The sequence below is a fragment of the Vulcanococcus limneticus LL genome (assembly GCF_002252705.1).
GTDB classification, from domain to species: Bacteria; Cyanobacteriota; Cyanobacteriia; order PCC-6307; family Cyanobiaceae; genus Vulcanococcus; species Vulcanococcus limneticus.
The window spans coordinates 107,597-161,805 of the sequence record NZ_NQLA01000002.1; the positions used below are offsets into that span (position 1 = coordinate 107,597).

Here is a 54,209-nt window from a genome sequence, read left to right on the forward strand (position 1 = left end):
ACCCCCGCGGAGGCCGAGCTGGCGCAGCTCACCGGCCGGCCCGGAGATCCCCTGATCGCGCGGGTGGCCGCCGGCCTGCAGTCCGATCTGCTGGAGGCCGGCAACCCTGAGGCCCAGGCCAACGGGGCCCCGGCCAGCGAAGGGCCAGACGATCCAGCCGCCCTGATCCGGCGTGCCCTGGGCGAACTGCACCGCTGCCTGCAGGCGGCGGAGCGGGGCTGAGGGGGAAGCGATGCGTCTCCTGCACTGCCGCCTGCGCCAGCTGCGCCAGCACCGCGACCTGGGACTGCGCTTCGGCCGCCGCTTCACCCTGATCGGCGGCGCCAACGAAACTGGCAAATCCACCCTGGTGGAGGCCCTGCACAAGGGCCTGTTCCTGCGGGCCACCGCCACCGGCCGGGGCGTGGAGGAGCTGCGCTCGCGCCTGCATCCGGGCCTGCCGGAGGTGGAGATCGGCTTTGAGGCCGGCGGCCAGGCGTGGCAGCTGCGCAAGCGCTTCGCCGGCGCCAGCGGCACCTGCCAGCTCAGCAACGGCGCCGGTGTGGCCCTCTCGGGGGCCGCCGCCGAGGAGCAGCTGGCGGCGCTGCTGGGGGTGGAGGGCCCCGTGACCGGCACACAGATCCGCCAGTTGCCGGAGCGCTGGGCCCACCTTTGGGTGCGCCAGGGCGAGGCGGCGAGCAATCCGCTCCAGGCCAAGCAGGAGAGCTACGACTTCAGCCGGCTGGTGGATCAGCTGCAACAGCGCGGTAGCAGCGGCGCCCTGGAATCGCCCCTGGACAGGCGGGTGTTGGAGCTGCTGCAGGAGCGTGTGGCGGAGTTTTTCACCGGCACGGGCAAGGTGCGAGCCGGCTCACGCCTGGCGGAGGTGCAGCGGCGCGAAGCCGAGGCGGCCACCCAGCTGGGCCTGGCCCGGGAGCGGCTCAGCGAACTGGAGGCGGCCATGGAGCAGCTGCGCGCCATCCAGGAGCGCCTGAGCGCCATTGAGGGCCAGGAGCGACCGGCCCTGCTGGCCCGCCAGCGGCAGGAGGCTGAGCGGCTGCGGCAGCTGGAGCAGCTGGAGCAGCGACGGCGCCTGACCATCGCCGAGCGGGATCCCCTGGCCGAGGCCCTGGAGCGGCTGCGGCGCCAGCAGCGGCAGCGGCAGGAGTTGCTGACACAGCAGGCCCAGCAGCTGGAGGACCAGGCGCGACAGGCGGCCGCGGTGCAGCGGCTGGAGGCGGAGCTGGCGGCCAGCCGTGCCGCCTGCGAGCGTGGCGGGCAACTGCGACTGCGACTCGAGGGCCAGCGCCAGCGGCTGCTGGAGCGCCAGGAGCTGCTGCAGCTGCGGCTCGATCAGCTGCAGCTGGAGGCCGAGGAGCGTCAGCTGCGCGAGCACCAGGAGCAGCTGGGGCGACTGCAGAGGGAAGCCGAGGGGCTGAAGCAGCGGCTGGCAGCCCTGCCCGCCATCGGCACGGAGCAGGTGCGCGAGCTGCGGCGGGCGGAAGGGGCCCTGGCGGAGGCCAGGGCCCGCTGCCAGGCCATGGCCGCCAGTCTGGAGCTGCTCAGCGCCGACCTGCCGGTGCACCTGGATGGACTGGCGCTGGAGATCGGCCAGCCCCAGCTGCTGAGCGGCAGCAGCGAGCTGCAGGTGGGTGCCGGTGTGCGCCTGCGCCTCAGCCCGGGCGGTGGCGAGGCCCTGCCCCAGGCCCGGACCGAGCTGGAGCGCAGCCAGGCCGCCCTCACGGGCCTGCAGGAGGGTCTGGGGGTGGCGGACAGCGAGATGGCGGAGGCGATCGAGCGCCAGCGACGGGCACTCGAGAGCGACCTCAGCAACCTGCGCAAGGCCGCAAGCGCCATCCCCTGGGCCGGGCTGCAGGAGCGGATCACGGCCCTGGAACCCCGGCGCCTGCGCCTGGAGCTGGCCCTGGCCGCGCTGGACCCGATCCGCCAGGACCTGGCCGCCGATCCGGAGACCCCGGCCCTGGACGGCCTCGACCGCAATGGCCTGGAGGAGGAGCTGCAACGGCTGCGGCAGACGACCACGCTGCTGGTGCGCCAGCTGGAGCAGACCACCCAGCAGCTGCAGCAGGCCGAGGAGCGGGAGCGGGAGCTGGGCCGCGAGCTGGTGGCCAGCCGGGGGCGGCTCGAACAGCTGGCCGGATCGCTCGGGGCCCTGGCCGAACGCCTGGCGGCCGCGGAGGGCGAAGCGGGAGGTGGCGACGCCGACGCGACCCTGGCGGAGCTGGAGGGCCAGTGGCGCGAGCGGCAGGCTCAGATCGCATCGCTTGATGCCGCGCTGGCAGCCCTTGGACCCGCCACTGCCGAGCCCGGCGCCGCCGATCCCGCCCCAGGGCTTGGGGCCGCCGTGGAGCGCCTGGAGCAGGAGCGGGAGAGCCTGCTCACCCAGCTGGGACAGGCGGAGCAGCGCTGCGCCGGGCTCGGGGCCGAGAACCCGGTCGCGGAGCTGGAGCGCCGCCAGGCCGAATGGGAGGCCTCCCGAGCCGAGCGTGACGCCATCGAGAGCCAGGGCCAGGCCCTGCAGCTGCTGCAGGCCCGCTTCCACGCCGCCCAGACCGACCTCGCCAACCGCTACAGCGAACCCCTGGGGGCGGCCATCGCCCCCTATCTGGCGGCTCTGGGCCGGGATCCGCGGGCACCACTGCTGCGCTTTGATCCCGAGCGGGGCTTCCAGGACCTGCAACTGCGCCAGGGGAGCGAGGCCTACGACTTCGAGAAGCTGAGCGGGGGCATGCGCGAGCAGCTGGCAGGTGCCCTGCGGCTGGCCCTGGCCGAGGTGCTCCAGCCCGCCTACGACGGCTGCCTGCCCTTGGTGTTCGACGACGCCTTCACCAACAGCGATCCGCAGCGGCTGCCCGGCCTGCGGCGCATGCTGCGGCTTGCCATCGAGCACGGGGTGCAGGTCGTGCTGCTCTCCTGCGATCCGGCGGCCTATGGCGAGAACGCCCTGATGGTGGCCGATCCGGACTGGGACGAGCGGGAGGAGGCCATCCAGCTGATCCGGCTGGGTTGACGCCTCAGGAGCACGCCGGCTGGGTGGATCCCACGCCATGGCCTCCGGCGGGACGGTGCCTGGCGGCCGGCCCCACTCAGCTTCTACGGTCTGGCGATGGTCAACCTGCGCCGCTTGCAGAGCCAGGATCAGCCGCAGGTGCTGGCGATCTACCGCGAGGCCGTCCGCGGCCTGGCCCCCGGGCGCTACGACCCGGCCCAGGTGCGGGCCTGGGCCGGGCAGGCCGAGGCGGACGCCCCCATGCTGCGTCGCTGCCTGGAGCGCGGCTGGGGCCTGGTGAGCTGCGACAACAACGGGCTTCCCCGCGCCTTCGCCGTGCTGGACCCGCCGGAGCGGGTGGCACTGCTCTACTGCCATCCCCACTTCACGCGCCAGGGACGGGCCTCCGCCCTGTTGGAGGCCCTGGAGGAGCAGGCCCGGCGCCTTGGCGTGGGCGAGCTGCGCACAGAGGCCAGCGTGCTGTCGCGGCCGCTGTTCGCGAGACGGGGCTGGCGGGTGAGTTGGATCGAGGAGCTGCGCATCGGCGGCATCGGCTTCCGGCGCTTCCGCATGGCCCTGCCCCTGGGGCGACCCGAGGAAGGCTCAGGTCCAGGGGCCTGAGCGTTGCCGATACTGGGCCGATGGCCGAAGCCCAGCTGCAGCAGTTTCTCGCCAAGATCGCCCAGCTCAACGCCTTCGCGGCCCTGAGCGAGGCCGATCCAGCCCTGCGCCAGGCCCTGCGGGACTGCAGCAGTCACCACGAGGTGGTGGCCCTGGCTGCCGGTTTCGGCTTCGACATCGGCCGCCGCTGGGGCGACCAGCCGGCCAGCCGGCCGCCAGGGCCCGCTGACCAGCCCAATCTGCTGGAGGGTCTCCCCCCGCAGCCGGGTCAGGAGCGGGTGGAGGTGTTGGTTCAGACGCCCCAGGTGCGGCTGGAGCGGATCCACTCCAACGCCGCCGCTAGCCCTGCCGGCTTCTGGTACGAGCAGGAGGAAGCGGAGTGGGTGCTGGTGCTGCGGGGCAGTGCCCGGCTGCAGTTCGAGGATGAGTCGGAGCCCCGGGATCTGTGCGTGGGCGACAGCCTGCTGATCAGGGCCGGCCGCCGCCACCGGGTGGTGGCGACGGATCCGGCTCCGGGGACCCTGTGGTTAGCGCTTTTCTGGTCGGCATCCGCGTGATGTGGGACTGGCGCACCAGCCAGATGGCCGCCGCCAGGGCCAGCACCGCCGCGCCCAGGCCCACCAGTTCGCCGGGATCCTTCTGGATGCCGGGGGGCATCACGATCACCTTCCGCGCCAGTGCGGTGAGGGCCGTGATCAGCACCAGCTCGATCTGCACCACGTGCTCGCGCAGGTAGGCCGTGAGGTTCTGGAGCACCTCCAGGGCGATCAGGATCACCAGGATCTGATCCAGCAGACTGATCAAGGGCTCACCGACCCACTGGACGCGCAGATCGGCCAGATCCGTGCCAAGGAACCAGAGCAGCTGGGCCGTGGCGACCAGCACCACGAACACCAGCCCCAAGGAGAGCACCTTGGCGATCAGACGCTCGAAGCGGTGGATGAAGCGCAGGAAGCCCGCGTCCTCAACCCAGGGCCCGATCTGGCCACGGAACCGCATGGGCGGGCTCAATTCTTGAAGGGATCGAACTGGGGCTTGGCGGGTGTGTTGCCCTCGGGGTTCACCAGCTTGGTGTCGCAGGTGATGGAGCCGTCAGCGGCGGTGACGCAGTTCTTGGGCTCCACCTGGGTGGCGGGGCCCACGTTGCTGCCCGGGCCGAGCAGAAAGCGCTCGCTCTGGGCCTGAACCGGATCCCCCAGGAGCAGGGCACCGGCGGTGGCGACCAGGGCCCCCAGCCAACGGCCGACGCCGGGGGCTGGAATCGGATGGGCAGAAAACGCCGTCATGGGGTGCGGGGTATGTCCTCCCACTCTGCCGGCCAGGGCGGGGCTGGGAAGGTGCCGCCTGACCAATGGTCTGGCGGCGGCCTCCTGGTCGGACGACAGCCCAGGATGTTGGCGGCGGCCCAGGGTTCAGCCGTCGCCGCTCTCCAGCCGGATCTCCTGCAGCAGCAGATCCAACTGGCCGAGGGAGTCCTCCAGGTCTGGGGCCAGATCCGACTGCCCCCCCTGGTCTTCGCCCTGCCAGAGGCCCTCGATGGCGCACAGCCGCTCGGCCAGCCCCACCAGACCGTCACGGCCGTGGATGCCCATGAGCTCCTCCAGCAGCACGGGCATGCGGATCGAACTGGCCCGCAAGGCGCGGCGCAGGTCGGCCTGGGTGCGACCGCTATGGCGCAACCAGTCCTTGAGGAAGGCCTGCAGATCGTCGAGATCTTCGGCCGTCAGCGGGGCCATCAGCGCGCTGGGGGGAACCAGCGATCCAGTTTGCGCTGTGCCCGGGCCCGGATGTCGTCGTTGAGGTGGGTGGTGCACAGGCCCAACAGAGCGGTCAGGGCCACCAGGTCGTCGCTGAAGCCAGCGGCGGGGATGAAATCAGGGATCAGATCGAGGGGCACCAGCAGGTAGGTCAGGGCCGCCAGCATCGTGATCCGCACCTGGGGCGGGGTGTTGCCGTCAAGCAGCAGCTCCAGGCACTCCAGGGCCGGGCGGGCCAGGGTGCGGCCGGCACGGCGCAGCAGACGGCGCAGGGCGCCCTCATCCACCTCACTGCTGCCCAGCACCTCGGCGTCCACTTCGACGCCGCCGCCGGCATGGGCGGCGGAGCTGGCAAACGGGCCGCCGGGGGCCGATTGGGACGAGGCCATGGCTGGTCCCCGCTGTCGAAGAACGGCTCCAGTGTGGATGCACTCCGGCAGAAATCCCAGGGCGGTTGGCGCTGCATTCGATGGCGGCTAACCGGCTGGAGCTGGCCGCAAACGCACAGGAGCCCAACCCGCCGTCTCAGTCGGCCTCCACCAGCCCGCTCTGGATGCCGGCCTTGCGCAGCTTGCGCAGGGCCCGCTGCACCACCTGGCGGCAGTACTCGCGGCTGCAGCCCAGCTGGCGCGCCACCTCGGCCAGGGTGCGCCACTCATGGCCGCCGTCGAGGCCGAAGCGGAGCATCACCACCGTGCGCTCCTTGGGGGTGAGGTTCGACTGATCCAGCAGCTTCCACACCGAGGCACTGCGCTCCGCCAGCTCGGCCCGCTCCATCGGCGGCATCTCGTCACTGGGCAGCACATCCACCAGCTCGGTGGGATCCGCCTTGGACTTCACCACCCCCTGCAGGCTCACGGTGACGCTGCGCAACTCACAGCCGAGCAGGTCTTCCACTTCCACAAGGGGTAGATCCATGGCCCGGGCCAGCTCGCTGGGGCTGGGCGACTGGCCCAAGGCCTGCAGCAGCCGGGCCTTGGCGGCCCGCAGGCGGGTGAGCTTCTCATTCACATTCACAGGAATGCGAATCGTGCGGCTCTGGGTGGAGAGGGCCCGGTTCAATCCCTGACGAATCCACCAATAGGCATAGGTGCTGAAGCGATGACCGCGAGTGGGGTCGTACTTCTCAACAGCGCGGGTAAGGCCGAGGGTGCCCTCCTGGATCAGATCCAGCAGATCCAGGCCCTTGCCCTGGTAACGCTTGGCCAGATTCACCACCAGGCGCAGGTTGGCGGTGATCATCTGATCCTTGGCCCGCTCGCCCAGCCGCAACGCCCGCCGCTCAAGCTCGTTGTAGTCGCAGGCATCACCACTGCCACCGGCAAGGCTGCAACGCTCCTGTAGCGCCACCATGGCCTGCACTTTGCGGCCCAGGGTGAGCTCTTGTTCGGGAGTCAGCAACTGATGGCGGCCGATTTCTCCGAGGAAGGCACTGAGCGAACTCGCCATGGTCTGCCGTCGTCACTGAGTTGAACCTAGGGGGTTTCAGTGGGCACCGCGAAACCCACCGAAAGACTTCCAACTTCACCAAAAGCCACCTGTCTCACGCAAACCAATGTCCACAAGCCACTTCCTTTCAGGCTTGAGGAGTGGATGGCTCGGCGGCCAGCTGCCGCAACCAGCGCGCGCCTTCAGAGATCCAGTTTTAGTTCTTCATAACCAAAGACAAAGCCTTCCTGCTTTGCAACAAGAATCCGGAGACTTTCCGAACAATCGCGACCCGCCGCGCCCTCTGAGGAGGACAATCGCTGCGCAGACCTTGGGCCGCAGGCCAGGTGCCGGCTCGCTACCGTCGGCCCCTCTGATGCACAGCACCCCATGGCCGGCCTCGCGGCGATCCCCCCCGACGTGCTCTCCCGGGCCGGGGTGGCCTACGTGCACTACCTGAGCTTCATGGTGTGCTTCGGCGCCCTGGTGCTGGAACGGCGCCTGATCCAGCCCAACCCGAGCAAGCGGGACGCCACCTTGATGGTGATCACTGACATCGTCTACGGCCTGGCGGCCCTGGCCCTGCTGGGCAGCGGCATCCTGCGGGTGCTCTACTTCGGCCAGGGCAGCGCCTTCTACACCGAAAACCCACTGTTCTGGTGGAAGGTGGGTACATACCTGGCGGTGGGGGGCCTGTCGCTCTACCCCACGATCACCTACATCCTCTGGGCAATTCCGCTGCGCAAGGGGGAGCTGCCCCAGGTGAGCGAGGCCCTCGCCAACCGTCTGGCCTGGATTCTCAACATCGAACTGGTGGGTTTCGCCGCCGTTCCTCTGCTGGCCACGCTGATGGCCCGCGGCGTGGGGCTGCCCGGCGCGGCCTGATGGGGGCCCGGGGCGCGGGGCTGCTGGCCGCCGGTCTGGGGCACTGGGCCACTGGCCTCACCCTCTTGGGCGCCGGACCGCTGGCCGGCCTGGCCGCCGCTGCTGCCCCAGTGCTGGCTCCAACCCCCGCCACAGCTGACCCGCCCGACTGCCCGAAGCAGGAAGCGGTTCGGCCGGCCACGCCGCCGGCTTCAGCCCGCGTCCCAGCCGGCTCAGCGGCTGATCCTCCAGCCATCGCCGCGACTGATCCTTCGGCCCCCGGTTCCCGATCCAACGACTACCGCCAGGCCATCCGCTTCACCCCCTGGGGGCCGGCCCTGCTGCCCCACTGGTGCGTTTGGATCGAGCCCGCCAGCAGCGCAGGGCCCCAGGCCTGGCTGGAAACCCGCTGGCTCAGCGCCGTGGAACAGGCGCTGGCCAGCTGGACTGCGCTGCTGCCGATCACCCGCGTGGACGAGCCGGAGCGGGCCCAGCTGCAGCTGCTGCGCCGGCGTCCGCCCCGCCGCGCGGAGGGCAGCGGCCGACTGCGGGCCAGCCACGGCCGCGCCGAACTGACCGTGCTGGAGGTGGAGCGCCAGGGCAGCTGGCGGCTGGAGCCGAGCCTGCGGGTGCTGATCAGCCCGGATCAACGCCAGGAGGCGATCCAGGCCACGGCCCTGCATGAGCTGGGCCATGGCTTCGGGCTGTGGGGCCACAGCCCCGATCCAGGCGACGCGATGGCGGCGGTGCCTGGCCCCCGCCCCGTGCTGCAGCTCAGCGCCCGGGATCGGGCCACGCTGGACTGGCTGCGCAGGCAACCCACCCGATTCGGCCAGTGGCCCGCCAGCCCCCCGGCATCCGGCGCTGATCGCCGACCCTGATCCGTTCAGCCGCGACGCGGCGCCCCGCGCCGGGCGGCCAGCACCTCCTGCACCTGGCGCCAGCTGACGCCGTGGTGGGCCAGGGCCACCTGCAGATGGAACACGATGTCCGCCGCCTCGCCGGCGATTTCATCGGCGTTGTCGTCCTTGCAGGCCATCACGAACTCGGCGCTCTCCTCGCCGATCTTCTTGAGGATGCGGTTATCGCCCCCCTCCAGCAGCTTGTTGGTGTAGCTGCCGGGCTCGGGCCGGTCACGGCGCCCCTCGATCACCCGCATCAGCTCGGTGCACACATCGGCCGGGGGGGCCGGGGCGGTCGGGCCCCCGGCCGTGGACTCGGGGCCGTCGTCGTAGAAGCAGCTGCGGGCGCCGGTGTGGCAGGCCACATCGCCGCGCTGCTCGATCGTGAGCAGCAGAACGTCGGCGTCGCAGTCGTAGCGCAGGCCCTTGAGGGTCTGGAGGTGACCGCTGGTGGCGCCCTTGTGCCAGAGCTCCTGGCGCGAGCGGCTCCAATAGTGCACCTCACCACTGGCCAGGGTGCGGGTGATCGCCTCCCGGTTCATCCAGGCCACCATCAGCACGGCCCCGTCGAGCCAGTCCTGGGCCACCGCCGGGATCAGGCCGGCCTCGCTGAAGCGCAACTGGGCCAGCAGCTGCTCGGTGGCAGCAGGATCCCAAGCCAACTCTCGGGCACCCTCCCCTGTGCAAGCCGTGCCGGACTCACTAGGGCGATCCGTGCCGATGTCGGGACCGATGTCGGGGAGGAGGTCGGGGCCGAGATCACTGGGCTGGGGGCTGGCCGCCACGGGCAGGGGAACCGGTTGGGTCGATCCTCCTCCAGCGCCCAATCCCCCGCCCCCCCGACAGCCGATCCACCCGTTCGTTGAAGATGACAGCAGCATGCGCGCGCCATGGCCGGGGCCTACACCTGCAGCAAGACCTTCAGCGGCTTTCCCTGCACCCACCGCCAGTGGCGCCACCCGGGCCACTGCCGCTTCGTGCACGGCTACAGCCGCAGCTTCACCTTCTGGTTCCGGGCCCGCGAGCTGGATGTGCACGGTTTCGTGGTGGACTTCTCCAGCCTCAAGGAGCTGGAGGCGCAGCTGGCCGCCCAGTTCGACCACACCTTCCTGGTGAATGCCGATGACCCGCTGCTGGCCCAGTGGCAGGCCCTGCATGAGCAGGGCGCCCTGGACCTGCGGGTGATGGCCAATGTGGGCATGGAAGCCAGCGCCGAGCTGGTGTGGGGCTGGGCCAACGCGCTGCTGCAGGGCCGCGAGCAGGGCCGCAGCTGCTGCTGGAAGGTGGAAGCCCGCGAGAACGGCAAGAACGCGGCCTGCTTCGAGCGGCTGCCGGACTGGTTTGAGGGCTGAGTCCGCCGTGATGGTGCTCCCGGCCCTGCTGCTTCAACTGAGCGCCCCGGCGCGGCTGGTCACCGCCTGGGCCGTATTTCAGGGCCTGCTGCTGGAGGCGCTGCCCTTCCTGTTGCTGGGGGTCACCATCGCCGCCCTGGCCCGCTGGCTGGCCCCTGGCGGGCAATGGCTGCAGCGCCTGCCCCGCCATCCACTGCTCGGCCCCCTGACCGGCGCCGCCCTGGGCTTCGCCCTGCCGGCCTGCGAGTGCGGCAACGTGCCGGTGGCCCGGCGGCTGCTGGCGGGGGGCGCGCCCCTGGGCACCGCCCTTGGCTTCCTGTTCGCCGCGCCGGTGCTGAACCCAATCGTGCTGGCCAGTACCTGGGCGGCCTTCCCGAATCAGCCCTGGCTGCTGGCGGCCCGGCCCCTGGGCGCCCTGGCGGTGGCCCTGGTGCTGGCCAGCCTTCTGCGGCTGCTGCCGGAATCGGAGCTGCTGGTGCCGGACGTGCTGGCGGAGCGGCGGCTCAGCCAGCCCCTGAGCGCGGTGGGGCTGCTGGAACGGCGCAGCGGGCTGGTGGGCGTTCCGGCGGGTCCGGCGGGCCTGTCGCCCCCTGCATCGGCAGTCCCCGGCGGATCCGCCGGCACCAGACCCCCTCTGGCCGAGGTGCTGGAGCACGGCGGCCGGGAGTTTCTCGATCTGGCGGCGCTGCTGGTGCTGGGCTGCGCCATCGCCGCCCTGGTGCAGACCCTGCTGCCGCGCAGCTGGCTGCTGGCGGTGGGCGGGGCCCCCACCCTCTCGATCCTCAGCCTGATGGCCCTGGCGGTGGTGGTGTCGGTGTGCTCCAGCGTGGATGCCTTCCTGGCCCTCGGGTTCGCCGCCCAGGTCACCCCCGGCGCCCTGCTGGCGTTTCTGGTGCTGGGGCCGGTGGTGGATCTGAAGCTCGTGGGGCTGTTCGGGGTGCTGCTACGGCCCCGGGCCATTGCCCTCACGGTGGCGGGCGCCAGCCTGGCGGTGCTGCTGATCGGCCAATGGGTCAACCTGCTGCGGCTGTGATGGAGATCGGCCTGCGCGTGCTCGGACTGGGCCTCTGGGGGGCCGTGCTGCTGCAGAGCACCCTGGGCGGACGGCTGGATCTGCTGCTGAGGGCCGACTTCCATCCGCTCGTGGGGGGCAGCGGTGTGCTGCTGCTGGGCCTGGCGCTGCTGGATCTGGGGCTGACCCTCAGCGGGCGCCGGGCCCGGAGCATGGGGCCGGTCCTGGGGCAGCGCCGCCGCCAGCTGGTTTGGCTCCTGGCAGCCGGATGCGCCCTGGCGGTGCTGGCGCTGCCCCCCAATCCCTCCTTCGCGAACCTGGCGGCGAACCGCCCCTCCGAACAGCTGGAGGAACCGGAGCTGAGCTTCGTGCTGCCCCCGGCCCAGCGCAGCCTCACCGACTGGGTGCGCCTGCTGCGCAGCCAGCCCGATCCCGCCCTGCACGCCGGGGATCCCGTGCGCATCAGCGGCTTCGTGCTGCCCCAGCCGGGCGACCGTCCCCAGCTGGCCCGGCTGCTGGTGCGCTGCTGCCTGGCCGACGCCACCCCCGTGGGCCTGGCGGTGCGCTGGCCGCCGGGCCGCCAGCCCCGGGCGGACCAGTGGCTGGAGCTCCAGGGGGTGATGGGCGTGGAGCGCCACGGGGAGCAGCTGCGAAACGTGGTGATCCCGCGCCGGATCACGCCGATCCGCCGGCCGGCCCGGCCCCTCGAGCCATGAGCACCCGGACGGGCGCCCTGGTGCTGGCGGGGGGGCTGCTGCTGGCGCTGGTGCAGCAGCAGCTGCTGCTGAGGCGACCACCGCGGCTGGAGTCCCTGGCGGTCGCCCCAGCGAGTTCGGGGCCGGCCGCCCTGGACCTGCGCTTCAGCCGGCCGATGCAGAACGCCAGCGTGGCCAGGGACAGCAGGCTCTACCCGCCGCTGCCGCACCAGTGGCTGGGCGACGGCAATCCGCTGCGGCTGCTGCTCGGCAGCGGTCAGACCGTGGCGGAACCGCTGCGGCTGGAGGTGGCCGGCCAGGACCGCCGTGGCCTGGCCCTTGCACCCCAGCGCTGGCGCTGGGACCCCCGCCCGCGCCTGCTGGCGGTGGTGGCCCTGGCCGGCGGCGAACAGGTCCAGCTGCTGGGCCACGACGGACGCTGGAGACCGCTCTCGCCGATCTGGCCCGCGATCCCCACCCTCACGCCCCTCGGCAACGGCTCTGCCCTGGCCTTCGCCGCCTCCGACAGCGCCGGCCGCCAGAGCCTCTGGCGGCTGCCGCTGCGCCAGCACAACCTCAACGGCGGTCGGCGCGATGGGGCCAGCGCCCCGCTGCGGGAACCCGAGATCGGGCGCCTGGAGCGGCTTTCGGAGCAACCCTTGGTGTTCGCCCACCTGAGCAGCAACCGGCGCGGCGATCTGCTGGTGCAGGCCGGGAGCCAGGTTCTGGCCGGCACCAGCACGACCCTGCTGCGCCGGGATGGCGGCCGCATGGCCATGCCCCAGACCAGCAGCGGGCCGATGCAGCTGCTATCGGAGGGCAGTGGGGTGGTGGTGCCCCAGCTGGAGGGCCTCAGCCTGCAGGCCCTGCCGGGTCAGCCCCCACGCCGGCAGCTGCTCCCTGGCAGCCGCGACCTGCTCGGCTTCTGCCCCGTGGGGGGGCGGGCCCTGCTGCGGCGTCACTGGCCGGACTTCCGCCGCTCCCTGGAGCTCGTGGAGCCGGGCCAGGCGCCGCGACAGCTGTGGCTGGGCGACGAGGCCCTGCTGGCCGCCGCCTGCGACCGCGGCGGCGAGCGGGTGTGGGTCCTGGTGAGCGCGGGCCTGGAGCGGCCGAGGCTGGAGCTGCTGGCCCTGGAGCGGAGCGGCCGCGTGGCGGGACGCCGATCGCTGACAGGCTGGGAACTGGAACCCGGCACGGGCCTGCAGTTCGACCCCACCAGCCGCCAGCTGCTGCTGGCCCTGCGTCGCCAGGGCGCCAACAGTCCGAGGGTTGCGGATGCCGCCCGGCCGGCCCTGATCGACGGGCGCAGCCTGGATCTGAAGCTGCTGGGCAGGCCGGTGCGCCAGGTGCAGTGGCTCACTGCCGGCTGAGGACCGGCCGCCCGCCCCTCAGCCCCGCCGCAGGGCCGCCAGGGGCAGCAGCCCCATGCACAGCACCCCGATCAGGGGGCCCGGCGGCAGGTTCACCGCCGGCTGGATCGCCAGCAGGAAGCCCCCGGCGCTGAGGGCCAGGCCCACCAGCGCGGCCCGCAGCAGCGCCTGGCGCAGGCTGCTGGCCCCGCCCAGGGCCAGCAGGGCCGGCGCCCCCATCAGGGCGATCACCAGCACGACCCCCACCGCCGTCATGGCACTCACCACCGTGAAGGCCGTAACGAGCGTGAGCAGCAGCCGGAGGCGCCGCACCGACAGGCCCGCGCTGGCGGCCCCCGTGGGATCCACCCCGAGGTAGACAAGCTGGCGGTAGCGCAGGGCCAGAAGCAGGGCCAGGGCCGCCAGGGCCAGGAGACTGCGCAGCAGATCGACGGGGCCGGCGGCCAACAGGTCGCCGAACAGCACGGCCTCGAGATCCACGCGGATGTGCAGCAGGGGGATCAGCAGCACGCCCAGACCCAGGAAACCCGCCAGCACCGTGTTGAGCACCGCCTCGTCGCCGCCCTCACCCGGGCCCTCGGCACGGCTCAACCGCTCCGCCAGCAGCGCCCCGGCCACACCGCTCAGCACCCCGCCGAGACCCGGATCGAGACGCAGGGCGATGGCCAGGGCCAGGCCCGGCAGCACGGCGTGGGAGATCAGGTTGGCCTGGAACAGCCGCCGCTGCACCAGCAGCAGGGTGCCGGTGAGCGGGCAGAGGGCTCCGATCAGCAGCGCCAGCACGAGGGGCAACAGCCACCAGAGATCGGTCATCGCGGCGGTCAGGGGAGGGGGCAACGGGAGGGAAACACGGCTGGGGCGAGCCGGTGCCCCCGGCCGGCGTCAGGCGGGCCCGGCGGGGCCCTCCATAGGATCGGGGCTTGCCGCGTCGCCGCTTCGGCCATGCCTCCCCAGGTTGCCGCCCCCAGCGAACGGCAGCAGCTGCTGCTGGAGCAACTGCGCCAGTCCGATCGGGAGCTCTCGGGGCAGGACCTGCACGCCCTGCTGCGCCAGGGCCCCCAGACCATGGGCCTGGCCACGGTGTACCGGCACCTGCGGCAACTGCAGCAGCGGGGGCTGGTGCGCTGCCGCCACCTGCCCAGCGGCGAGGCCCTGTTCGCTCCCACCGACCGGGATGAGCACCATCTCACCTGCGTGGACTGCGGCACCAGCGTGGTGCTGGAGCAGTGTCCGATGCGGGACATGCCGTTGCAGGACGTGCACCTGCACGGCCCGCAGGCCCGGGGCTTCCAGCTGCTGTTCCACACGCTCGAGTTCTTCGGACTGTGCGAGGCCTGCCAGCAGCGGCAGGCACAGCCGTAGACGCAGCCCAGGCCGACCGGCCGTGGATCAGCCGCAGCAGTGGTTGCCTACGTGCAGATCCCCCAGAGAGCGGCGCACCTGGGCCGGAGTGCCATCGGCGAGCAGTCGGCGGTCCAACACCAGCACCCGGTCGTAGCTGTCCAGGTCGCGGCCCCAGTCGTGGCTGCTCACCAGCAGGGTGAAGCCGGCATCGCGCAGCTGCCCCATCACCCCCAGCAGCTGGGTGCGGGATGGCGGATCAATGGCAGCACAGGGCTCATCCAGCAGCAACACCCGGGCAGGCTGCACCAGGGTGCGGGCCAGCAGGGCGCGCTGCTGCTGGCCGCCGGAGAGCTGGTCGAGCCGGCGGCCGGCCAGCTCTCCCAGGCCGACGCGCTGCAGCGCGGCCTCCACGTCGCAGCAACCGGGACGCGTGGCCGCCAGGCGCCCCAGGGCGACCAGCTCGCGCACGGTGATCGGGAAGTGCCAGGCGATCGCGCTGCGCTGGGGCATCAGGGCCAGCCGCTGCCGCGCCAGGGCCGGGCTGAGGGGCTGGCCATCGAGTCGGATCGAGCCGGCCACCGGGCTGAGCTGGCCCTCGATCGCCTGCAGCAGGGTGCTCTTGCCGGCGCCATTGGGGCCCACCAGAGCCGTGAGGCTGCCGGGCTCCAGGGCGAAATCCACGCCATCCAGGGCCAGGATCGCGCCGCGGCGCACGCAGAGATCGCGAACCTCGAGAGCCAGGGGAGGCCAAGGCGCAGGCCGCCCAACGCTAAGGGGGCCGCAGGCATGAGAACCGTTATCGTTCGCCTAGATTGATCCACGCCGTGCACCCGCGCCGTCCCACCGCCTCGGCGGCTCCCGCCGCGGCCACCGCCAGCCCGGCCCGCGCGAACGAGGCCACGCTGGCCCTGGGACTGGTGTCCGGCCTGCTAGGGCTGGGCCTCACGGCCTGCGGAGGCGGGGCCGTGGGACCAGCCAGCACCGGAGCGCCCAGCACCGCGCCGGTGGTCGTGGCCGGCGACGGGGTGCTGTGCGACCTCGCCACCCGCATCGCCGGCCCCGACCTGCAGGTGCGCTGCCTGCTGGCCGCCGGAGACGATCCGCACCAGTTCCGGCTCACTCCAGCCCAGAAGCGGGACCTGGGCGCCGCCTCTCTGGTGCTGATCAACGGCTACGGCCTCACGCCCGCCCTCGCCCAGCTGCCCGGAGCCGTGCCCGTGGCCGAACTGGCCGTGCCGGACAGCCCCCTGCTGGTCGGGGGCACACCGGGGCAGGCCGATGCGGCGCAGCACGGAGGCCCCGAGGAGCGCCACGATCCGCACCACGACGAGGCCCATGCCGATGGCGATGACCACGACCATGGAGCCGGCGACCGCGATCCCCACGTGTGGCACGACCCCCGCCAGGCCAGCGCCATGGCGCAGCTGGTGGGCGAACGCCTGGCCCAACGCAGGCCGGCGGCCGCGCCCGCCATCCGCGAGCGCAGCGCCGCCCTGATCGCCCTGCTGGGCGAGCTGGACCAGTGGAACGGCCGCCAGCTGGCCTCCATCCCCCGCGGCCCAGGCAGCACGGCCCCGCCCCTGGCCACCGGGCACCGGGCCTTCACCAGCCTGGCCCGTCGCTACGGGCTGCGGGAACTGCCCGTGGTGGACGGTGGCAGCAGCAGCAGCAGCCTGCGCCCCCAGGCCTTTGAGGGGGTGGTACGCCAACTGCAGCGCGAGCGTGTGCCCCGTCTGTTCGCCGAGCAGCTGCCGCCGCCACGCAACCTGGAGCGGATCAGCCAGCTGAGCGGGGTGCCGATCGCCAGCCAGGCACTGGTGGCCGATGGACTGGCCCGCTCCGCCACGGGCGGCGACGACACCAGCGAGGGCAGCGGCAACCTGATGGCCACCCTCACCGCCAACACCTGCGCGATCAGCGAAGGCCTCGGAGGCCGCTGTGATCGCGCCGGCGAGAGAGAGCTGGTGAACCGGTGGCGAGCGATTCGCTGAACCCAGCCCGAAGCTCCACCGACCTCGCCACCGACAGGCAACCGCACCACGAGGAGTGCAATTGAGAATCGCTTGCAGAAAGCGAGCGGGCCACCTAGGTTGCCAACTGATCCCCGCCTATGCGGCGCCAGTGCACCCGCCCGCACGGGGCGGCCGGCGCTTCCTCAGCCATGTCCGTCCCGATTCCCTCCGTGGCCCAACACTCCGACAGCCTGATCGGCAGTCTCTGCCGGGAGGTGGACGCCCTCCGCTCACGGGTCGTGCAGCTGAGCCACGCCCTGGTCCGCTGCCAGAACAGCACCCTGTGGCGCCGGCTGCATCAGGAACGGCAGCGACTGCTGGAACGGCGCCATGAACTCCTGCAGGTGGCGCGGATCTGGCAGACCCAGGAGATGCGTGACCCCCTGGCGATCGAATTCCTGGTGGAAATCACCAGCCGGCCGATGCCGGGCTGAAGCTCAGGCCAGGCTGACGGGCGTGTGCAGCCCGTTACTGAGCTCTCCGTCGATGATCAGCATCCCGGCGGGCTGGCCCTGAACGAAGCGGACCCGTCCCATCAGATGCGCCAGTTCATGTTCCGCGGCCACCTGTCCATCCACAAGGGGATCGAGAAAGGACGTGGTACGCACATCGGCGCTGCGCTCGGCCATGGCATAGAGCTGGTGCAGCGAACTCGTGACATCCACCTCCATCTGAAAGGCAGCCGCCAGAAGTTCTTCGGCTGAGGCCCAGGCCTGCCGAGGCGAGGGAACCTCATGGAGGAGAACGGCCTGCCCCCGGGCAATCAGGTAGTCGGCAAACCGGCCGGCGTGCTCCTGTTCACTGGCAGCCTCCTGCTTGAAATACTGGGCGAATCCCCTCAACTCCCGCTCGGCAAACCAGATGGCCTTGGCGAAGTAGGCCGCGCTGGCGCAGCGCTCCAGGCCCAGGTGCTGCTGCAGGGCTTCAACCAACGCGGGATCCATGGGCTGGGCCATCGCACGACCGGAGGGGCCAAGGTCAGCGGCGATTGGTGTGCCGATTGGTGTGTCGATATGCGTGCCGATCGGCGGGCCAATGGGTGAAGTCGCCATGGGCTTCCAGTCAAATCACCACCATAAGTCGGAGTGAATCAATCACAGGCGCTCGGGAAACGGATGGGAGCAGGGATCAGGTCTCCACGTGACGAAAGCTACAAGGGAATGTCATTAACGGGAAATGATTCCCTAGGGCCAATCAAGGCTCGATAGCCTGTCCTGGACATTGGGCGGCCTTTCACGCCGCTAGCCCTCAGCCATGGCCCAGAGCATCGGACGCCCGGAAGGAGACAACCCATCCAGATCCAGCCGCAGACCGCAGCAGGACAAGAAGAAGGGTTGCAAAGAGAAGAAATGCTCCAAGTGGAAAGGAGGCTCCTGTCGTTGCGGACGCGACTGAACTCCCACGGGCACGCATGACGCCCGGCGGCTGCAACGCGACCAGGAGCGTTCATCCAAGGAGCTGCGATTCGCCCCTGCCAGATGAATGCTCCGGTGCTGCCAATGGCCCAGGGAATGGTGCCGCCACTACAGCAACGCGCCGACAGTGACTGCACAATCAGCCCTGTGTACCAGCCTGCGGACTGCCGATGCGACGTCCCAGCTTCGGCCTGTTCCCGACCACCGCCGGACTCCTGACGAAAGCGAAGAGGTTCGGCCAATCCCCTAGAGGCAGCCAGCCACCCGCCCCGAAAGCTGGGCAACACAGGCCAAGGCAGCGAGGGGGACGGAGGCGGCGATGGCTGAGCCCACCGCAGCCACCGAGAACATTAACAATGGGAACCATTATCATCCCGAAGCGAGTCCGCCGATCCCCGCGGTCCCGGCGGCCCACCACCACTGCACCCGAATGATCCGCATCCCTTCCCGAACCCCAGCCCATGCCCTGCTGACGCTCTCGGCGGTGCTCACCCCCCTGGCCACCGGCGCCACCGAGCTCAACCTCGACGGGGTAAAGCGCTACAGCGGCTTTGCGGCCAGCGAGGAGCAGGTGACTTCAATCACCCAGTTCTCGGACGTGCAGCCGACCGACTGGGCGTACCAGGCGCTGAGCAACCTGATCGAGCGCTACGGCTGCGTGGCCGGCTATCCCAACGGCACCTTCAAGGGCCGCCAGGCTCTCACCCGCTATGAAGCGGCCGCCCTGCTGAACGCCTGTCTCGATCGGATCACCGAGGTGACCGACGAGCTGAAGCGCCTGATGAAGGAGTTCGAGAAGGAACTCGCCGTGCTGAAGGGCCGCGTGGATGGCCTGGAGGCCAAGGTGGGTGAGCTGGAGGCCACCCGCTTTTCCACCACCACCAAGCTCAACGGCCAGGCCACCTTTGTGCTGGGTGCCAATGGCTTCGGTGGCAGTGCCCGAAGCGCGGTCGAGGCGGCCCGCCAGGAGGTGGGCGCCACCACCTTCAACTACGACGTCCAGCTCAGCTTCGACACCAGCTTCAGCGGCAAGGACCTGCTGCGGACCGTGCTGCGGGCCGGGAACTTCGGGTCCACCGCCTTCGGTGGCGCCGGTCCCACCGGAAACCTCTCGACCCTGGAGATCGCCTTCCAGGAGGCCTCGGGCGCCGATTCAGTAGGCATCGACAAGCTCTTTTATCAGACCCCAATCGGCGGCGGCTTCACCGCCACGATTGGCGGTCGCGTTGGCCAGGAGGACATGCTGGCCCTCTGGCCCAGTGCCTATCCCGACGACACGGTGCTGAACCTGCTCACCCTCAACGGGGCGCCGGCGGCCTACAACAAGAACCTCGGCCCCGGCGCCGGTCTGTGGTGGCAGAGCAACGGCTGGGCGATCAGCGCCAGCTACGTGGCCGCCACAGGCAACCTCGGCAATCCCAGCACCGGCGGCATCGGCAACGGCAACAGCCAGGGCACCGGCACCGTGCAGCTGGGCTACGGCACGGAGCGCTGGACCCTGGCGGCGATCTACAGCGCCGTCCAGAGCGGTGTGGCCCTGCCCGGGGCAACGCCCTTCACCACCGCCGTGTTCGAGGGCGACAGCCCCAGCCGCACCGACGCCTTCGGACTCAGTGGCTCCTGGCAGCCGGCCTCAGCCGGATGGATCCCCTCGATCAGCGCCGGCTGGGGGATCAACAGCACTCGCTATGCCAAGAGCCAGGAAGCCGGGTCCCTGACGACAAGCCAGTCGTGGATGGTGGGGCTGCAGTGGAGCGACGTGCTGGCCAAGGGCAACGCCCTCGGCCTGGCCATCGGCCAGCCGATCTTCGCCACGGCCCTCAGCGGCGGCGAGACACCCCGCGATGGCGGCGTCGCCCTGGAGGCCTGGTACAAGTGGCAGGTGAGCGATCAGATCGCGATCACCCCCGCGATCTTCTACCTGAGCCGGCCCCTCGGTCAGGACACTCCCGCCGGCGAAAGCTTCAACCAGCTGGGCGGCCTGGTGAAGACCACCTTCCGCTTCTGACGGGACGCCAGACTGGTGCCTGGGATGCCGTCCCGCAGCCCATCCCGCTTGCCTCCGACGCCATGACCGCCAGCTCAACAGCCAGCTCAACAGCAACGCACCCGCTGAGCACGGACCCGCTGAGCACCGAGGCGCAGCGACCAGCCCTGCCGGTGACGATCCTCACCGGCTTCCTGGGGGCCGGCAAGACCACGTTGCTGAACCACATTCTCAGTAATCAGGAGGGTGTGAAAACCGCCGTGCTGGTCAACGAGTTCGGTGAGATCGGCATCGACAACGACCTGATCATCGCCACCGGCGATGACATGGTAGAGCTGAGCAACGGCTGCATCTGCTGCTCGATCAACGGCGAGCTGCTGGAGGCGGTCTACCGGATCCTGGACAGGCCCGAGCCGGTCGACTACCTGGTGGTGGAAACCACCGGCCTGGCCGACCCGCTGCCTGTGGCGATGACCTTCCTGGGCAGTGACCTGCGCGAGCAGACACGCCTCGACTCGATCATCACCCTGATCGATGCCGAGAACTTCAACGACACGATCCTCGAGGGCGACGTGGCCCGCGCCCAGGTGGTGTACGGCGACATCCTGCTGCTCAACAAGTGCGATCTGGTGAGCGAGGAGCGGCTGGACCAGCTGGAACGGCACCTCCGGGACATCAAGGCCGACGCCCGGATCCTGCGCTCGGTCAAGGGCGACGTGAGCCTGCCGCTGCTGCTGAGCGTGGGCCTGTTCGAGTCGGACAAGGTAGCGCTGCAGGAGCAGCCCGCCGATGGCCATGACCACAGCGGCTGCGACCACGACCACGGCCACTGCGAGCACGATGTCGCTGAGCACGGTGTCGCCAGCCACGATCACGGCCATGGCACCCACCACCACGGGCATCACGACCACGATCATCACCACGACCACGATCACGATCACGCGCACGCCGCCGATCAGCACGCGATCGAGGGCTTCACATCGCTGTCCTTCAGCAGCGACGGCCCCTTCGCCCTGCGGAAATTCCAGAACTTCCTAGACAACCAGCTGCCCGCCGGCGTGTTCCGTGCCAAGGGCATTCTCTGGTTCAACGAGAGCGACAAGCGGCACGTGTTCCACCTGGCCGGCAAGCGCTTCTCCATCGACGACACTCCCTGGACGGGTGAGCGCCGCAACCAGCTGGTGCTGATCGGCAAGGAGCTGGACCACGCCCAGCTGCGCAAACAGCTGCAGGCCTGTGTGGCCAAGCACGCCGGCAAGGGCTTCGCCTGAACCTCGGACAGCCTGGCGCCGGGCACTGGCCTGGGGCCAGGCTGTCAACGTGCTGAACAACGGCATCACCGAACACACCCGCCACGAAAACCCTGGCTAGGTTGGGGCGACCCGAGCCGAGCTCCATGGCCGATGTCGTGCTTTTCACCGCTGTCCTGGCGCTGTTCGGCCTGGCCTACTGGCTCACCGCCGGCTCCGATGACGACAACGGCGGCGGCGGCCTGATGCAGCCCGTACTGGTTCCGGTGCGGGCTCGCCAAGCCCGCTGAGCGCTCCATCAGAAGGCAGGTTTCACCCCAGCCTCAACCAGGCGCCCCAAGGGGCGCCTTTTTTGTTGCCGGTGACGGTCCGCCGCTGATGGGGCTCCAGCCAGGCCCTGCCTAGGGTGGCGGCCCAGCGATCCGCGCCGTGGTCGCCGCTCCAGCAATGGTCGCCGCTCCACCAGCCGCCCCCGCTCCTCCTCCCGCCGCCCCCCTACCCCCCAGGCCCGGCCAGCTCCTGCAGGACCGCAGCGGCCTGGCCGTGGCGGTGCTGGTGCTCTGCGGCCTGGCCCTGCTGCCGCTGCTGCGGCTGGGGGGCTTCGCCCTGACGGGAGGCCAGGGCCTGATCCACCTGGGGGCCGAGGGCCAGCAGCAGCTGGCCGGCAGCCTGGGCCTGGTGCTGGCGGTGGGCCTGGGCTGCGCCCTGCTCGGCACCACCAACGGCTGGCTCACCGCCAGCTGCCGATTTCCCGGCCGCCGCTGGCTGCGGATCGCCCAGCTGCTGCCGATGGCGTCGCCGGCCTACCTGCTGGCCGCGACCCTGGTGGACCTGGGCAGCCGCTGGACCCTGCCGGTGCACGGACCCCTCTGGGCCGTGGTGGTGCTGACCCTGAGCACCTACCCCTACGTGTTCCTGCTCAGCACCGAGAGCTTTTCGATCAGTGGCCGGCGCCAGCTGGAGGCCTGCCGCAGCCTGGGGGTGGGGCCCTGGGGCGGGTTCCGGCGCGTGGCGCTGCCGATGGCCCTGCCCGCCATCGGCGCTGGCATCGCCCTGGCCGGCATGGAGGTGGTGAACGAACTCGGGGCGGTGGAACTCCTGGGAGTGCCCACCCTCTCCGCCGGGATCCTGCAGCGCTGGCAGGCGGAAGGGGACCCCCAGGGCGCGGTGGGACTGGCCCTGGTGGCCCTCGTGATCGTGGGCCTGCTGGTGGCGGCCGAGCGGCAGCTGCGGAGCCGCAGCCGCTGCTGGAACCTGGGCCACGGAGGCGAGGCGGAGCATTCCTGGCAGCTGGCAGGCCCGCGGGCCCTGGCGGCCCAGCTGTGCTGCCTGCTGCCGCCCCTGCTGAGCCTGGGGGTGCCACTGCTGTGGGCGGCCATGAGCCTGGATCAACTGGTGAGCCAGCCCCTGGGGGACCTGCTGGCCCTGGCAGGACGCAGCCTCGTGCTCGCCCTGGTGGCCGCAATCCTCACCGTGGCCTGCGGCCTGCTGCTGGCGATCGCGCGGCGCTGGATCGCCCAGCCCCTGCTGCAACGTCTCAGCTTCGTGGCGGGCCTGGGCTACGCCGTACCCGGCACCGTGCTGGCCCTGGCCCTGATGCTGGTGGGGGGGCCCCTGGGCCTGGCGCCGCTGCTGCTGCTGGTGTGGGGCTACGGCGACCGCTTCCTGGCGGTGGCCAAGGGGGGCCTCGATGCGGCCCTGGAACGGATCCCCCCCAGCGTCGATGAGGCGGCCACCGGCCTGGGCTGCCGCTGGCCGGAGGTGCTGCAGCGGGTTCACCTGCCGCTACTGCGGGGGCCCTTGCTGGTGGGCGCCCTGCTGGTGTTCGTGGACACGGTGAAGGAGCTGCCGCTCACCTTCGCCCTGCGCCCCTTCGACTTCGACACCCTGTCGGTGCGGGTCTACCAGTACGCCAGCGACGAGCGGCTGGGGGCGGCCCTGGTGCCGGCGCTGCTGATCCTGCTGCTGGGCCTGGCAGCCTCCCTCGCCCTGGTACCGAACCTGGAGCGACGCGGCCAGTCGGGCTAGAGGCGCTCCAGGTTGAGGCCGCGGGTCTCGATCCGGAACCACCAGGTCACGGCAGCCCCCAGCAGCGACGTGGCCGCCAGGGCCGCCAGCAGCGGCCCGGTGCCAAGCCGCTGCAGCAGGGCCGGAAACAGGAAGGCCGTCAGCACGGCCCCCACCTTGCCCGCCGCCGCCGCCAGGCCCGAGCCGAGGCCCCGCAGCGGCGTCGGGAACACCTCGCCGGCGATCAGATAGGTCTGGGCGTTGGGGCCCAGGTTCGTCATGAACTGGAAGACCACGAAGCCCAGAACAATCAGGGCAAGGTGCGCCGGCCGCCCAGGTCCGACAGCAGCCATGCCGGCAGCACTCACGGCACCACTGACGCCCCCGCTGCCGGCCATGGCGATCAGCAGGCCAGTGGCGCAGCCCACGAAGCCCAGGATCTGCAGCGGGATCCGACCCCAGCGATCCGCCAGCAGGATCGCCACGCCGATGCCCACCAGGAAGCCCAGATCGATCAGGGCCGTGCCCCGGGCCCCCACGATCACCCCCTCGATCAGCTCGGCCAGGCCAGCGGCAGGCCCACTGGGGCCCGTCGGCGTCCCAGCCAACGGCACCGCCGCCAGCTCCGCCACCCCGGACGGCAGGCTGCCGAAGGCCGTGGCCACGATCACCGGCGTGAAGATGCCGATGCCGTAGGTGGCCAGGTCCTGCAGGAACCAGGGCAGGCAGGCCAGCACCAGGGCCCGCTGGTGACGGGGACGGAACAGGTGGCGCCAGTCGGCCAGATGGTGGGGCTCCAGATGGGGATGGGCCTCATGGGGCTGCAACAGGTTCAGGCCCGGCCGGTGCAGCAGCCTGGCCAGGGCGACCTCGGCCTGCTCCCGTCGCCCGCGGCTGATCAACCAGTGGCTGCTCTCCGGCAGCAGCAGCCGGGACCCGAGCACGGCGGCCACCGGCAGGGCCGGCAGCAGATAGAAGAGCCGCCAGGTGTCCAGCTCCGGCCTGGCGCCCAGCAGCAGCGCTGCCAGGGCTGTCCCTGCCACGGCACCAAGGGCCTGGAAGCTGAAGGCCGCCAGCACCAGCCGACCCCGGGCCGCCGCCGGAATGCTCTCGGAAATCACCAGGTGGGCGGTGGGGTAGTCGGCGCCGAGGGCCAGTCCGATGGCGAACAGGGCCGCCACCAGCCAGCTGGGGCCAGGGCTGGCGGCCGCGGCCAGCAGGGCCAGGAGCAGCAGGGCCATCTCGCCGATGAACACGGGCCGGCGGCCGAAGCGATCCGCCAGACCGCCCAACAGCAGGGCCCCCAGCAGGATCCCGAGCAGGCTGGCGGCCGTCACCAGGCCCATGGCGGCGGGCCCAAGGCCGAACTGGGCCGCGACCAGCGGCAGGGCAATGCCGCCCATGAACACCACCAGTCCCTCAAAGAACTTGCCGGCGCTGGCCATCCCCCACACCCGCCACTGGGTCGCGGTCAGGGGCGGAGCGGCCAGCAGATGCTGGCTGTCCCAGGCGGGGAGGTCCTCGATCCAGGCCTGCACGCTGCGGGCCTGCGGGCAGGGGCCGCCCTGGCTAGCGGGGGCATGGGAGTCGGCGGCAGCCATGGAGCGCCCCTCAGCCCTGCTCGGCGGCGGCACAGCGGGGGCAGAGGGCGCGCACGTTGAGCACGCACTCCAACAGCCGGAAGCCGTGCAGCCCGGCGGCCTGCTCGCCCGCCTGCAGCACCGCCTGGCTCTCGAATTCCTCGGTGTGGCCGCAGCGCACGCACACCAGATGGTGGTGGTCGCGATGGTCGTCGCCGGTGGCCAACTCGAAGCGGCGGCCGCCCTCCGGCAGCTCGAGCTCCCGCAGCAGCTCCATCGAGCTCAGCAGCCGCAGGGTGCGATACACCGTGGCCAGCGACACCCGCTCCTCGGCCCGCAGCAGCCGCTGGTGCACCTCCTCGGCGCTGAGATGGCTGCCCTCACCGATGCGCTCGAACAGGGCCAGCACCCGCTGGCGCTGGGGGGTGAGCCGCTGGCCGCGGCCGTGCAGGCTGGAGCGCAGCTGGTCAGCCTGAGGGTGGGGAGCCGGGACTGGGGGCAGGGCCGCCGCCATGGGGGTGACGCGAGGGGGATGGCAGGGGCCGGCACGCCGGGCCACCCACTCAGTTCTTCTCAACAGTAATGCCTGTTGCGAAGGGCTGCCAGACTGCGTGGCATCCGCACCGCCGGCGCCGCCTCCGCCCATGCCCCCAACCCCCGCACGACCCCGGGCCGTGTTCCTCGATGCCCTCAGCCTGGGGCCGGTGGATCTGAGTCCGCTGGAGTCGTGGGCCGAGCTGGAGGCCTGGCCCGTGACGGCCCCAGAGCAGCGGCTGGAGCGGCTGGTCGGCGCGGCGATCGCGATCACCAACAAGATTCCCCTCGATGGGGCACTGCTGCACCAGCTGCCGGACCTGCGGCTGATCTGCACCGCCAGCACCGGCACCGACCAGCTGGACCTGGGCGCCTGCCGGGAGCTGGGCATCGCGGTGCGCAACGCCGGCGCCTACAGCCGCGCCTCGGTGGTGCAGGTGACCTGGGCCCTGATCCTGGAGCTGGCCACCCGGATCCAGGCGCGCCGGGACCGGGTGCGCTGCGGCGACTGGCAGCACAGCCCGGTGTTCGCCCTGGTGGAGCCGGAATTCGATGAACTGCAGGGCCAGCGGCTGGTGGTGGTGGGCGCCGGCGACATCGGCCGGGGCGTGCTGGCCATCGGCGCGGCCTTCGGCATGGAGACCGTGGGCCTCACCAGCCGCTCCAGTGCCGCTGAAGTGGAAGCTGCCCTGCGCAGCGCCGATGTGGTGAGCCTGCACGCCCCGCTCACGGCCGCCAGCGCCGGGTTGATCAACGCGGAGCGACTGGGCTGGCTGAAGCCCACGGCCCTGCTGGTGAACCTGGGCCGCGGCGGCCTGGTGGACACCGGCGCCCTGGTGGAAGCCCTGCGCCAGGGCCGACTGGCCGGGGCCGCCCTGGATGTGCTCAGCCAGGAGCCCCCCGGCCCGGAGCTGGAGCCGCTGCTGCAGGTCCCCAACCTGATCCTCACGCCCCACATGGGCTGGACGTCCCGCCAGGCCCGCGGCCGCCTGGTGCAGACCCTGGCGGCGCACCTGCAGGACTACGCCCGTTCGTCGGCCGGGGCGGGGGTCTGAGCGGCGGGGGCCGGGGCGGCGGGGGCGGCCGCCAGGGCCAGCAGCCCCCCATCCAGCCGAGCCGTGCTGGCGGCAACCAGATCGGCAAGGGAGGTCACCAGGCGGTAGCTGAGGGCCACCGCCAGCAGGGGCGCCTCCGGCACCGACACCCCCAGCCGCAGCAGCAGCACCGCCTCGAACACCCCGAGGCCACCGGGGGCACCTGGCACCACCAGGCCAGCGGTCCAGGCGAGGGCGAAGCCGGCCAGCCAGCTGCCCCAGGGGATGGTGAAGGCCACATCAAAGGCCTGCACGCAGCAGGCGAAGCCGGCGAAGCGCAGCAGCACGAAGGCCAGCTCCGCCAGCAGCGGCAGCAGGGGGTAGCCGGGCAGCCGCAGCTGGGGGGACGGGATCTGGCCGGGCTCCAGGAGGCCTCGGCGCTGCAGCTGGGCGGCCCGGCGCCGCTCCAGCCGATCCAGCAGCGGCGCCAGCCAGCGCGGGGCCAGGGCCAGCAGCGGCAGCACGCCGAGGGGTCCCAGGCCCGCCTGCCAGCCGCCCAGGGGCAGCAGGGCCAGGGCCGCGACCGCCATCAGCAGGGGATCGAGCAGCACCGCCACCAGGGCCTGACCCGTGGCCAGGGGAGCCGGCAGGGGGTCGCCGGCGGCAGGGCCGTCCTGCCCGGACGACTGCAACGCCCGCAGCCGGGCCACCAGGTGCCAGATGCCTCCGGGCAGGTACTTGCGCAGGTTCGAGGCCAGAAACAGCAGCACCGTGGCGCGCCAGCGGGGCCGCAGCCCCAGCCAGCGGAGGCCCACGCCCCAAGCCAGGCCATTGGCCACCAGGCTGAGCAGGCTCACCCCCACCGCCAGCAGCAGCCACCACCAGCCCTGGCTATCGAGGCTGAGCTGCAGCAGGGCCCGCAGGTTGGCGGCCAGAGCCGCCAGCACGAAGCCGAAGCTGGCCAGGCCCACCCAGAGGCGCGCGCCGCCGGGCAACTGGCCGGTGAGGGCTGCGAGCCTGGCGGCAGCGGCCCGCAGCCAGGCCACCGGGCGGGCCGCCAGGGCGCCGGCGGCGGAGAGGCAGCGGCGCAGCGTCAGGACGGCTCGGTGGGGCACGGGGGGAGGGGGTCGGCGTTGGGGTCGGGGGGAGGACTGGCCGCCATGGCCTCCAGCGCCGCCTGGCGCAGCTGGGCCAGGGGCAGGCCGTGGCGGCGGGCGAGATCCGCCAGATCCCCATATTCGGGCTTGTGGGTCAGGCCCCCATCGGGCCGGTGGGCCGTCTTGATGCGCACCGGCCCCCAGGCGGTGTGAACGGTGTGGCTGTGGCGGGGCAGGGCCCAGCGCCGCATCCACTGCTCCCGCACCCCCAGACTGCTGCCGTGGCGCCACCACACCGCCCGCAAGGCCTCGGCCTGCTCCGGCCAGGCGATCACGCTGAGCAGCAGGCCTGGGCGGCCCTTCTTCATCAGGATTGGCTGGCTGAATACCTCCAGGGCCCCGGCCTCGCGCAGTGCGTCGGCCAGGAAGGCGAGGTCCTCGGGGCTGGCGTCGTCGATCTGGGCCTGCTGCTCCAGCACGGTCTCGAGATGGGGAGCCGAGGCGGCGGTGCCCGCAGCCACCGCCGGCGCGTGCCCGCCCAGGCCCTCCGCCACCGCGCCCAACGCACCCTGGACGGCCTGACCCAACACCAGCCGCAGCATGTTGGGCCGATCCAGCTGACGGCTACCCAGGCCCACCCCCAGGGCCTGGGGCACCAGGGCCGGCGCCGGCCCGAAGCCATCGGCCAGGGCCGCCATCAGGGCCAGACCGGTGGGAGTGGTGAGCTCGCCCGGGGGAAAGCCGGCGCTGGAGGCCAGGGGAATGGCGCCGCGGCGGGCCAGTTCCAGCACGGCCGGGGCCGGCAGGGGCAGCACCCCATGGGCGGTGCACACCGTGCCGTGACCGGCGGGGGGCACGGTGCAGATCAGCCGCTCCACCCCGAAGTGGGCCAGCCCCGCGCAGACCCCCACCACGTCCACCAGGGCATCGAGGGCCCCCACCTCATGGAAGTGCACCTGCTCGGGCGCCAGGCCGTGGACGGCCGCCTCCGCCTCCGCCAGGCCCGTGAACACCGCCAGGATCCGGTTGCGCAGCTCCGGCTGCAGCGGCGCCGCGGCGATCAGGGCGCGCAGCTCGCTCCAGTGGCGATGGGGCGGCTCCATCTCCAGGCTCTCGACCGCCAGGTGCAGCCCGCGCAGGCCGCCGCTGCGGCGCTCCTCGAGCTGCAGCCGATAGCGGCCCTCCAGGCCCAGGGCAGCCAGGGGTGCCTCCACGGCCGCCTGGGCCAGGCCCAGGTCGAACAGGGCGGCCAGCAGCATGTTGCCGGCCAGTCCCGTCGGGCAGTCGACGACCGCCAGGGGGGTGGTCATGGCTGGCTGGGCGCAGCGGCGAGGGGCACGGGGGCGGGCGGCTGCCCAGCCGGAGCAAACAGCCGGGGTGCCGCGTCCAGCAGCTGCTCGGCCTGCTGCTCCAGTAGGTCGCGCCGCGCGCGCAGGAGCTGGTCCACCTCGCGGCGGGCGCGGCGCTGCTCCCGCTGGGCCGTGGCCACGTCGAAACCGGAGAGGCCCCAGAGCCGCCCCAGCAGGGCCCGATCGTCGGCGCCGCCGCGGGAGCTGCCGTAGATCAGGGTCTCGGCCGCCATGCCGGCCTGCAGCACCCGGCTCCAGCGGCGCAACTCCTCGGCCGGCAACTTGGCGTGGGCCGGGGGGTCGAGCTCGGTGCTGCCGCTGGCGGCCAGGCCCTGGCGCAGGCAGGCCAGGCTGCCCACCAGCACCTGGCACACGGCCATAGCCTCCTCTTTCGCCACCAGGACATGGCCGGCCTCGTGGATGGCGATGCGCCGCAGCCGGGCCCGCCCGCCGGGCAGGGCCTCGGCCAGCAGGTGACCACCCCGCCCCCCGAAACGGGCCGCATCCACGCTGAGGGCCAGCAGGGCCCCGCCGGCCGCCAGGGCGATGACGCCGGGCGAGAGGCCCAGCGGCGGCCCGACCACGGCCACCAGCGTGACCGCAGCAACGGCGATGCCGACCCGCAGGGCCTCGCTGGAGCCGGCCGAATCTTCAGGGCGACGCAGCGTCGGGCGTGCGGGCTGGGGCGGGGCAGGCATGGCGGGTCAGCGCCTTGTCACCGCTGCCGTCGGACGGCCGCCGCGGCCGGGGGCACCACCGCCACCGCCCGGGCGACCACCGCGTCCCTTGGTCTTGCCGCCGCGGTTGCCGCGCTGGGGGATCGGGGCAATCACCTCGAAGGCCTCCAGGGTCAGGACCTGCCCCTGCCGGCGCAGGTCCAGGGAGACGAAGTGGCGCAGGTGTTCCAGGGGGATCTCGCCCTGGAGTTGCAGCTTGAAGGGCGTGGGCCGGCTGCCGTCGGGGCGGGGCTGCTGGCGGATCTTGACCACCACCTCGCCGCTCTCCGGCCGGGTGTAGATGAGTTCGCCGCGGACTGAGAAGTAGTCGTCGCCCTCGGGCAGGGCATCCCCAGGAAGATCGGCCGGGAGCTCGGCGGATTGCGCCACGTCGTCGGCCGGAGCCTCGCCGGGAGCTCCTTCCACAGCCTCTGCCTCGCCCTCCGGGCGCTCCAGCGCGGCCTGGGCCGCGGCCAGCGTGCTCGGCTCCCACACCCCCACGAGCTGCAGGTGCAGCTTGTCGGCCTCGCGGTAGCGGGGGTAGGCGACCCAGAGGTGGGGCTTGCTGAGGTCAAGGTGGCGACGCATCAGGGTGAGCACCCGGCCCAGCACCACGGCCTCCAGCTCGCTGCCGTCGGCGGTACGGATCAGGCCACGGGTGAGCTGCTCGGGATCGCTGGGCTCATAGGTGCCCCGCACCACGCCGATGGCCCGGTACTGCAGCGGCTCGGTGACCGGAGAAATGGGATGGTGACGCATTGTGGCTGGAACCCTCTAGGCGCGCGGGACCAGCAGGGCCCGAAAGCCAATGTAGCGAGGCCGCGGCGGCAGACTGGCGCCACCACCCGCCCGCGCCATGCCGCCCCGACCCAGCCCTGGTTCCCGCTCCGGCCTGCTGCTGGCCCTGGCGGCCCTGGCCCTGATGGGCCTGGCCGGCGCCGGTGGCTGGTGGCTGGGGCAGAGGGGCAGCGGCGGGGGCGATCGCTCCCGGCTGGCCCTGGAGCGCCAGGCCGATCAGCTGCGCAGCAAGGTGGATCAGGGCTCAGCCAGTGACGCCGAGCAGGAGCGGCTGGTGCAGCTGCTGCTGGCCCTCGACCAGCAGCGGCAGGCCACCCAGCTGCTGGAGACCCTGGCCGACCGGCAGCCGGAGCGCTGGCAGCTGCGGCTGTTGCTGGCGGAACTGCGCCGCAATGGCGACGACCGCGCTGGAGCCGAACGGGAGCTGCGCCAGCTGCTGAACCTCAGCCCGGAACGGATCGAGGCCCTGCAGCTGATGACGCTGCTGCAGGTTGAGCAGGGGCGAGGCCAGGAGGCGGAGCGCCAGCTGCGGGCCCTGCTGGCCAAGGCCAGCAAGCCGACTCTGCAGGCCCAGGCCTTACCACTGGGCCTTCTGCTCGGCGACCTGCTGCAGCGCCAGGGCCAGAAGGGCGCCGCCGAGGCGCTCTATCTGCAACAGGCCCAGGAGTTCGCCAAGGATCCCCGGCCGCTGTTGGCCCTGGCCCTGCTCAAGCAGGAGCAGGGCGACACCAAGGCGGCCCAGGTGGCCCTGGCCAAGGCCCGCGAGCGCCAACCCGACAAGGCCAACCCGCGCCTGGATGAGGTGGCCGCCAGCTGGGGACTGGCCGGCCTCAGGGCCCCTTCAGCGGCGACGAAACCCCAGGCTGCGCCGGCCTCGACTGGGCCTCAAGATCCTTGAGTGCCGCATCGATCGCGTCGCCGGGGGTAGTGGCGTTATCGAGGGCCATCCCCTTGCGGAGCTTGTTCATCAGGTCCAGGGGGTTGGTGGTTTCGAGGATCGAGCCCCCCTTGCTGCTGCCGGGCCCGCTGGGGCCGTAGTCGTAGACGTTCTGCTCCTGCTTGGACAGTCCGGAGGAGTAATCGGCTCGGGCCGGAGCGGCGGCGGCCAATAGGCCGGCCGCGAGCAGCAGGGCTGGGATGGGGGAAGCGAGGTGGCTACCCATGGCCTTCGCAGCGCAGTAGTTGTATGGGAATGCTAGGAGCAACGGCCCACCGTCACGCCCCACCCGAGCCCCATGCGCATCGCCACCTGGAACGTGAACTCGGTGCGCACCCGGCTTGAGCAGGTGGTGGCCTGGCTGGAGCGGGAGCGGCCCGAGGTGGTGTGCCTGCAGGAAACCAAGGTGGAGGACGCCCTGTTCCCCACCGGCGCCTTCACGCCCCTGGGCTACCAGGTGGTGACCAGCGGCCAGAAGGCCTACAACGGCGTGGCGATCCTGAGCTTGCTGCCGCTTGAGGATGTGCAGATCGGCTTTGACGCCCTACTCCCGGACGACCCCGAGGCGCCGGGACTGAGCGAGCAGAAGCGGGTGATCAGCGCCCTGGTGGAGGGGGTGCGGGTGCTCAACCTCTACGTGCCCAACGGCAGTGCGCTCACGAGCGAGAAGTACGCCTACAAGCTGGAGTGGCTGGCCTGCCTGCGGCGCTACCTGGCGGCCCAGGAGCAGCAGGGCGATCCGCTCTGCATGGTGGGCGACTTCAACATCGGCCCCGAAGCCCGCGACCTGCCCGATCCGGAGCGCCAGAGCGGCGGCATCATGGCCAGCGACGCCGAGCGTGACGCCCTGGCGGCGTGTCTGGGCAAGCGGCTACGGGATGGCTTCCGGCTGTTCGAGCCGGCGAGCGGCCACTGGAGCTGGTGGGATTACCGCAGCGGCGCCTGGGACCGGGATCGGGGCTGGCGCATCGACCACATCTACCTCTCGGAGGAGCTGGTGGAGCTGGCCACCGGCTGCAAGATCCACAGAGATCAGCGCGGCAACGAGAAGCCCAGCGACCACGCCCCGGTGGTGATCAACCTGGCCTGGCCTCTCCCGGACGACGAGGAGGACGACGGGGACTGGGGCTGAGGGGCTCCTGGCCTCTCTCTGGGCTGGCCTCAGGTCTCGCCCCAGCCCAGGCGCCGCGAGGCGGCATAGAGCGGATAGCCCAGGGCAATCAGGGCCAGGGCCGCCAGGCTGTTGGCCGTGTCGCTGCAGAGGGCGGCCACCAGGAAGGCCAGGGATCCGGCCGCGATCAGCAGCGGCGTGAAGGGGTAGCCCCAGGCGCGGAAGGGGCGCTCCAGCTCAGGCTCGCGCCAGCGCAGCACCAGCAGCGCCACGATGCCGGCCAGGTAGATGGCCACATACAGAAACGAGGCCATCCCCAGCAGCCGCGCGAAGGAGCCGCTCAGCACCAGGGCCGCCGCCCCACCGCTGGTGATCGCCAGGGCCGCCAGCGGCGTGCCGCCGCCCGTCACCTGCTGGGCGAAGGCCGGCACCAGACCATCGCGGCTGAGCCCGAACAGAATGCGCGGGGCGGCCATCACCACGGTGTTCACCAGCCCCAGCAGCGACAGCAGCGCCAGGCCCGTGATCAGGTGCCCCCCCAGGGGGCCCACGAGCCGCCGGGCCGCATCGGCGGCCGGCAGGGCCGAGGCCGCCAGCTGCTCCAGCGGCAGCACCCGCAGCAGCGCCCCGTTGACCAGCAGATAGATCAGCAGCACCGCCACCACCCCGCCCAGCAGGGAGCGGGGCAGGTCGCGGGCGGGCTCGCTGAACTCCTCGGAGAAGTAGATCGGGCTGGCCCAGCCGTCGTAGGTGGTGATCACGGCCTGCATGGCCAGCACCGCCGCGAGTGCGAAGCCGGGGCCGGTGATCGAGCCGGTGGCCAGGCCGGTGCTGGCGACCAGGTCCGGACTGGCTTCTGCAGCCGCGCCCAACGCGGCAACGGCCTCGCCCCCGGCCGGATCGCCGAGCAGGAAGCAGGCCAGCACCAGCGCCAGGAAGGCCACGGCCTTCACCAGGCTGAGCAGCTGCTGGCTGGCGCTGCCGGCCCGTACCCCCAGCAGCTGGATCAGCGAGAAGACGGCCAGCACGAGGCAGGCCGTGGCCTTCGGGCCCAGGGGGAAGGCCGGCAGCAGCGCCTCCACGTACTCGCCCACCGTGATCGCCACCCAGGCCAGGCCCACCACGTGACCCAGCCAATCGGTCCAGCCCACGCTGAAGCCCGCCCAGGGACCGAACGCCCGCTGGGCATACACATACCAGCCTCCGGCCCGGGGCAGGCTCGCCCCCAGCTCCGCCACGCACATCGCGCCCAGCAGGGCGTAGACGCCTCCCAGCAGCCAGGCCGCCAGGATCAGCACCGGACTGCCCAGCTGGGCCGCCACCAGGCCCGGGGTGCGCAGGATGCCGGCGCCGATCGAGCCCCCCACCGCTCCGGCCAGACCGAAGCCCAGCCCCAGGATGTGCAGCAGGCCAGCCCGTGGGGCCGGCTCCTGCGGGCCGGTCATCGGCGCCTCGCCGCTCAGAAGGCCACCACCGGCTCGGGCAGCTCCACCCCCTGCTCCCGCAGCACCGCCACCCGGCGCGCCGACTCGCCGCAGCTGCGGGGGGTGGGAAAGATCTTGCCGGGGTTGGCCAGGCCGTCGGGATCGAAGGCGCGACGCACCAGCTGCATGGTGGCCAGGTCCTCAGGGGCAAACATCCAGTCCATGTAGCAGCGCTTGTCGCTGCCCACGCCGTGCTCGCCGGTGATGCTGCCGCCGGCCTCGATGCAGAGCCGCAGGATCTCGCCCCCCAGCTCACTCACCCGCCGCTCCACCCCAGGCTCATCGGCCCGGTAGAGGATCAGGGGGTGCAGGTTGCCGTCGCCGGCGTGGAACACGTTGGCCACCGGTAGGCCGTAGCGGCGACTGAGCCGCTCGATCTCCGCCAGTACCCGCGGCAGGGCAGTGCGGGGCACGACGCCGTCCTGTACGTAATAGGTGGGGGTGATGCGGCCCACCGCCGCGAAGGCGCTCTTGCGGCCCTTCCAGAGCAGGGCACGGTCGGCCGCGTCGCTGGCCTGGCGGACACTACGGGCCCCGGCGCCGCGGCAGAGCTGGCCGGCCAGATCCACGGCCGCCACCACCTCCCGCTCCTGGCCGTCGAGCTCGATCAGCAGCACCGCCCCCGCATCGCGCGGGTACTCGTCGTGGCCGAAGAGGTCGTCCACGGCGTTGACCGTGAAGTTGTCCATGATCTCCATGCCGGCCGGCAGCACACCGGCCGCCGTCACGGCCCGCACCGCCTCGCCGGCGGCCTCCATGCTGGCGAAATCGGCCAGCAGCACCGCCACGCTCTCGGGGGCCCGCAGCAGCCGCAGGGTGATGGCGGTGGCGATGCCGAGGGTGCCCTCGCTGCCGATGAACAGGCCGCGCAGGTCCAGCTCCGGCTGCTCGGGCAGTGATCCCCCCAGGGTGGTGATCGAGCCATCGGGCAGCACCACCTCCAGCTCCAGCACATGGTTGCTGGTGACGCCGTACTTGAGGCAGTGAACGCCGCCGGAGTTCTCGGCCACGTTGCCGCCGATCGAGCAGACCTGCTGGCTGGAGGGATCGGGGGCGTAGTAAAACCCGTCGCCGGCCACGGCCCGTGTCACCCAGCTGTTGATCACACCGGGCTGCACGGTGACCCGCTGGTTATCGAGATCCACACCGAGCACGCGGCGCATGCGACTGGTGGCGATCACGAGGGCCTCGCTTTCGGCCACGGCGCCGCCGGAGAGGCCGGTGCCGTTGCCGCGGGCCACGAAGGGCACCCCCAGCTCATTGCAGAGGCGCACCACGGCGGCCACCTGCTCGGTGGTTTCGGGCAGCACCACCAGGGGCGGCTGGTGGCGGTGCAGGGTGAGGCCGTCGCAGTCGTAGGCCAGCAGCTCCTGGCGCTTGGCCACCACCGCCTTGGCGGGCAGGAGGGCGCGCAGGCGCTGGGCGATGCGGGGCCAGTCGATCGTCAAGGGGGCCTCCCGACCACGGGCGAGGCTACCGGGCCCAGTGGCCTAGGGGCTGGGCGCCGGCGCCATTGGCAACGCTCCGATGCGCCCGGATGACGCCACCCCCGGTGATGGCTATAGGGAAGTTGTAAGGATGACGGCGCCGTGGAGCATGACCAACCGGCGCCTGGTCCGGGCTGCGGCGCCGCCGCAGCCCGTCCCCTGAACCCCCTGGTCCCTCTGGTGGCGGCGGGCGGCTTCGCCCTGGCGAGCCTGGCGCTCAGCTGGAAGCAGAGCCAGGCGATCCAGGCCATGGCTGGCTTGATCAGCCACAGCCAGGCCGTGCTGGTGGCCCTCTCGGACGTGGACAGGGGGGTGCTCCGGGGCGATCTGGCGGCCAGCCTGCTGCGCCTGGGCTGGTTGGGCACCGCTTCAACCCTCGACTTTTCCGGCGCCGTGACGGATCGAGCACTGGCGGAGCTGCAGCGACTCACCGTCGACAACGCCAGCCAGCGGCTCCACATCGCCCGGCTGCGCTCGGCCATCACGGCGGCCCGCCTCTCCCGCGAGACCTTCAGCGACAGGAATCTGCAGTCCTCGATGGCGGTGGTGCTGGAGGAGGTGAAGCAGATCGGCGAGATCGAACACCTGCTGATGCAGCAACGCGGCAGGGCCCTGATCGACCTGCAGCGCAACCTGCTCCTGCTCCAGGCCGGCAATGGTGTGGGGGTGCTGCTGCTGTTGCTGCTCACCGCCCAATTCCTGCAGCGGGAACGGCGACGCGTGGTCGCCGCCCACGGCGAACTGGTCGAGAGCGAGGAGCGGTTTCGCCACCTGTTCACCTGCGACACCCTCGGCGTCGCCATCAGCCGCCCTGGCCCGGATGGAGCCCACCCCACCCTGCAGGTGAACCAGGCCCTGGCCGACATGCTCGGCACCACCAGGGTCGGGATCGAGGCGAAGGGCCTGGAGTCGTTCCTGCTGGACGACGGACAGCAGCGGGAATCGGAGGCCCTGGAAACGGTGCTGAACGGCGGCCAGGCCTCAGCCCGGCTCACCCTGCAGCTGCGCCATGCCAACGGTGCAGCCGTGTGCATCGAGGAGACGCTGTTCGTGCGCCACGGCGCCCACCAGGAAGTGCAGGAGGTGTTCAGGGTCCTGCTGAACGTGACGCTGGTCAAAAGCGCGGAGCAGGCCCTGCTCGAGAAGGTGGCCTACACCCGCAGCCTGATCGAAACCAGCCTCGATCCGATGGCCGTGATCAACGCCGCAGGGAAGCTCGACGATGTGAACGAGGCGACGATCCAGGCCACGGGCCTGTCCAGGAGCCTGCTGGTGGGCCGCGACTTCGCCGACTGCTTCACCGAATCGGAGCGGGCCGGCCGCGCCTATCAGACGGCCTTCGCCGAGGGGTCGGTGCGCGACTACCCCCTCACCCTGCGCCACAGCAGTGGCACCCTGACACCCGTGCTCTACAACGCCAGCACCTACTGCGATGCCAGCGGCCAGGTGCTCGGCGTCTACGCCGTCGCCCGCGACATTTCCCCGATCCGGCGGATGGAGGAGCAGCTGCGCAGCCTCAATGGCTCCCTCGAGCAGGAGGTGCAGGAGCGCACCGCCGAACTGACCCAGGCCAACCAGGAGCTGGAATCCTTCGCCTATTCCATCTCCCACGACCTGCGGGCTCCGCTGCGGGCCATCGACGGCTTCAGCCTCAAGTTGCTGCGGGGCTACGGCGACCGGCTCGATGCGGAAGGCCGGCGCCTGCTCCAGGTGGTGCGCGACAACGCCCAGCGCATGGGCACCCTGATCGATGATCTGCTGCGCTTCTCCCGCCTCGGCCGCCGCGAGCTGGAGACCACCCGCGTGGACATGGAGGCGCTGGCCAGGACGATGGCCTCGGAGCTGCTGGCCCTCGAGGGCGACCGCCAGATCGAGTTCCACTGCGGACAGCTGCCGCAGGCCCAGGGGGACCCCAATCTGCTGCGGGAGGTGTGGCTCAACCTGCTGTCCAATGCGATCAAGTTCTCGCGTTCGCGTGCCCTGGCCCACATCACGGTGGATGGCGCCGTGGAGAAGTCAGAGCTCAGCTACTGGGTGAAGGACGACGGTGCCGGCTTCGACATGGCCTACGCCGACAAGTTGTTCGGCGTCTTCCAGCGGCTCCATCGCCAGGATGAATTCGAGGGCTCTGGCGTCGGGCTGGCGCTGGTGCAGCGCATCCTGCACCGCCACGGGGGACACATTGAAGGCGAAGGCCACACGGACATCGGCGCCACCTTCCGCTTCAGCCTGCCACTGCCCCCGGCCCCTGAGAACCGATCCGCATCTGGAGCCTCGCCGCCATGACCGAGATCCACATCCCCCTGCAACTGATGCTGGTGGAGGACAACTCCGCCGATGCCGAACTGACCATCGATGCCCTGAAGGCGTCGCGGTTGATCAACAACGTGATCTGGGTGAAGGACGGGGCCAAGGCCCTGGGCGTGCTGCTCAAGGACCAGGACGAGGTCCAGCCGGGCAAACAGCTCAAGCTCGCGCTTCTGGATCTGCGGCTGCCGCGGGTGGATGGCCTGGAGGTGCTGCGCCAGATCAGGGCCAACCCAAAAACCCACCTGCTGCCGGTGGTGGTGCTCACTTCCTCGCAGGAGGAATCCGATCTGGTGCGGGCCTACGACCTGGGGGCCAACAGCTATCTGGTCAAGCCGGTGGAATCGGAAGCCTTCATCAAGGCCGTCACGGAAATCGGATTTTACTGGATGTTGCTCAACAAACTGCCTGGAGAAACGCGATGAGCACGATGACGTCGCCATCGGACCAGGCGGCCCCGCAGTGGGCGCCAACCTGCTGCTGGTGGAAGATGCACCCCAGGATTTGGAGCTGACCGTCGACGCCCTGCGCCGTGCGGGCGTGGAGCCCGTGCTGCGCCGGGGGGAGACGGAGGCCAGCTTCCGCTCCGCCCTCACCGAGCAGCGCCCCGACGCGATCCTGGCCGACTGGACCCTGCCGCAGTTCTCCGGCACCAGGGCCCTGGCGATCGCCCGCCAGGAGGCACCGGAAGTGCCGTTCCTGTTCGTCTCCGGCACCATCTCGGAGGCGGCGGCCCTGGAGGGGCTGCGGAATGGTGCGGTCGACTACGTGTTCAAGCACCAGCTCGAGAAGCTCGGTTCCGCCGTGCTGCGGGCCATCCAGGAGGGGAGGGAGCGCCTGGCCCTGGCCGACAGCGAAGAGCGCTACCGGCTTCTGTTCGAAATGGCCAAGGATGGCATCTTGATCCTCGAGGCTGATAGTGGTTGCATCACCCAGGCCAATCCCTTCATTCAGGAGCTGCTTGGCTGCCAGCCTCAGGATCTGATTGGCAAGCAGCTCTGGGAGATCAGCTCATTGCTGGATAAGGACAGGGTGATCAGCCTGTTCACCAGACTCCAGGAAACGGGCTACGTTCGCTACGAAGACATCCCCCTGCTGGCTGAGGATGGTTCCCTGAAGGATGTGGAATTCGCGAGCAACGTCTACCACGTAGGCCGACGACAGGTGATTCAGTGCAACATCCGCGACATCTCCGCCCGCCGGGCGGCTGAGCGGCAGATGCAGACCTACCAGCAGGAAACCCTGTGTAGCCTCCAGGACATGGTTGCTGCCTTCGTCAGCCTCAGTGAGACGCGTGATTCCTACACGGCGGGGCACCAGGCACGGGTGGCGGATCTGGCCAGGGCGATGGCCGTGGAGATGGGTCTCGATCAGCACCAGGTCGAAGGCATCCGCATCAGTGCCCTGGTGCATGACATCGGCAAGTTCTCCATCCCCATCGAGATCCTGATCAAGCCGACGGCCCTCAAGCAGCAGGAGATCGAGCTGCTGCGCACCCACGTCCAGGCGGGGGCGACGTGCTGCTGCCGATTCACTTCCACTGGCCGGTGGCCGAGAGCGTGCTCCATCGCCACGAACGCCTCGATGGCAGCGGCTACCCCCAGGGCCTGAGGGGGGAGGCGATCTGCCTGGGGGGCCGGATCCTGGCCGTGGCCGACACCGTCGAGGCGATGGCCACCCACCGGCCCTACCGCTTCGCCAAGGGCCTCGAGGCGGCCCTCAGCACGGTCGAGGCCGGCCGGGGCAGCCTCTATGACCCGGCTGCCGTGGACACCTGCATGAAGCTGTTTCGACAGAAGGGATACCAGCTGCCGTCCGTCGATCGGCTCCCTTACGTTGATCGGCTGCCCCAAGAAAAACAGGCAGGGGGGCCCTAAAATTCGCCCCAGGATGGATCCGGTCACCCCCGTAGCCGCCGGCGGGCCCGCGGCCGGCTCTGGGCGAGGATGGGCCACGGTTCTGTTCGCCGTTTGCGGATCCCGCCTTGACCTCGGCCTCCCCCTCAGCCCCTGTTTCGGCTCCTGCCTTGAACACCACCCGGTCCCAGGAACTCTTCAGCGCAGCCCAGAAGCTGATGCCCGGCGGCGTGAGTTCGCCGGTGCGGGCCTTCCGCTCCGTCGGCGGCCAGCCGATTGTGTTCGACCGGGTCAAGGGCGCCTACGCCTGGGACGTGGATGGCAATCGGTACATCGACTACATCGGCAGCTGGGGCCCCGCCATCTGCGGCCACGCCCATCCCGAGGTGATCGCCGCCCTGCACGCCGCCCTTGACAAGGGCACCAGCTTCGGCGCCCCCTGTGAACTGGAGAACCAGCTGGCCGAGCTGGTGATCGAGGCGGTGCCCTCGGTGGAGATGGTGCGCTTCGTCAACAGCGGCACCGAAGCCTGCATGTCGGTGCTGCGCCTGGTGCGGGCCTTCACCGGCCGCGAGAAGCTGATCAAGTTCGAGGGCTGCTACCACGGCCACGCGGACATGTTCCTGGTCAAGGCCGGCTCCGGCGTGGCCACCCTGGGCCTGCCCGACTCCCCCGGCGTGCCGCGCACCACCGCCGCCAGCACCCTCACCGCCCCTTACAACGACCTGGAGGCGGTGAAGCAGCTGTTCGCCGAGAACCCGGGTGAGATTGCGGGTGTGATCCTCGAGCCGGTGGTGGGCAACGCCGGCTTCATCACCCCCGAGCCCGGCTTCCTGGAGGGCATCCGCGAACTCACCAAGGAGAACGACGCCCTGCTGGTGTTCGACGAGGTGATGACCGGCTTCCGCATCAGCTACGGCGGCGCCCAGGCCCGGTTCGGCGTCACCCCCGACCTGACCACCATGGGCAAGGTGATCGGCGGCGGCCTGCCGGTGGGCGCCTACGGCGGCCGGGCCGACATCATGGGCCTGGTGGCCCCTGCGGGCCCCATGTACCAGGCGGGCACCCTGAGCGGCAACCCCCTGGCGATGACCGCCGGCATCAAGACCCTGGAGCTGCTCAAGCAGCCCGGCACCTACGAGCGCCTCGACGCCATCACCAAACGCCTCAGCGCCGGGATTCAGGACGCCGCCCGCAGCGCCGGCCTGCCGATCACCGGCGGCTCGATCAGCGCCATGTTCGGCTTCTTCCTCTGCGAAGGTCCGGTGCGCAACTTCGAAGAGGCCAAGGCTGCAGACACGGTTCGCTTTGGCAAGCTGCACCGCGCCATGCTCGAGCGCGGCGTGTATCTCGCCCCCAGCGCCTTCGAGGCCGGCTTCACCTCCCTGGCCCACAGCGACGCCGACATCGACGCCACGATCGCAGCCTTCCGGGACGCCTTCGCCCAGGTGGCCTGAAGAGGGGCCTAGAACCGAGAGAAAGTCACGGAACAGCTCCAGGCTGCCGGTCAAGGAGCCGTCACGCCTGGTGCTTGTGCATCCATCGCGGCGTCAACGGGCAAGGGGGGCCAACACCTGCCGCTGTCGCCAGCCACGGCAATCAGATCCCAGCGGGCGAAGGCCTTCGGCCGCAGGCTGGAACGGATGGTGAGCGCAGCCTGCAGCAGCGTGTTGACAGCGCCAGCCCAAGCGCCCAGCATCCGCTGCGATGCCCTGCCGATGACACCCACACCCCCGCCATCGACGGCTGTCAGCAACGACACGTCGCGCAGCTCCGGCCCGATCGAGCGCCGCCAGCGCGGAGCCCTGCGGCTGGCGGCCCTGTTGGCGGCCGGTATCGGCGCCCTGGCCTGGCTAGGCCGCAGCAGTGATCCGGCCGCCAAGCCACTCACGGCTGGCCCCCTCACCCTCGGGGCCGCCATCGCCTTCACCGGCAACGCCAACCTGTATGGCCAGGACCAGCGCATGGGTCTGAGCCTGGCCGAGCGCTGGGCCGGGACCAGCGCTCCGCAGGGGCGCGCCGTGCGCCTGCAGATGGAAGACGGCGCGTCCGATGAGCCCAGCGCCATCGCGGCCTTCAACCTGCTGATCCGCCAGGGGGTGATTGCCCTGATCGGGCCCACCCTGTCCCAGCAGGCCTTCGCCGCCAATCCGATCGCCCAGCGCCAGGGGGTGCCGGTGGTGGCGCCCTCCAACACCGCCAGGGGCATTCCCGAGATCGGCCACTTCATCAGCCGCGTGTCGGCCCAGAGCTCGGTGATTGCACCGCTCTCGATCGAGGAGGCCCTGCGCCGCGATCCATCGACCAAACACGTGGCCGTGTTCTACGCCCAGGACGACGCCTACAGCACCGCCGAGGTGGCGATCTTCCAGAAGGCCCTCGCCGCCCGCGGGCTCACCCCGGTCACGGTGCAGCGCACCCAGCTGGCCGACAACGACTTCCAGACGCCGATCACATCCGCCCTGCAGCTCCGGCCCCAGCTGGTGGTGCTCTCGGTGCAGGCGGTGGCCGGCGGCAACCTGATCCGCCAGCTGCGCGAGCTGGGCTACCGCGGCCAGATCGTGGTGGGGAATGGCCTCAACACGCCCAACATCTATCCGATCTGCCAGCGCTGGTGCGACGGCATCCTTATCGCCCAGGCCTACAGCCCCGAACTCAACACCCCGATCAACCGCCGCTTCCAGCAGCTGTTCCGCCAGACCCACGGCGACCGTCCGCCACCGCAGATCACCGCCCAGGCCTTCGCCGCCTACCAGGTGCTGTTTGAAGCGATCCAGCGGCTGCAGCGCAAGGGGGGCCTCACGGGCGTGACCCTCGGCCAGGCCCGTGCCGACCTGATGCAGGAACTGCTCAGCGGCACCTACGACACACCCCTGGGCCCGATCGGGTTCAGCCCCGAGGGGGAGGTGCTGCAGGATCGCTTCTACGTGGCTGAGGTGCGCATGGCCCCCGGCGGCCGCGATGGACGCTTCGCCCTGGTGCGCGAGCGCCATCTGCAGGGGAGCAAGCCGTGATCGAAGCCCTGCTCCAGACCCTGCTCAACGGCGCCGCCAGCGGTGGCGTGTATGCCCTGGTGGCCCTGGGCTACACGCTGGTGTTCTCGGTGCTCGGGGTGATCAACTTCGCCCAGGGCGCGCTCTTTTCCGTGGGGGGCTACCTCACCTTCTTGTTGATGGGCGGCAGGATCGGCGTCAACGGCGCGCTGCCAGGCTGGGGGCTACCGGGCGGATTGCCCTTCTGGCTGGCCCTGTTGCTGGCGGCGGCCGGATCCGGCCTGGTGGGGTTGCTGGTGGAGCGGGTGGCCTTCGCGCCGCTGCGGCGCCGCAACGCCGAGCCGCTGCTGGCCCTGATCACCAGCCTCGGTGCCGGTGTGGTGCTGGTGAACCTGCTGCAACTGCTGATGGGGGCCGAGGGCTACGCCTTCCCCCATGACACCAATGCCCTGGGAGGTCTGCCCGATGCCCTGGTGATCGCCGGTGCCCGCATCCGCACGATCCAGCTGTTGCTGCTGCTGATCTCCGCCGCCGCCGTGGTCGCCCTCAGCCTCTGGCTGGAGCGCAGCAAGGGCGGTCGGGCCCTGCGGGCCGTGGCGGAAGACGCCACCACCGCCCAGCTGCTCGGCATCCATAGCGAGGCCATGGTGCGACTGGCGTTCGTTCTGAGCGCCGCCCTGGCGGGACTCGGCGGCGGCCTGATCGGCGTGAGTGTGAGCCTGCCAGGGCCTTACTTCGGCATCGGCTACGGCCTCAAGGGGCTGGCGGTGCTGGTGCTGGGCGGCCTGGGCAGCGTGCCCGGCGCCATCGCCGGCGGGCTGCTGATGGGCCTGGCGGAGGCCCTGGTGCCCAGCGAGGCCTCCGGGTGGCGCGATGCCCTGGCCTTCGCCATCCTGTTCGCTGTGCTGCTGCTGCGCCCCAGGGGCCTGCTGGGCCGGCGCACGGTGGAGAAGGTGTGAGGCCATGAGGATCCCCCACCGCGAGGTGACCCCGTGATCGACAACGGCCTGCTGGTGCAGATGCTGCTCGGCGCCCTGCTGGGCCTGTCGGTGTACCTGCCGCTGGCGGCGGGGCAGCTGTCGCTGGCCACGCCGGCCTTCTACGCGGTGGGCGGCACCCTCGCCGCCCTGCTCTCCACCCGCTGGAGCGCCCTTGGGGCCACGGCCGATGGCGGGTTTCCGGTGCCCTCGCTGCTGCTGGAGATGGCACTGGGGGGCCTGCTGGCCGGGCTGCTGGCCCTGCTGGTGGGAAGGCTGGTGCTGCGGCTGCAGGGGATCTACCTGGCCATCTCCACCATCGCGCTGGTGGAGATCGTGCGGGTGGCGATCCTGAATCTGCCGTTCACCGGCGGTGCTGTGGGGATCTTCGCCATCCCCCAGCCCTTCGCCACCGCCGCCGGCTACCTGCTGCCGGCGCTGGCGCTGCTGGCCCTGGCCGGCTGGCTCTGCCAGCGGCTGGAGCTGATGCCCCTGGGCCGCGCCATGGCCGCCATCCGCAACGACGAACTCGCCGCCCGCTGCATGGGCATCGACACCACCCGGGTGAAGCTCATCGCCTTTGTGCTCAGCGCTGTGCTGGCCGGCAGCACCGGCGCCCTGGCCGCCCACTTCCTCAACACCTGGAATGCCCGCCAGGGCTCCTTCGACGCCAGCATCACCACCCTGGCCTTCGTGATCCTTGGGGGCTCGCGCACCTGGCTGGGGCCAGTGGTTGGGGGCCTGCTGCTCACGGCCCTGCCGGAGTTGCTCCGGCCGGTGGGCGATGCGCGCCTGGTGCTGTTCGGCCTGGTGATCCTGCTGGGGCCGGTGCTCGCCCCCCAGGGGCTGATCACTCCGGCCCTGCTGGAGCGGCTGGGGGGCTGGGGCCTGCGAAGCGCCGCCGGCCGAGACGCTGAGGGGGCCCAGCCATGAGCGTGCCCCTGCTGGAGGTGCGGGAGCTCAGCCGGCGTTTCGGCGGGCTGCTGGCTGTGGATCAGGTGAGCTTCGCCGTGCAACCCGGCGAGATCTTCGGGCTGATCGGCCCTAACGGTGCCGGCAAGACCACCCTGTTCAACCTGATCTCCGGCGTAACGCCGCCGAGCGGCGGCGCGGTGCTCTGGCGCGGTGCACCGATCACCGGCCAGCCGCCGCACCGGCTCAACCGCCTGGGCCTGGCCCGCACCTTCCAGAACCTGCGCCTGTTCGAGGATCTCTCGGTGCTGGAGAACGTGCTGGTGGCGCTGCAGCGTCGCCCCCGCAGCAGCGCCGCCGGAGGACTGCTCAACAGCGCCGGCCACCGGCGCGCCGAGCGCCAGCGGCTGCAGGCGGCCTGGCAGCTGCTGGAGGAGCTGGGGCTGACCGCCCTGGCCGAGCGGCAGGCGGGCACCCTCGCCTACGGCGATCGGCGACGGCTGGAGATGGCCCGGGCCCTGGCCACGGACCCATCGCTGCTGCTGCTGGATGAACCCGCCGCCGGCCTCAACCCCGCCGAAAAGGACCAGCTCTGCCAGCTGATCGCCGCGCTGCGCCAGAGCCACCAGCTCACGGTGATGATCATCGAGCACCACGTACCGCTGCTGATGCGGCTGTGCGATCGGATGGCCGTGCTGGATTTCGGCGTACGCATCGCCCTGGGCACCCCCGAAGACGTGCGCCGTGACCCGCAGGTGATCGAGGCCTACCTCGGCACGGGGAGTGGAGCGGGCAGTGGGAGTGGCGGTGGCAGTGGCAGTGGCAGTGGATGCAGCGCGTCATGAGCACCCCCCTGCTGGAGATCCAGGGACTGAGCGTGCACTACGGCAGCGTGCAGGCCCTCGACGGCCTCGACCTGGCGGTGCACGCGGGCGAACTGGTCACGCTGCTCGGCTCCAACGGTGCCGGCAAGAGCACCACCCTGCGGGCCATCTCGGCCCTGGTACCCGCCGCCGCGGGGCAGATCCTCTGGCGCGGCGGCAGCCTGGCGGAGGTGCCAGCCCATCGCCTGCTGAAACTGGGCATCGGCCACTGCCCGGAGGGCCGGCGGGTGCTCAGCCGCCAGAGCGTGGTGGACAACCTGATGCTGGGCGCCTACCTGCGCCGCGACACCGCCACCATCCGCACCGATCTGGAGCGCTGCTACGGGCTGTTTCCGCGTCTGGCGGAGCGACGCAGCCAATTGGCTGGCGCCCTGTCGGGCGGCGAGCAGCAGATGCTGGCGATCGCGCGGGCGCTGATGGGCCGGCCAGAGCTACTGATGCTGGATGAACCCAGCCTGGGCCTGGCCCCCAAGCTGGTGGGCGAGGTGATGGCCGCCCTGGCCCAGCTGCACCGGGACGGGCTGACGATCCTGCTGGTGGAGCAGAACGCCCAGGCCGCCCTGAGCATCGCCGATCGGGGCGTGGTGCTGGAGGCGGGGCGCCTCACCCTGGCGGGCCCGGCAGCTGAGCTACTGGCCGATCCCACGCTGCAGGCCGCCTACCTGGGGGGCTGAGGAATGGACTGGCAGTCAGCGGAAGGGCGGTGCGATCAGCAGGCCACCGTGGCTCCAGAGCTCGTTGGCGCCACGCTCCAGCCCCAGGGGTGACCCCTTGCCCAGGTTGCGCTCGAACAGCTCGCCATAGTTGCCCACCGCCGCCACCGCCTTGGCGGCGAAGTCGGCCGGGAGGCCCAGGGAGCGGCCGAGCTCGCCCTCCAGGCCCAGGAAGCGCCGCAGCCGTGGCTGGCGCGGATCGGAGCGGGCCCGGGCCGTGAGTGCCGCCACGTTGGCGCGCGTCACCCCCTGCTCCTCCGCCTCGATCAGGGCGTAGGCAATCCAGCGCACCGCATCGGCCCAGATGGGATCGGCCTGGCGGCTGGCGGCCGCCATCGGCTCCTTGCTCAGGGCCTCCGGTAGCAGCCGGTGGGCGGCCGGGTCGGGGAAGAGGGTGCGGCGGGCCGCCAGGCCGGAGCGATCACTGGTGACGGCGGTGCAGCGGCCCGAGAGGTAGGCGGCGAACGTCTCGTCGGCGTTGCGGTAGCGCAACGGCACATAGCGCAGGCCCAGGCTGCCCATGCGGTCGGCCAGCACGCCCTCGTTGGTGGAGCCGCTCACCACACAAACCGGTCGGTCGGCCAGATCGGCCAGGCGGCGGATGCCGCTGGCGCCCGGCACCAGCACGGCGCCACCGTCGTAGAAGAGGATCGGCCCAAAGGCCAGGCCGTTGCCGCCGGGGGCATCCCGGCTCAGGTTCACGGTGGTGTTGCGCGAGAGCAGGTCCACATCGCCACTGGCCACGGCGGTGAAGCGATCGTTGCTGGAGAGGAGCCGCAGCTCCACGCGGTTGGGGTCGCCCAGCACCGCCGCTGCCACCGCCCGGCAGAACTCCACGTCGAAGCCCGTATAGCGGCCATCGGCGCCGAGGCTGCTGAAGCCGGGCAGCTGACCGTTGATGCCGCACACCAGGGCCCCGCGCTGGCGCACCTGGCGCAGGCGCTCGCTCTGCAGCTGGTCGCCAGCCGCATCGCGGCCGGCCTCCCCACAGCCAGCCAGCTGGCCGGCCGTGAGCAGCGCCAGCAGCGGCAGGATCCAGATCCGCGGTGAGGACCGTCGCGGCCGCGGCTGCGCCATGGGCCTCCAGCTGGGGGACGCGAATCTAGGTGCCATAGCCACCCCCACCTGGGGTCTCGATCCGCAGCCGATCGCCAGGTTCCAGCGCCAGCTCGGCACGCCCCCCCAGCTCCTCCCAGGCGCCCTCGGCGCGCTGAAGGCGATTGCGGCCAAGGGCTGCCGCGCCGCCGCCGGCCAGCCCGAAAGGGGGCACCCGGCGCGAACCGCTGAGCAGCGACACGGTCATCGGCTCGAGGAAGCGCAGCTGCCGCACCACTCCGTCGCCGCCACGCCAGTGACCCACGCCACCACTGCCACGGCGAATGGCGAACTGCTCCAGCCGCACGGGAAATCGCTCCTCGAGAATCTCGGGATCGGTGAGGCGCGAGTTGGTCATGTGGCTCTGCACGGCATCGGCGCCGGCAAAGCCCTGGCCGCCGGCCTCAAGCCCGGCGCCGGTGCCACCGCAGATCGTCTCGTAGTACTGACAGCGGGCGTTGCCAAAACTGAGGTTGTTCATCGTGCCCTGGGCGGCGGCCATCACCCCCAGGGCGCCGAACAGGGCGTTGGCCACGGCCTGGGACGTCTCCACATTGCCGGCCACAACCGCCGCCGGTGGGCGCGGATGCAGCAGGCAGCCCTCCGGCACCACCAGCTCCAGGGGCTCGAAACAGCCGGCATTGAGCGGGATGGGCCGATCCACCAGGCAACGGAACACGTAGAGCACCACGGCCTTGGTGATCGCCAGGGGGGCATTGAGGTTGCCGCCCATCTGCTGGGGTGATGTGCCGCTGAAGTCGATGCGGGCACGGCGGGCGGCCCGATCCACCGTGATCACCACCGACACCTCCAACCCGTCGTCGAGGGGCAGGAGGAAGGCTCCGTCGTGGAGCCGATCGATCACGCGCCGCACGGCCTCGGCGGCGTGGCGCTGCACATGGCCCAGGTAGGCCTGCACCAGCGGCAGACCCTCGCGCCGGATCAGCGCCTGGAGCCGCTCCACCCCCAGGCGGTTGGCGGCCACCTGGGCCTGCAGGTCGGCCAGGAGCTGGTCGGGATTGCGCACGGGCCAGGGGCCCGCCAGGAGCCGCTCTCGCCAGATCGCATCCAGGAAGACGCCATCCCGCAACAGCGGCACGTTGTCGAGCAGCAGGCCCTCCTCCTCGATGCGGCGGCTGTGGGACGGCATCGAGCCCGGCGTGATGCCGCCCACATCGGCGTGGTGGCCGCGGGAGGCCACGAACAGCACCGGAACGGTCAGCGCCGCGGCCTCTGGGTCCAGCCCCTCGGCAAACACCGGCGTGATCACGGTGATGTCCGGCAGGTGGGTGCCGCCGTTGAAGGGGTTGTTGGTCACCACAGCATCACCGGGAACCAGCGGCGGATGCTCACCCCGCCGGACAGCCGCCAGCAGCGCCGCCACGCACTCGCCCATCGAGCCCAGGTGCACGGGGATGTGGGGCGCATTGGCCACCAGCGCCCCTTCTCCATCGAACACGGCACAGGAGAAATCGAGCCGCTCGCGAATGTTCACAGAGGAACTGGTGAGCTGCAGCCGCGTGCCCATCTGCTCGGCGATGGCGGCAAAGCGGTTGTGAAACAACTCCAGCAGCACGGGGTCGGGGGCTTGCGGGTCCTCCGGCACCCTCGGGTCCTGGCGCCTCAGCCCGGGCGCCCCAGCAGTCCCAGGAACGGGGCAGAGATCGGCAGAGGAGAGATCGGCGGATGGCAGCGCAGCGACGTGGCGGAACAGCAGCTCATCACCTGGGAGCAGCTCGGCACTCCAGCCGGGCAGCAGCAGGTTGGTGCCGGTGGGATCCACGATCAGGGCCGGCCCCAGCAAAAGGCCCGCCCCGCGCAGCTGGTCCCGCTGGAGCAGCGGGGCCTCGCACCAGGCCCCGGCGACATAGAGCCGGATCTGGCGGGGTAGCGCCCTCGGGGCAGCGTCGCTGCCCGGCGACGACGGAACAGCTCCGCCGGGGATCGAGCCGGGGCCGGCCGCGGTGCCGCGCTGAAGCGGCTGCCCCGCTCGGATCCGCTCCACACTGAGGCGCTCCACCACAGGCCGCAGCGGCTGACCATCCCGGTCCAGGGGGCGGTAGCCGAAGCGCCGCTCGTAGCGACTGGCAAAGCCCTCCAGCAGCTGGTCCAGGGGGGTCCAGGGAAGGGGGATGACACTGTCGCTGCCGGGAGTGCGCAGCTGGAGCTGGACGTCGCAGCGCTCACCTTCCCGGAGCGCAGCGCCAGCCAGGGACTCCATCAGCTCATGCCGCAGCTGCGTGAGCTCCTCCAGCAGCTCGGGGGTCAGAGGCCGGCGCACCGTGCGCTCCAGCAGGCAGCGCTCCTCCGCCAGGCCGATGCCGTAGGCGGAGAGCACCCCTGCCAACGGGTGCAGCAGTACCTGGCGGATGCCCAGGGCTTCCGCCAGGGCGCAGGCGTGCTGGCCGCCGGCACCGCCGAAGCAGCAGAGGGCGGCGCGGCGCACGTCGTGCCCCTGCTGAATCGAGATGCGGCGGATCGCCTCGGCCATGCGCTCCACGGCGATCGCCAGGGCTCCCTCCGCCAGCTGCTCAGGCGGGCGCGGGGACGCCTCCAGAGACACCTCCGGGGACGCCGCCAGCTCCTGGGCCAGCGCCTCAAACCGCAGGCCCACCACATCGGGATCGAGGGGCTGATCGCGAGCGGGCCCGAACAGCGCCGGGAATGCCTCGGGCTGGAGGCGGCCCAGCAAGAGGTTGGCATCGGTGAGGGTCAGCGGCCCGCCGCGGCGGTAGCAGGCGGGGCCCGGATCGGCCCCGGCGGAGGCCGGACCCACCTGCAGCCGCTGGCCATCGCAGGTGATCACCGAACCGCCACCGGCGGCCACGGTGTGGATCTGCAGCATCGGGGCCTGCAGGGTGAAGCCGGCCACCTGGGCCTGCTCACGCCGCTCCCACACGCCATCCGCGTAGCAGACGTCCGTGGAGGTGCCGCCCATGTCGAAGCCGACGACCGTGGTGAAGCCAGCGGCCGCCGAGGTGCGCACCGCCCCCACCAGGCCACCGGCGGGCCCGGAGAGGAGCGTGTCCTTGGCCCGCAGCTGCTCGGGGGCGATCAGCCCACCGCTCGACTGCATCACCCTCAGCTCCACCTCCTCCCCGAGGGCGGTGCGCACCTGCTGCAGATAGCTCTGCAGTACTGGGCCCAGATAGGCCTCCAGCACGGTGGTCTGGGCGCGGGGCACCAGCCGAGGCAGGGGGCTGACCCGGTGGGAGAGCGCCACCGATCCAAACCCCAGCTTCTCGAGCCAGGCCCCCAGTTCCAACTCATGGCGGGGGTGGTGGTAGGCATGCAACAGCGCCACCGCGACACTCTGGTAGCCGTCGACGAGAGCACGCCGCAAGGCAACGTCCAGCTCCCGGCCGTCGGGTCCAGCCAAGTCCAGGGGCTCCAGTTCGGAGCCATCGGCCGCAAGCCTCCCGGGCACCTCCAGCACCCGGCCCTCCAGGGGTTCGGGCCGCTCGATGCGCAGGGCAAAGAGATCGGGCCGGTGTTGGTCGCCGATGCGAAGCAAATCGGCGAAGCCCCGGTTCACCAGCAGCAGGGTGGGCACGCCACGGCGCTCCAGCAGGGCATTGGTGGCCACCGTGGTGCCCAGCCGCACCTCCTGGATCAGCCCCGCCGGCAGGGGCTCGCCATCGCCCGAGGCGTCCGTACCGGCCAGCCCCAGCACGTCGTGGATCGCCCGTACGGCCGGATCCCCGGGCTGATCCGGCTGCACCGAGAGCAACTTGCGCACCACTAGCTCACCGCTGGGGGAGCAGCCCACCAGGTCGGTGAAGGTGCCGCCGCGGTCGATCCAGAAGCGCCAGCCGCTGCGAACGACGGGCGGAACTGCAGACATCGGCGCAGACGGACAAGAGCTCCCATTGAAGCCGGGCCGCCCCAGTCGCATCCGGTCACAACTGGCGGTGGAGCGGTTGCAGGCGAGTCACCCGCCGCCGGTCCACGACTGGCAGGCTCTGGTCCCCGAACCCTCGTCAGATCCCATGGCCAATCCCATGCTGGAGCGGTTCTGCCGGCTCGTGTTGCTCTCCGTGCTGCTGGTGGCCGGCGTGATCGGCGCCACCCAGGAGGCGAATGCCAACAGCGGCAGCCGGGAGCTCAGCACCAGCGCGAACACCGGGAGAACTCAGCTGTAGTTCTTAAACCAAGCAGTTCCGTTCAGACCAGTGCGCTGCAAGGGACCTGAGGGGACCTAATTCCCCGACAGATTCGCTCCGTACTACTCGGCACTTGATGCACCGAACCTGCCCATCAACGCTGGCTCTGTCTGCTGGCAGATAGGTCAAAGACCAACGGAAGCACCCATCACCGGGTGCGTGCAAGGCCAAACCGCCTTGCCCTGCCTAGGACATCGAGCCTCGAATCATCATGGGGCCCCGCGCAGGAGACTCTCTCGGGGCTGCGAGCTGTGGGCCGTGGCAACGGCTGGGAAGCAAAGGCCCCGGTCAACCGAGTGAACCGCTCGGCTCAGCCAGTCCATCGCCCGACGGGCCGGATGGCGGCCCTGAGGTCACTGGCCTGAATGCCCAACAGGATGCTAGTATCACAGAAGCAGAATCTTGGAAATGTCCCTTCGGGAGCTCGAGGAAGTCGGCATGACCTCCGATGACATCAAACTTGATGACGACAGCAAGAATCGGTCTGGAGGCGGAGCGTCCGACGATGACTCGCGTAACAGCAATAGCTCCGCGAACAACTCATCCGGCAGTGATTCATCCGGCAGTGATAAGTCTGACGATCTGAGCGGCGGCGACAGTGACGACAACCTCTCAGGAGGCCTCGGCGACGACAGCATCCGTGGGGGCGCGGGTTCCGATGATCTAAATGGGGACGATGGAGATGATGACATTTCCGGTGATTCTGGCAACGACACAATCCGCGGTGGAAATGGATCTGACGACCTCTTTGGCGGCGACGGTGACGATGACATGCGCGGCAACATGGGCGAAGACACCCTCCTGGGTGGCATCGGCAATGACGACCTCTACGGCGGCAAAGACGACGATGACCTCTGGGGAGGCGAGGGAGATGACATTCTTCGCGGTAATATGGGGAGCGATGACCTACTTGGAGGCTTCGGCAATGACGAGCTTTACGGCGGCAAGGACAATGACTCACTGACCGGCCAAGACGGCTCCGACAGGCTCAGCGGCGATCTTGGCGATGACATCCTGACAGGTGGACTTGGTGCCGATGTCTTTGTGGCCAGCCCTGGCAATGATGTAGCAACTGATTTCAATGCCGCTGAGGGGGATCGAATCTTTGTTCCGTCAAGTGCCTTCACCCTAAATCAGGTCGGCAGTGATCTCGTATTGAGCTACGACCTTGGCACCCTCAAGCTCATCAATGTGGACATCACTGGCTTTGACCCAGCCTATGTGCAAACAAGCCCATAGAAATCTCCCCGCAATTCAGAACGCTTCAACTTGCCCCTGCCAGGGGACGGCATCTCGGGACTCCCGGCTAATTGTTGCTCGGGATTGTCATGCAGACGTCGGCCCTAGGTCCACTTCAGCCCTGTGATTACTGGGTTCCGCCCACGGCATGCCAAAGCCTCTTGGTCCGTGGTCAGGTTGATGTACCAGGAACAAGGACATCCGTAGGATGACCAAAACTTCGCCGATAATGACGGCGGTCTTCGCCTTACTAGCGTTAACTCGGCCCTACCCGATCTCCATCGGGCCATATCGAGGGAGGGCGTGAACACCCCAGTGCTGTGCGTCGTTCTGTACACCTGGACTCACAGGCCCTTGCACTGGCCAGGGCCGCTTCCAACCGCTCAGAGGCCGCGGCCTATGCCTGCAATTTCCGTAGGTTCAACTACTCCTGTCTTAACCATTGCTGCTCCCCCACCTTTTGGCACAGATCAAGGGGGACGTGGCGCATCAAGAACCAGTCCCCCTGCATCAACACTCCGGTGGAGGTACAGAAGTCGTCGCGGAGAACGCTATCCCTACCGATAGTTTTCAAACTGCAGCGGCACCTCCACGTCCTGGGCCTTGAGCAGCTGGATGGCCTGCTGCAGGTCATCCTTGTTCTTACCGGTCACGCGCAGGCTCTCGCCCTGGATGGCCACGGTCACTTTCTTGAGGTTGTCGCGCACGGTCTTGCTGAGCTCCTTGGCGAGCTCCTTGCTCAGGCCCTTGCGCAGCTTCACCACCTGCTGCAGCCGGTTGCCACCCACGGGCTCGGGGGTCTGGAAGTCGAAGATCTTGAGCGACAGGTTGCGCTTGGTGGCCTTCTGGCGCAGCACGTCCTCCACCGCCTGCAGGGTCAGGTCGCTGGCGGTGTTGATGGTGAGGCTGGTCTCCTCCAGGGCGATCTCGGTCTTGGAGTCCTTGAGGTCGTAGCGGGTGGCCACGTCGCGACGCACCTGGTCCACCGCGTTCACGAGCTCCTGGCGGTCGAAATCCGAAACGACGTCAAAGGAGTAGGAATCGGCCATGGGGGGCGGGACAGGGGGCAGCTCCCCCGCAGCCTAGAAAAGGGATGTTCCAAGGCCTAGCTCCCCTGGCCGGCCTGGCCCCGATGCCCATGCTTTCCCTGAGCGGCTCCTCCGCCCTGTCTGTCCTCGCCCTGGCCCTGCCACCCCAGCTGGTGAGCGCCACTGGGGCGCCGTATGCCTGGTCGCTGCTGCTGGCCAGCGCCACGGTGATCGCCAGCGTGGTTCCCCTCGGTGCCGCCCGCTCCCAGGCCAATTTTCAGGTGACCGATCTGGCGGCGCCCCGGGCCATGTTCGAGCGGCTGCCGGACTGGGGCAAAAGGGCCAGCTGGGCGCACCAGAACAGCTTCGAGGCCTTCACCCTGCACGCCCCGGCGGCGCTGCTCTGCCTCGTGGCCGGCGTTGATTCGCCGGTGGCGATCGCCGCGGCCTGGCTGCACCCCCTGCTGCGCCTGATCTACATCCCGGCCTACGTGGCCAACGTGCCACCACTGCGGGCCCTGTGCTGGGCCACGGGTCTGGCCTGCAGCGGCCTCCTCTACCTGGAGGGGCTCAAGGGAGTGCTGGCCGCTGGCTGAGCGCTCGGGCTGATCGCCCTGGTGTGGGGCTTCAGCCCTTGTCCTGCAGGTTGCGCAGGGCCGTAAGCAGGGAGGCGGGGCTCTGGGGATCCACCAGCAGCACGCTGCCGCCGGGGGCCTTGGCCAGCTCCTCGCCCATGGCCATCCAGTCCTTGGCGAGCAGCAGCCGCAGGCTCTCAGCTCCCGCCGGATGGGCCTCGATCACCTTGGCCAGCTCGGCCGCCGCCTCGGCCCGGGCCCGGGCCATCAGCGACTGCTGCTTGGCCTTGGCCTCCGCATCCAGCAGCAGCGATTCGGCCCGGCCCCGGGCCGCG

55 protein-coding genes (2 of these 55 running past the window's edge) are annotated in these 54,209 nt (G+C 70.8%); 33 read left to right on the forward strand and 22 right to left on the reverse strand.

Going from position 1 to position 54,209, the window contains the following annotated elements:
- From CJZ98_RS01740 to CJZ98_RS01755, 4 genes are all read left to right on the forward strand, one after another.
- Positions 1–222, forward strand: the end of a protein-coding gene (locus CJZ98_RS01740; RefSeq protein WP_094587796.1) for a metallophosphoesterase family protein. 1,008 nt of this gene lie to the left of the window's left edge; 222 of the gene's 1,230 nt are visible here — the last part of the coding sequence; the start codon falls outside the window, past its left edge; its stop codon occupies positions 220–222.
- A gap of 10 nt (positions 223–232) precedes the next feature.
- Positions 233–3,010 (forward strand): ATP-binding protein, encoded by a 2,778-nt coding sequence (locus CJZ98_RS18120; protein ID WP_157910832.1) that lies wholly within the window; start codon positions 233–235, stop codon positions 3,008–3,010.
- Between the two features lie 96 nt (positions 3,011–3,106).
- A complete protein-coding gene (locus CJZ98_RS01750; RefSeq protein WP_094587798.1) occupies positions 3,107–3,610 on the forward strand; it encodes a GNAT family N-acetyltransferase in 504 nt (167 codons plus the stop codon).
- A gap of 20 nt (positions 3,611–3,630) precedes the next feature.
- Positions 3,631–4,167 (forward strand): Nif11 domain/cupin domain-containing protein, encoded by a 537-nt coding sequence (locus CJZ98_RS01755; RefSeq protein WP_094587799.1) that lies wholly within the window; start codon positions 3,631–3,633, stop codon positions 4,165–4,167.
- On the opposite strand, the gene CJZ98_RS01760 is transcribed toward CJZ98_RS01755, so the two are convergent.
- The 5 genes from CJZ98_RS01760 to CJZ98_RS01780 form a co-directional block, all read right to left on the reverse strand.
- Positions 4,079–4,609 (reverse strand): phosphate-starvation-inducible PsiE family protein, encoded by a 531-nt coding sequence (locus CJZ98_RS01760; RefSeq protein ID WP_094587800.1) that lies wholly within the window; start codon positions 4,607–4,609, stop codon positions 4,079–4,081. The genes CJZ98_RS01755 and CJZ98_RS01760 overlap by 89 nt on opposite strands.
- Before the next feature lie 8 nt (positions 4,610–4,617).
- Positions 4,618–4,896, reverse strand: coding sequence for a hypothetical protein (locus CJZ98_RS01765; protein WP_232756104.1), 279 nt, complete (start codon positions 4,894–4,896; stop codon positions 4,618–4,620).
- A gap of 126 nt (positions 4,897–5,022) precedes the next feature.
- Positions 5,023–5,346 (reverse strand): hypothetical protein, encoded by a 324-nt coding sequence (locus CJZ98_RS01770; RefSeq protein ID WP_094587801.1) that lies wholly within the window; start codon positions 5,344–5,346, stop codon positions 5,023–5,025.
- A complete protein-coding gene (locus CJZ98_RS01775) occupies positions 5,346–5,756 on the reverse strand; it encodes a YkvA family protein (RefSeq protein ID WP_232756105.1) in 411 nt (136 codons plus the stop codon). The genes CJZ98_RS01770 and CJZ98_RS01775 overlap by 1 nt, the downstream gene beginning before the upstream one ends.
- A gap of 136 nt (positions 5,757–5,892) precedes the next feature.
- Positions 5,893–6,816: a sigma-70 family RNA polymerase sigma factor gene (locus CJZ98_RS01780; protein WP_094587802.1), complete on the reverse strand. Its 924-nt coding sequence runs from the start codon at positions 6,814–6,816 to the stop codon at positions 5,893–5,895.
- Between the two features lie 369 nt (positions 6,817–7,185).
- Between CJZ98_RS01780 and CJZ98_RS01785 the strand changes: the two genes are divergently transcribed.
- The gene (locus tag CJZ98_RS01785) at positions 7,186–7,680 is read left to right on the forward strand and encodes a DUF2214 family protein (protein ID WP_094587803.1); all 495 of its coding nucleotides are present in this window, start codon (positions 7,186–7,188) and stop codon (positions 7,678–7,680) included.
- Positions 7,680–8,540 carry a zinc metalloprotease gene (locus tag CJZ98_RS01790; RefSeq protein ID WP_232756106.1) on the forward strand — a complete coding sequence of 287 codons (861 nt, stop codon included), beginning with the start codon at positions 7,680–7,682 and terminating at the stop codon, positions 8,538–8,540. The genes CJZ98_RS01785 and CJZ98_RS01790 overlap by 1 nt, the downstream gene beginning before the upstream one ends.
- Before the next feature lie 5 nt (positions 8,541–8,545).
- On the opposite strand, the gene hisIE is transcribed toward CJZ98_RS01790, so the two are convergent.
- Positions 8,546–9,193, reverse strand: a complete 648-nt coding sequence (hisIE, locus tag CJZ98_RS01795) for a bifunctional phosphoribosyl-AMP cyclohydrolase/phosphoribosyl-ATP diphosphatase HisIE (protein ID WP_094587905.1) — start codon at positions 9,191–9,193, stop codon at positions 8,546–8,548.
- 258 nt (positions 9,194–9,451) lie between these two features.
- Between hisIE and CJZ98_RS01800 the strand changes: the two genes are divergently transcribed.
- From CJZ98_RS01800 to CJZ98_RS01815, 4 genes are read left to right on the forward strand one after another with little or no spacing between them, the layout of a single operon-like run.
- On the forward strand, positions 9,452–9,913 hold the full coding sequence (locus CJZ98_RS01800; protein WP_094587804.1) for a 6-carboxytetrahydropterin synthase: 462 nt from the start codon (positions 9,452–9,454) through the stop codon (positions 9,911–9,913).
- Positions 9,914–9,923: 10 nt separating this feature from the next.
- The gene (locus CJZ98_RS01805) at positions 9,924–10,946 is read left to right on the forward strand and encodes a permease (RefSeq protein ID WP_094587805.1); all 1,023 of its coding nucleotides are present in this window, start codon (positions 9,924–9,926) and stop codon (positions 10,944–10,946) included.
- Positions 10,922–11,641 (forward strand): TIGR03943 family putative permease subunit, encoded by a 720-nt coding sequence (locus tag CJZ98_RS01810; protein WP_094587806.1) that lies wholly within the window; start codon positions 10,922–10,924, stop codon positions 11,639–11,641. The genes CJZ98_RS01805 and CJZ98_RS01810 overlap by 25 nt, the downstream gene beginning before the upstream one ends.
- Entirely contained in the window at positions 11,638–12,990 is a 1,353-nt protein-coding gene (locus CJZ98_RS01815; RefSeq protein ID WP_094587807.1) for a hypothetical protein, read from the forward strand. The genes CJZ98_RS01810 and CJZ98_RS01815 overlap by 4 nt, the downstream gene beginning before the upstream one ends.
- Before the next feature lie 18 nt (positions 12,991–13,008).
- Here the strand turns inward: CJZ98_RS01815 and CJZ98_RS01820 are convergent, their stop codons facing one another.
- A complete protein-coding gene (locus CJZ98_RS01820) occupies positions 13,009–13,803 on the reverse strand; it encodes a metal ABC transporter permease (RefSeq protein ID WP_094587808.1) in 795 nt (264 codons plus the stop codon).
- A gap of 129 nt (positions 13,804–13,932) precedes the next feature.
- On the opposite strand from CJZ98_RS01820, the gene CJZ98_RS01825 reads away from it, so the two are divergent.
- On the forward strand, positions 13,933–14,352 hold the full coding sequence (locus CJZ98_RS01825; protein ID WP_094587809.1) for a Fur family transcriptional regulator: 420 nt from the start codon (positions 13,933–13,935) through the stop codon (positions 14,350–14,352).
- A 27-nt stretch (positions 14,353–14,379) separates the two neighbouring features.
- Here the strand turns inward: CJZ98_RS01825 and CJZ98_RS01830 are convergent, their stop codons facing one another.
- The gene (locus CJZ98_RS01830; protein WP_232756107.1) at positions 14,380–15,048 is read right to left on the reverse strand and encodes a metal ABC transporter ATP-binding protein; all 669 of its coding nucleotides are present in this window, start codon (positions 15,046–15,048) and stop codon (positions 14,380–14,382) included.
- Between the two features lie 110 nt (positions 15,049–15,158).
- On the opposite strand from CJZ98_RS01830, the gene CJZ98_RS01835 reads away from it, so the two are divergent.
- Positions 15,159–16,325, forward strand: coding sequence for a metal ABC transporter substrate-binding protein (locus tag CJZ98_RS01835; protein ID WP_157910833.1), 1,167 nt, complete (start codon positions 15,159–15,161; stop codon positions 16,323–16,325).
- Positions 16,326–16,495: 170 nt separating this feature from the next.
- Complete coding sequence (locus CJZ98_RS01840; RefSeq protein ID WP_094587811.1) at positions 16,496–16,780, forward strand: hypothetical protein; 285 nt, start codon at positions 16,496–16,498, stop codon at positions 16,778–16,780.
- Between the two features lie 3 nt (positions 16,781–16,783).
- Here CJZ98_RS01840 and CJZ98_RS01845 read toward each other — a convergent pair whose 3' ends face one another.
- Positions 16,784–17,290, reverse strand: coding sequence for a ferritin (locus CJZ98_RS01845; protein ID WP_232756108.1), 507 nt, complete (start codon positions 17,288–17,290; stop codon positions 16,784–16,786).
- Positions 17,291–18,191: 901 nt separating this feature from the next.
- On the opposite strand from CJZ98_RS01845, the gene CJZ98_RS01850 reads away from it, so the two are divergent.
- From CJZ98_RS01850 to CJZ98_RS01860, 4 genes are all read left to right on the forward strand, one after another.
- A complete protein-coding gene (locus CJZ98_RS01850; protein ID WP_094587813.1) occupies positions 18,192–19,769 on the forward strand; it encodes an iron uptake porin in 1,578 nt (525 codons plus the stop codon).
- A 62-nt stretch (positions 19,770–19,831) separates the two neighbouring features.
- Entirely contained in the window at positions 19,832–21,019 is a 1,188-nt protein-coding gene (locus CJZ98_RS01855; RefSeq protein WP_094587814.1) for a CobW family GTP-binding protein, read from the forward strand.
- 125 nt (positions 21,020–21,144) lie between these two features.
- Positions 21,145–21,288, forward strand: a complete 144-nt coding sequence (locus tag CJZ98_RS18695; protein ID WP_198537417.1) for a hypothetical protein — start codon at positions 21,145–21,147, stop codon at positions 21,286–21,288.
- A 157-nt stretch (positions 21,289–21,445) separates the two neighbouring features.
- The gene (locus CJZ98_RS01860) at positions 21,446–23,026 is read left to right on the forward strand and encodes an ABC transporter permease (protein WP_094587815.1); all 1,581 of its coding nucleotides are present in this window, start codon (positions 21,446–21,448) and stop codon (positions 23,024–23,026) included.
- Here CJZ98_RS01860 and CJZ98_RS01865 read toward each other — a convergent pair.
- Positions 23,023–24,606, reverse strand: coding sequence for an MFS transporter (locus CJZ98_RS01865; RefSeq protein WP_094587816.1), 1,584 nt, complete (start codon positions 24,604–24,606; stop codon positions 23,023–23,025). The genes CJZ98_RS01860 and CJZ98_RS01865 overlap by 4 nt on opposite strands.
- 10 nt (positions 24,607–24,616) lie before the next feature.
- Positions 24,617–25,099, reverse strand: a complete 483-nt coding sequence (locus CJZ98_RS01870) for a Fur family transcriptional regulator (RefSeq protein ID WP_094587817.1) — start codon at positions 25,097–25,099, stop codon at positions 24,617–24,619.
- A 130-nt stretch (positions 25,100–25,229) separates the two neighbouring features.
- Between CJZ98_RS01870 and CJZ98_RS01875 the strand changes: the two genes are divergently transcribed.
- Positions 25,230–26,174: an NAD(P)-dependent oxidoreductase gene (locus CJZ98_RS01875; RefSeq protein ID WP_094587818.1), complete on the forward strand. Its 945-nt coding sequence runs from the start codon at positions 25,230–25,232 to the stop codon at positions 26,172–26,174.
- Here CJZ98_RS01875 and CJZ98_RS01880 read toward each other — a convergent pair.
- Genes CJZ98_RS01880 through CJZ98_RS01895 form a run of 4 tightly spaced genes read right to left on the reverse strand, consistent with a single transcriptional unit; the run spans position 26,141 to position 30,074 of the window.
- Positions 26,141–27,190 (reverse strand): lysylphosphatidylglycerol synthase domain-containing protein, encoded by a 1,050-nt coding sequence (locus CJZ98_RS01880; RefSeq protein ID WP_094587909.1) that lies wholly within the window; start codon positions 27,188–27,190, stop codon positions 26,141–26,143. The genes CJZ98_RS01875 and CJZ98_RS01880 overlap by 34 nt on opposite strands.
- A gap of 56 nt (positions 27,191–27,246) precedes the next feature.
- Positions 27,247–28,560 carry a nickel pincer cofactor biosynthesis protein LarC gene (larC, locus tag CJZ98_RS01885; RefSeq protein ID WP_094587819.1) on the reverse strand — a complete coding sequence of 438 codons (1,314 nt, stop codon included), beginning with the start codon at positions 28,558–28,560 and terminating at the stop codon, positions 27,247–27,249.
- Positions 28,557–29,297, reverse strand: a complete 741-nt coding sequence (locus tag CJZ98_RS01890; RefSeq protein WP_232756109.1) for a hypothetical protein — start codon at positions 29,295–29,297, stop codon at positions 28,557–28,559. Before CJZ98_RS01890 ends, larC begins: the two co-directional genes overlap by 4 nt.
- 6 nt (positions 29,298–29,303) lie before the next feature.
- Positions 29,304–30,074 carry a hypothetical protein gene (locus CJZ98_RS01895; protein WP_232756110.1) on the reverse strand — a complete coding sequence of 257 codons (771 nt, stop codon included), beginning with the start codon at positions 30,072–30,074 and terminating at the stop codon, positions 29,304–29,306.
- A gap of 97 nt (positions 30,075–30,171) precedes the next feature.
- Here CJZ98_RS01895 and CJZ98_RS18125 point away from each other — a divergent pair, with 97 nt between their 5' ends.
- Positions 30,172–31,011, forward strand: coding sequence for a tetratricopeptide repeat protein (locus CJZ98_RS18125; protein ID WP_198537418.1), 840 nt, complete (start codon positions 30,172–30,174; stop codon positions 31,009–31,011).
- Here CJZ98_RS18125 and CJZ98_RS01905 read toward each other — a convergent pair.
- Positions 30,944–31,276: a hypothetical protein gene (locus CJZ98_RS01905; protein ID WP_094587820.1), complete on the reverse strand. Its 333-nt coding sequence runs from the start codon at positions 31,274–31,276 to the stop codon at positions 30,944–30,946. The genes CJZ98_RS18125 and CJZ98_RS01905 overlap by 68 nt on opposite strands.
- A gap of 72 nt (positions 31,277–31,348) precedes the next feature.
- On the opposite strand from CJZ98_RS01905, the gene xth reads away from it, so the two are divergent.
- Positions 31,349–32,182, forward strand: coding sequence for an exodeoxyribonuclease III (xth, locus tag CJZ98_RS01910; protein ID WP_094587821.1), 834 nt, complete (start codon positions 31,349–31,351; stop codon positions 32,180–32,182).
- A 29-nt stretch (positions 32,183–32,211) separates the two neighbouring features.
- On the opposite strand, the gene CJZ98_RS01915 is transcribed toward xth, so the two are convergent.
- Positions 32,212–33,606 carry an APC family permease gene (locus CJZ98_RS01915; RefSeq protein WP_094587822.1) on the reverse strand — a complete coding sequence of 465 codons (1,395 nt, stop codon included), beginning with the start codon at positions 33,604–33,606 and terminating at the stop codon, positions 32,212–32,214.
- A 14-nt stretch (positions 33,607–33,620) separates the two neighbouring features.
- Positions 33,621–35,093, reverse strand: coding sequence for an FAD-linked oxidase C-terminal domain-containing protein (locus CJZ98_RS01920; protein WP_094587823.1), 1,473 nt, complete (start codon positions 35,091–35,093; stop codon positions 33,621–33,623).
- 141 nt (positions 35,094–35,234) lie between these two features.
- Between CJZ98_RS01920 and CJZ98_RS01925 the strand changes: the two genes are divergently transcribed.
- The 10 genes from CJZ98_RS01925 (at position 35,235) to CJZ98_RS01970 (ending at position 45,735) form a co-directional block, all read left to right on the forward strand.
- Positions 35,235–37,418: a sensor histidine kinase gene (locus CJZ98_RS01925; RefSeq protein WP_094587824.1), complete on the forward strand. Its 2,184-nt coding sequence runs from the start codon at positions 35,235–35,237 to the stop codon at positions 37,416–37,418.
- Positions 37,415–37,864 carry a response regulator gene (locus CJZ98_RS01930; protein WP_094587825.1) on the forward strand — a complete coding sequence of 150 codons (450 nt, stop codon included), beginning with the start codon at positions 37,415–37,417 and terminating at the stop codon, positions 37,862–37,864. The genes CJZ98_RS01925 and CJZ98_RS01930 overlap by 4 nt, the downstream gene beginning before the upstream one ends.
- A 37-nt stretch (positions 37,865–37,901) precedes the next feature.
- The gene (locus tag CJZ98_RS01935) at positions 37,902–39,050 is read left to right on the forward strand and encodes a PAS domain S-box protein (RefSeq protein WP_198537419.1); all 1,149 of its coding nucleotides are present in this window, start codon (positions 37,902–37,904) and stop codon (positions 39,048–39,050) included.
- Complete coding sequence (locus CJZ98_RS01940) at positions 38,987–39,316, forward strand: HD-GYP domain-containing protein (protein ID WP_198537420.1); 330 nt, start codon at positions 38,987–38,989, stop codon at positions 39,314–39,316. Before CJZ98_RS01935 ends, CJZ98_RS01940 begins: the two co-directional genes overlap by 64 nt.
- Positions 39,317–39,465: 149 nt before the next feature.
- Positions 39,466–40,752, forward strand: coding sequence for a glutamate-1-semialdehyde 2,1-aminomutase (gene hemL, locus CJZ98_RS01945; protein ID WP_094587828.1), 1,287 nt, complete (start codon positions 39,466–39,468; stop codon positions 40,750–40,752).
- Positions 40,753–41,013: 261 nt separating this feature from the next.
- The gene (locus CJZ98_RS01950; RefSeq protein WP_094587911.1) at positions 41,014–42,309 is read left to right on the forward strand and encodes an ABC transporter substrate-binding protein; all 1,296 of its coding nucleotides are present in this window, start codon (positions 41,014–41,016) and stop codon (positions 42,307–42,309) included.
- Positions 42,306–43,247, forward strand: a complete 942-nt coding sequence (locus CJZ98_RS01955) for a branched-chain amino acid ABC transporter permease (RefSeq protein ID WP_094587829.1) — start codon at positions 42,306–42,308, stop codon at positions 43,245–43,247. The genes CJZ98_RS01950 and CJZ98_RS01955 overlap by 4 nt, the downstream gene beginning before the upstream one ends.
- Before the next feature lie 33 nt (positions 43,248–43,280).
- The gene (locus CJZ98_RS01960) at positions 43,281–44,198 is read left to right on the forward strand and encodes a branched-chain amino acid ABC transporter permease (protein ID WP_232756111.1); all 918 of its coding nucleotides are present in this window, start codon (positions 43,281–43,283) and stop codon (positions 44,196–44,198) included.
- Positions 44,195–45,022 (forward strand): ABC transporter ATP-binding protein, encoded by an 828-nt coding sequence (locus CJZ98_RS01965; RefSeq protein WP_198537421.1) that lies wholly within the window; start codon positions 44,195–44,197, stop codon positions 45,020–45,022. Before CJZ98_RS01960 ends, CJZ98_RS01965 begins: the two co-directional genes overlap by 4 nt.
- Positions 45,019–45,735, forward strand: coding sequence for an ABC transporter ATP-binding protein (locus CJZ98_RS01970; RefSeq protein WP_094587830.1), 717 nt, complete (start codon positions 45,019–45,021; stop codon positions 45,733–45,735). Before CJZ98_RS01965 ends, CJZ98_RS01970 begins: the two co-directional genes overlap by 4 nt.
- A 15-nt stretch (positions 45,736–45,750) precedes the next feature.
- On the opposite strand, the gene CJZ98_RS01975 is transcribed toward CJZ98_RS01970, so the two are convergent.
- Together CJZ98_RS01975 and CJZ98_RS01980 are read right to left on the reverse strand one after the other, a co-directional pair.
- Positions 45,751–46,851, reverse strand: coding sequence for an amino acid ABC transporter substrate-binding protein (locus CJZ98_RS01975; RefSeq protein WP_094587831.1), 1,101 nt, complete (start codon positions 46,849–46,851; stop codon positions 45,751–45,753).
- A gap of 25 nt (positions 46,852–46,876) precedes the next feature.
- The gene (locus CJZ98_RS01980) at positions 46,877–50,713 is read right to left on the reverse strand and encodes a hydantoinase B/oxoprolinase family protein (RefSeq protein ID WP_094587832.1); all 3,837 of its coding nucleotides are present in this window, start codon (positions 50,711–50,713) and stop codon (positions 46,877–46,879) included.
- A 145-nt stretch (positions 50,714–50,858) separates the two neighbouring features.
- Here CJZ98_RS01980 and CJZ98_RS18130 point away from each other — a divergent pair, with 145 nt between their 5' ends.
- Together CJZ98_RS18130 and CJZ98_RS01985 are read left to right on the forward strand one after the other, a co-directional pair.
- Positions 50,859–51,011 carry a hypothetical protein gene (locus CJZ98_RS18130; RefSeq protein WP_157910835.1) on the forward strand — a complete coding sequence of 51 codons (153 nt, stop codon included), beginning with the start codon at positions 50,859–50,861 and terminating at the stop codon, positions 51,009–51,011.
- Between the two features lie 459 nt (positions 51,012–51,470).
- Positions 51,471–52,271, forward strand: a complete 801-nt coding sequence (locus tag CJZ98_RS01985; protein WP_157910836.1) for a calcium-binding protein — start codon at positions 51,471–51,473, stop codon at positions 52,269–52,271.
- A 557-nt stretch (positions 52,272–52,828) separates the two neighbouring features.
- On the opposite strand, the gene CJZ98_RS01990 is transcribed toward CJZ98_RS01985, so the two are convergent.
- Positions 52,829–53,320, reverse strand: coding sequence for a YajQ family cyclic di-GMP-binding protein (locus CJZ98_RS01990; RefSeq protein WP_094587834.1), 492 nt, complete (start codon positions 53,318–53,320; stop codon positions 52,829–52,831).
- A gap of 89 nt (positions 53,321–53,409) precedes the next feature.
- On the opposite strand from CJZ98_RS01990, the gene CJZ98_RS01995 reads away from it, so the two are divergent.
- Entirely contained in the window at positions 53,410–53,895 is a 486-nt protein-coding gene (locus tag CJZ98_RS01995) for an MAPEG family protein (RefSeq protein ID WP_094587916.1), read from the forward strand.
- Positions 53,896–53,926: 31 nt separating this feature from the next.
- Here CJZ98_RS01995 and CJZ98_RS02000 read toward each other — a convergent pair whose 3' ends face one another.
- A protein-coding gene (locus tag CJZ98_RS02000) for an SPFH domain-containing protein (RefSeq protein WP_094587835.1) crosses the window boundary here: on the reverse strand, positions 53,927–54,209 show its 3' portion. It continues 596 nt past the right edge of the window; 283 of the gene's 879 nt are visible here — the last part of the coding sequence; its start codon lies off the right edge, out of view; it ends in the stop codon at positions 53,927–53,929.

Excerpts from the sequence above, each read along its gene's own strand:
- CJZ98_RS18120 (WP_157910832.1), top strand. The coding sequence starts at position 233 with ATGCGTCTCCTGCACTGCCGCCTGCGCCAGCTGCGCCAGCACCGCGAC.
- CJZ98_RS01750 (WP_094587798.1), top strand. The coding sequence starts at position 3,107 with ATGGTCAACCTGCGCCGCTTGCAGAGCCAGGATCAGCCGCAGGTGCTG.
- CJZ98_RS01755 (WP_094587799.1), top strand. The coding sequence starts at position 3,631 with ATGGCCGAAGCCCAGCTGCAGCAGTTTCTCGCCAAGATCGCCCAGCTC.
- CJZ98_RS01760 (WP_094587800.1), bottom strand. The coding sequence starts at position 4,609 with ATGCGGTTCCGTGGCCAGATCGGGCCCTGGGTTGAGGACGCGGGCTTC.
- CJZ98_RS01765 (WP_232756104.1), bottom strand. The coding sequence starts at position 4,896 with ATGACGGCGTTTTCTGCCCATCCGATTCCAGCCCCCGGCGTCGGCCGT.
- CJZ98_RS01770 (WP_094587801.1), bottom strand. The coding sequence starts at position 5,346 with ATGGCCCCGCTGACGGCCGAAGATCTCGACGATCTGCAGGCCTTCCTC.
- CJZ98_RS01775 (WP_232756105.1), bottom strand. The coding sequence starts at position 5,756 with ATGGCCTCGTCCCAATCGGCCCCCGGCGGCCCGTTTGCCAGCTCCGCC.
- CJZ98_RS01780 (WP_094587802.1), bottom strand. The coding sequence starts at position 6,816 with ATGGCGAGTTCGCTCAGTGCCTTCCTCGGAGAAATCGGCCGCCATCAG.
- CJZ98_RS01785 (WP_094587803.1), top strand. The coding sequence starts at position 7,186 with ATGGCCGGCCTCGCGGCGATCCCCCCCGACGTGCTCTCCCGGGCCGGG.
- CJZ98_RS01790 (WP_232756106.1), top strand. The coding sequence starts at position 7,680 with ATGGGGGCCCGGGGCGCGGGGCTGCTGGCCGCCGGTCTGGGGCACTGG.
- CJZ98_RS01800 (WP_094587804.1), top strand. The coding sequence starts at position 9,452 with ATGGCCGGGGCCTACACCTGCAGCAAGACCTTCAGCGGCTTTCCCTGC.
- CJZ98_RS01805 (WP_094587805.1), top strand. The coding sequence starts at position 9,924 with ATGGTGCTCCCGGCCCTGCTGCTTCAACTGAGCGCCCCGGCGCGGCTG.
- CJZ98_RS01810 (WP_094587806.1), top strand. The coding sequence starts at position 10,922 with ATGGGTCAACCTGCTGCGGCTGTGATGGAGATCGGCCTGCGCGTGCTC.
- CJZ98_RS01815 (WP_094587807.1), top strand. The coding sequence starts at position 11,638 with ATGAGCACCCGGACGGGCGCCCTGGTGCTGGCGGGGGGGCTGCTGCTG.
- CJZ98_RS01820 (WP_094587808.1), bottom strand. The coding sequence starts at position 13,803 with ATGACCGATCTCTGGTGGCTGTTGCCCCTCGTGCTGGCGCTGCTGATC.
- CJZ98_RS01825 (WP_094587809.1), top strand. The coding sequence starts at position 13,933 with ATGCCTCCCCAGGTTGCCGCCCCCAGCGAACGGCAGCAGCTGCTGCTG.
- CJZ98_RS01840 (WP_094587811.1), top strand. The coding sequence starts at position 16,496 with ATGTCCGTCCCGATTCCCTCCGTGGCCCAACACTCCGACAGCCTGATC.
- CJZ98_RS01845 (WP_232756108.1), bottom strand. The coding sequence starts at position 17,290 with ATGGATCCCGCGTTGGTTGAAGCCCTGCAGCAGCACCTGGGCCTGGAG.
- CJZ98_RS01850 (WP_094587813.1), top strand. The coding sequence starts at position 18,192 with ATGATCCGCATCCCTTCCCGAACCCCAGCCCATGCCCTGCTGACGCTC.
- CJZ98_RS01855 (WP_094587814.1), top strand. The coding sequence starts at position 19,832 with ATGACCGCCAGCTCAACAGCCAGCTCAACAGCAACGCACCCGCTGAGC.
- CJZ98_RS18695 (WP_198537417.1), top strand. The coding sequence starts at position 21,145 with ATGGCCGATGTCGTGCTTTTCACCGCTGTCCTGGCGCTGTTCGGCCTG.
- CJZ98_RS01860 (WP_094587815.1), top strand. The coding sequence starts at position 21,446 with ATGGTCGCCGCTCCACCAGCCGCCCCCGCTCCTCCTCCCGCCGCCCCC.
- CJZ98_RS01865 (WP_094587816.1), bottom strand. The coding sequence starts at position 24,606 with ATGGCTGCCGCCGACTCCCATGCCCCCGCTAGCCAGGGCGGCCCCTGC.
- CJZ98_RS01870 (WP_094587817.1), bottom strand. The coding sequence starts at position 25,099 with ATGGCGGCGGCCCTGCCCCCAGTCCCGGCTCCCCACCCTCAGGCTGAC.
- CJZ98_RS01875 (WP_094587818.1), top strand. The coding sequence starts at position 25,230 with ATGCCCCCAACCCCCGCACGACCCCGGGCCGTGTTCCTCGATGCCCTC.
- larC (WP_094587819.1), bottom strand. The coding sequence starts at position 28,560 with ATGACCACCCCCCTGGCGGTCGTCGACTGCCCGACGGGACTGGCCGGC.
- CJZ98_RS01890 (WP_232756109.1), bottom strand. The coding sequence starts at position 29,297 with ATGCCTGCCCCGCCCCAGCCCGCACGCCCGACGCTGCGTCGCCCTGAA.
- CJZ98_RS01895 (WP_232756110.1), bottom strand. The coding sequence starts at position 30,074 with ATGCGTCACCATCCCATTTCTCCGGTCACCGAGCCGCTGCAGTACCGG.
- CJZ98_RS18125 (WP_198537418.1), top strand. The coding sequence starts at position 30,172 with ATGCCGCCCCGACCCAGCCCTGGTTCCCGCTCCGGCCTGCTGCTGGCC.
- CJZ98_RS01905 (WP_094587820.1), bottom strand. The coding sequence starts at position 31,276 with ATGGGTAGCCACCTCGCTTCCCCCATCCCAGCCCTGCTGCTCGCGGCC.
- xth (WP_094587821.1), top strand. The coding sequence starts at position 31,349 with ATGCGCATCGCCACCTGGAACGTGAACTCGGTGCGCACCCGGCTTGAG.
- CJZ98_RS01915 (WP_094587822.1), bottom strand. The coding sequence starts at position 33,606 with ATGACCGGCCCGCAGGAGCCGGCCCCACGGGCTGGCCTGCTGCACATC.
- CJZ98_RS01930 (WP_094587825.1), top strand. The coding sequence starts at position 37,415 with ATGACCGAGATCCACATCCCCCTGCAACTGATGCTGGTGGAGGACAAC.
- CJZ98_RS01950 (WP_094587911.1), top strand. The coding sequence starts at position 41,014 with ATGACACCCACACCCCCGCCATCGACGGCTGTCAGCAACGACACGTCG.
- CJZ98_RS01965 (WP_198537421.1), top strand. The coding sequence starts at position 44,195 with ATGAGCGTGCCCCTGCTGGAGGTGCGGGAGCTCAGCCGGCGTTTCGGC.
- CJZ98_RS01970 (WP_094587830.1), top strand. The coding sequence starts at position 45,019 with ATGAGCACCCCCCTGCTGGAGATCCAGGGACTGAGCGTGCACTACGGC.
- CJZ98_RS01975 (WP_094587831.1), bottom strand. The coding sequence starts at position 46,851 with ATGGCGCAGCCGCGGCCGCGACGGTCCTCACCGCGGATCTGGATCCTG.
- CJZ98_RS01980 (WP_094587832.1), bottom strand. The coding sequence starts at position 50,713 with ATGTCTGCAGTTCCGCCCGTCGTTCGCAGCGGCTGGCGCTTCTGGATC.
- CJZ98_RS18130 (WP_157910835.1), top strand. The coding sequence starts at position 50,859 with ATGGCCAATCCCATGCTGGAGCGGTTCTGCCGGCTCGTGTTGCTCTCC.
- CJZ98_RS01985 (WP_157910836.1), top strand. The coding sequence starts at position 51,471 with ATGACCTCCGATGACATCAAACTTGATGACGACAGCAAGAATCGGTCT.
- CJZ98_RS01990 (WP_094587834.1), bottom strand. The coding sequence starts at position 53,320 with ATGGCCGATTCCTACTCCTTTGACGTCGTTTCGGATTTCGACCGCCAG.
- CJZ98_RS01995 (WP_094587916.1), top strand. The coding sequence starts at position 53,410 with ATGCTTTCCCTGAGCGGCTCCTCCGCCCTGTCTGTCCTCGCCCTGGCC.